The following is a 56,659-nucleotide window of genomic DNA, read 5'->3' as shown; positions in this document are numbered from 1 at the left end:
CGGCGGCCGTGTCGATGGCGCTCCCGCGATCAGCCGTGCACGCGAGGGGCTAGGCAGCAGGAGGCTTCCGGCTGCCGCATCCAATTCGAGGCATCATCGCCCTTGCTCGCCACATGACATCACAGGAAACACCATGACCTCGATACGCCCTTCCCGCGCCGACGACATCGTCGCCATCACCGCACTGCTGGAAGCGTATGCCTTGCCGACGGCCGACCTTGCCGCCTCACAGGTAGCCTTCTGGGTTGAGGAAGAGGGTGGTCGCATCGTGGCCGTGGTTGGCCTGGAACAACATGGCGGCACGGGCTTGCTGCGCTCGCTGGCGGTGTCGCCCCTGCACCAGGGCAAAGGCCATGGTCAGCAGCTCGTGCAGTCCCTGGAGGCCGAGGCGCGCACACGCGGCATCACCGGGATCGTGTTGCTGACACAGACAGCGGACGCCTTCTTCGCAAAGCTGGGCTACGACGTGGTCGCGCGCGACACCGTGCCCGATGCCGTGCGCGACAGCGCGGAATTCCGGTCGCTGTGCCCCGCCAGCGCCATCTGCATGCTCAAGCCGCTGTAGTCCTCGCGGAGCGGCTTGGTACCCTGGTGCAGGATGGGTTAGTACGCGAACTCGCGGAACACGCGATCGATGTCGCCGTTCCATTCGCCATGGAACAGCGCCAGCTTGCGTTCGGCTGGCGTTTCGCCGGCCTCGACGATCTCCACCAGCGCATCGAGGAAGCCGGCCTCGTCCACGCCCTTGCTGTTGAGGCGTGCGCGACGCTTCAAACCGCCGATGGCGATCTTGACTGCTTCGCTGGCCAGGTTGCGCACGGTGCCGCCGCGGAACGGCAGCTTCAATGCATGCTTCGGCACGCCGTCGCGCAGGGCATGGCGCTCCTGCAGCGAGAAATCCTTGACCAGGTCCCAGGCGGCGTCGAGCGCAGCATCGTCGTACAGCAGGCCCACCCAGAAGGCGGGCAAGGCGCAGATGCGGTTCCAGGGACCACTGTCCGCGCCCCGCATCTCCAGAAACTTCTTCATCCGCACTTCCGGGAAGGCGGTGGTCATGTGGTCGGACCAGTCGCGCAGCGTGGGCAGCGCGCCCGGCAGCACCGGGAGTTCGCCCTTGAGGAAATCGCGGAAGCTCTGCCCGCTGGCATCGTGGTAGATGCCGTCGCGGTAGCTGAAATACATCGGCACATCGAGCAGATAGTCGACGTAGCGTTCGTAGCCGAAGCCATCCTCGAACACGAAGTCGAGCATGCCGGTGCGGTCGCCGTCGGTATCGGTCCAGATGTGCGAGCGGTAGCTCTGGTAGCCGTTGGGCTTGCCTTCGGTGAACGGCGAGTCGGCGAACAGCGCGGTCGCGACCGGCTGCAAGGCCAGCGACACGCGGAACTTCTTGATCATGTCCGCTTCGCTGGCGTAGTCCAGGTTCACCTGCACGGTGCAGGTACGCGTCATCATGTCCAGGCCCAGCTGGCCCACCTTGGGCATGTACGACTTCATGATCTGGTAGCGGCCCTTGGGCATCCACGGCATCTCGTCACGGCGCCATTTGGGCTGGAAGCCCATGCCCAGGAAACCGAGCTGAAGTTCGTCGGCGACCTGCTTCACTTCCTTGAGGTGCGTACCCACTTCCACGCAGGTCTGGTGGAGGGTTTCCACCGCTGCGCCGGACAGTTCCAGCTGGCCGGCCGGCTCGAGCGTGACCGAGGCGCCGTCCTTCGTCAGGGCGATGACGCGCCCCTTCTCTTCGATCGCTTCCCAGCCGAAACGTGTCAGGCCCTTCAGCAGCGCCTCGATACCGCGGTCTCCGTCGAAGGTCGGCGGGCGCAGGTCGTCCAGGCGGAAGCCGAACTTCTCGTGTTCGGTGCCGATGCGCCAGTCCGGTGCAGGCTTTTCGCCCGAGGCGATGTACTCGACCAACTGCGCACGATCGGTGATCAGCGTGTCGGCAACGTGGCTGGGGCTGGACAAGGGGGGCAGGCTCGCGCGAAGGGAGAGGCCACGACGTGGAGACGAAGCCCCGCTGTCGCAAGGCCGGCACTATAACGTGACCGGGTGCACGCCAGCATTGCCATCCAGGCGCCGCAGCATCCCATCCGTGGTGCACATCGACGCGTGTCCGAACGTGGACTACGCTGCGTCCATGCCCTCGCATCCCCGCTCTCCCCAGGCCCGCCATCGCGAACGTCATCGCACCGATCGCGTGGGCTGGTTGCGCGCCTCTGTGCTGGGCATCAACGACGGCATCGTGTCGGTCGCCGGCTTGGTGGTAGGCGTGGCCGCGAGTGGCGCAGCGCCTTCGACGATCCTGCTGACAGGCGTGGCCGGCACGGTGGCTGGGGCCATGTCGATGGCCGCAGGCGAATACGTCTCCGTGCAGTCACAGGCCGATACCGAGGCAGCCGATCTCGCGACGGAGACACGCGAGCTGCGGGACACGCCGGAGAGCGAGTTGCTGGAGCTGACCCAGATCTACGTGCAGCGCGGCCTGTCGCCCGCGCTTGCGCGCCAGGTGGCGGAACAGCTGACCGCGCACGATGCGCTGGAAGCCCATGCACGCGACGAGCTGGGCATCACCGAGGCCCTGCGTGCCCGCCCGGTGCAGGCAGCGCTCGCCTCGGCGGGTGCGTTCACGGTGGGCGCACTGTTGCCCATCGCAGCCACGCTGTTGGCACCCGCCGGCCAGGTCGGCATGGTGACGACCGGGGCGACCTTGGTGGGCCTGGTGCTGTCGGGGGCGCTGGCGGCCCGGGTCGGTGGTGCACCGATCCTGCGTGGCGCGCTGCGGGTCGGCTTCTGGGGTGCCATGGCGATGGCCGCGGCGGCGCTGGTGGGCCGCCTGTTCCATGTCGCGGTGTGATCCTTACACCGCCAGCCAGTTCCCCACGATCATCCGTGCCTCGTCCACGCCCTGCTTGGACTCGGCCGAAAAGGTCTGCACGCTGACGGTGTCGCCGAAGGCGGAGAACAGCTCCTTCTTCACCGCCTGCAGCGCGTTGCCCTGCTGGCCACGGCCCAGCTTGTCGGCCTTGGTCAACAACGCGTGGGCCGGCAGTCCGCGCTGGACGGCGTAGCCCAGCATCTGGCGGTCGTAATCCTTCAGCGGATGGCGGATGTCCATCACTACCACCAGACCCTTGAGGGCTTCGCGGGTGCGGAAGTAGCGGTCGATGAAGGCCTGCCAGTGAGCCTGCAGGTCCTGCGGCACCTTCGCGTAGCCATAGCCAGGCAGGTCGACCAGATAGCGCTCCGGCTGGACCTGGAAGAACACCAGCTGCTGGGTGCGGCCGGGAGTCTTGGAGACCCGCGCCAGGCGGTTGTGGTTGACCAGCGCATTGAGGGCACTGGACTTGCCGGCATTGGAGCGGCCGGCGAAGGCCACCTCGAACCCGCCATCTTCCGGCAGCTGGCGCGGCGTGTGGGCGGAAAGCAGGTAGGTGGCGGAATTCAGAGGGTTCGACATGGCACTAGCATGGCATGTGCCGGCCCCGGGGACATGCCGGAAGCCTGTTGAATTGACCGGACAGCCCCAGCGCAGGGATAATTCAACGGTTTCGCGGCTGCATTCTGCGCCGCGTATCGTCTAGGGTTTCGGAGCTTTAGCATGCGCCACGCTCGCGTTATGGGACTTGCCGGACTGGCCGTATTGGCCGTGGGCGCAGTCGCTTTTGCACAGACCACCGTGGTTCCGGTGCCGGACAATGCACCGGTCGAGACCGCGCCGCTGGACATCAACCTCGCCAAGACCACCTGGGGCGATGCCAAGGCCGGCCAGACCAAGGCGGCCGCCTGCGCGGCCTGCCACGGCGCCGACGGCAACCCCAGCGATCCGCAGTACCCGCGCATCGCCGGCCAGAGCGAGCGCTATATCGCGCACCAGCTCGCGCTGTTCGCCTCAGGCGAGCGCAACACCGGCATGGCGGCCGTGATGGCCCCGTTCGCCCAGACCCTCAATGCGCAGGACATGCGCGATGTCGGTGCGTATTTCGCCACCCAGAAGTCGGGTGCCGGCCTGGCCGACGACAGCATCGTCGCCGAGGGTCCCTACAAGGACATGAAGTTCTACGAAGTGGGCCAGCAGCTGTACCGCAACGGCGACGCCGCGCGCGGCGTGCCGGCCTGCATGGCGTGCCACGGCCCCACCGGCGCCGGCAACCCCGGCCCGGCCTACCCGCACATCGGCGGCCAGATGCAGGACTACACCGTGCGTCGCCTGCAGGAATACAAGGCCGGCACCACCACGCTGAAGGACCCGACCCTGCACAACATCATGGCGCAGGTCGCCGCGCCGCTGACCGAGCAGGAAATCCAGGCGCTGGCCAGCTACCTGCAGGGCCTGCATGCCCGCGCCGACGACGTGGCCGCCGCCAAGGCCGGCAGCAAGTAATTCCGCATCTGGCCGCGTTGCGCGGCCGGAAGTGCAAGCTCCTGTTCATCGCGCCGGCCCCACCATGGCCGGCGTTTCTTTTTTCCGCGACGCCCCGGAACGGGACGTCCCGTACCAGCCTGGAGAATCCCGATGGTCTCGCGTCTGCTGCCCGTGCTGATCACCCTGCTTGCCCTGCTGCCTGCCGCTACCCTTGCCGCACCGCCCGCATCGGCCCCGCTGGTCGAGGGGCAGGACTACGAAGTGATTCCGGACGGCAAACCGTTCGCACCCGCCAAGGGCAAGATCGAAGTCGTGGAGGTGTTCGGCTACACCTGCATCCACTGCGCGCACCTGGAGCCCACGCTGGCCGCCTGGAAGAAGAAGCTGCCGCGTGACGTGCAGTTGACGCCCGTCCCGGCTGCGTTCGGTGGCTACTGGATTCCGTATGCGCGCGCCTTCTACGCCGCGCAGCAGCTGGGCGTGCAGGAGCGCACCCACCAAGCGGTGTTCGATGCCCTGCACAAGACCGGCAACCTGCCCATCCAGAACGCATCCGCCGAGGAAATCGCCGGGTTCTATGCCAGCCAGGGCGTGGACCGCGCAAAGTTCATCGCCGCCCTGCGCGGCCCGGTCGTCGACCAGCAACTGGCCAAGGCACAGGACTGGGTGACCGCCGCCGGGGTGGAAGGCACGCCGACGATCATCGTCAACGGCAAATACCGTGTCACCGGCGGTGGCAACTACAGCGACAGGCTGAAGATCGCCGACCGGCTCGTCGCCCGCGAACGCGGCCGCAAGTGACGATCCCGTCATGGCGGCCGTTGCGGGCGCCATGCAGAATGTGATGTCCCCGGCCCGGCCGGCACCTTTTTCCTCTGATCCATTGGAGCTCGCGCGATGAAGTCCCGTCACGTCCTGATGCTGTCCCTGCTGCTGCCCCTGCTGGCGGCCTGTGGTCCGAAGCCGGCCACCGACACCACGCCGGCCGCCGAGGCGCCCACACCGGCGACCACGACCGATGCCACCATCGCTCCCGCCGCCGACGCACCGGCAGCTTCCGCCGATGCCGCAGCCGCAGCGCCTGCCGACGGCGCCGACAGCACGGCGACTGCCAATACCAACCCGGTCCTGCCGCCGCAGGGTCCGCCGCCGGTCGCCGGCAGTGACTACGTCGAGATCCCCAATGGCCAGCCGTATGCACCGCTCAACGGCCAGATCGAAGTCGTCGAGGTATTCGGCTATGTCTGCCCGGCCTGCGCCCGCTTCGCCCCCGAAGTCTCGGCCTGGAAGAAGAAGCAGCCCGCCGACGTGCGCGTGACCTATGTGCCCGTGGTCTTCGGCCCCGTGTGGAAGCCCTATGCGCATGCGTTCTACGCGGCGCAGAGCAAGGGCCTGGTCGACAAGACCCATGACGCGGTGTTCAGCGCCATCCACCTGCAGCGTTCGCTGCCGGGCGAAGGCAAGCCGCCGGCGGATCCGGCGCAGATCGCGCAGTGGTATACCCAGTACGGCGTGGACGCGAAGGAATTCGTGGCACTGATCAACAGTTTCGGCACCAACTCGCAGGTCGCCCGCGGCATGCAGTTCGCCAAGAACGCCGGCGTGGAAAGCACCCCGACCATCATCGTCAACGGCAAGTACCGCGTGACCGGCGGCCAGACCTACGCCGACGTGCTGCGCATCGCCGATCACCTGGTCGCGATGGAACGCGCACGCCGCTGAACGCCACGGAAGCCCCCACTTCCATGATCGACTCTCCGGCCACGCGGCGGCTGCGGCTGCTCAGCGCCAACATCCAGGCAGGCTCAAGCACCCGCCGCTACAGCGACTATGTGACCCGCAGCTGGTCGCATGCGCTGCCGGCGGGCAACAAGCGCGGCAGCCTGGACCTGATCGCGCAGCTGGCCGGGGAGCACGACATCGTCGGCCTGCAGGAGGCCGATCCCGGTAGCCTGCGCTCCGGATTCACCAACCAGACGCATTACCTGGCCGAGCGCGCCGGCTTCGATTACTGGACGCACCAGCCCAACCGCAATGTCGCGCGGGTCGCCGGCAGCGCCAACGGCCTGCTCAGCAGACTGGAACCAGTCGAGGTCACCGACCACAGCCTCCCCGGCCGCATCAGCGGCCGCGGCGTGCTGATGGCGCGCTTCGGCGAAGGTGGCGAAGGGCTCACGGTCGCCGTCGCGCACCTGTCGCTGGGCGCCAACTCCCGCCGCTCGCAACTGGCCTTCATCGGCGAATTGCTGTCGGACCATCCGCATGCGGTGCTGATGGGCGATTTCAACTGCGTGCCCGATACGCCGGAAATGGAACTGCTCTACAAGCGCACCCGCCTGCGTCCACCGGCGTTCTGCGTGCCCACGTTCCCAAGTTGGCGCCCGCAGCGCGCCATCGACCACATCCTGGTCAGCGAAGGCCTGCGCACCGACAACGCGCGCGCCATGCCCGCTGCGAATTCGGACCATCTTGCGCTGGCGATGGACATCGACGTACCGGACATCGCGTTGCGCTGACACCTCGCCGTATGCCGGGGCCAAGGATCGCGGCGCCGTCGCGGCACGCCACATGAAGAAGCCGGCAGACGCCGGCTTCTTCGTACTTTCGTACTGCAGACAATGCGATGTCTCAGAACCGCAGGTTGGCACGCACGTAGAAGAAGCGACCGCCGGGAATGTCGTAGGTCGAGGCTTCATAGCCGTTGAGCGAGCACGACGTGCACACCGGCGGGTCCTCGTCGAACACATTGTTGACGCCGCCGGTCAGCTGCAGTCCCTTGAACCATTCGAACTCATAGCCCAGTTGCAGGTCGTGATAAGTCGTGGCGGCCAGCGTGTTGCGGGTCGGCGTGTCGCAGAACTCGGACGGATCCGCCGCCAGGCAAGCCTCCTCCATCTCGGACAGGTGGCGGATGCTCCACGCGGCATTCCAGTTGCCCACCTTCCAGTCCAGCGTCGCGGTCGATGTCCACTCGGGGATCGCGGTGTCGTTGACCACGATGCCCGGGGCCTGCGGCTGCAACTGGCCACCCGCGCCGCGGGCTTCGTAACGGGTCACGATGGTGTTCTGCCAGCTCAGCTTGAAGCGGCCGATCGAGCTCTCCGGCAACGTCCAGAACACGTCGGCATCCCAGCCATCCGTCTTGATCGAGCCGAGATTGATCAGGAAGTTGGCGAAGGTATCGATCTCGCCCGATGCCAGCCGGTTGATGCCGGTGCAGTACTGCGGATCCTGCGTGGTCGCGCACAGATCCAGCTGTGTCTGCGCGTCGATGGCCTGGATGGCGCCTTCCAGGTTGTGCCGGTAGTACGTCACTTCGAAGTCCAGCTTGTCCGACCACGCCACGTCTTCCGCGAACGAAGGACTGAACACCAGTCCGGCACTGAAGCTGCGCGCGGTTTCCGGCTGCAGGTCCGGGTTGCCGCCGGTCAGCACCGGGATCTGCGGATCATTCTGCCGTGCGCCCACCGGCACGCCGGGGCATGCGACCGGCGCGACGGACCCGGCCGGTGCGCTTGGCGGCACCAGGCAAGGATCGACGAGCAAGGCATCGAAGCGGCTCTGCGAGCCGTACAGCTCACCGATCGAGGGCGCGCGGAACCCTTCCGCATACGTCGCGCGCAGCACCAGGTCCTCGGCCACCTGCCAGCGCAGGCCATACTTCGGCGTGAACTCGCCGCCGAAAGTCGAGTAGTCCGAATAGCGGCCGGCCAGGCTCAGGTCGAGCTTGCCCGCGCCATCCTGTTGCGCGTACAGCGGCACGTTCAATTCCACGTACGCTTCATTGACGTCGTACTCGCCGGATGTCGGCAGCGACGGCACGCCGTTGTACTCGCCGGCCACCGTCTGCGGATCCGGGTTGTAGCTGCCTTCGTACTTGCGGTACTCGACGCCCGCTGCGAACTCCACGTCACCCGCCCACGCCGGGAACAGCGCGCCGCTCAGATTGGCGGTGACCTGGGTCAGCTTCTGCTCGCTGCGGTCGCGGAACAGAGGGCTGATGTAGGCAAGCATCGCGGGCGTGATGGTGTCGAAGCCGAAGATATCCAACGGCGTGCATCCGTTCGTGGCCGCGCAGACCGCGGGATCGCCCAGGGCCGTGGCGATGTTGCGCGCGTTGTAGCTGCCGCGGTTGGTCTGGTCCGCTTCGTTCTTGCTGAAGGCCGCGTTGACGTCCCAGAAGAACTGGCGTTCGCCGCCGAAGGAACCTTCGAACCCGGCCGCGATGTACTGCGTATCGACCTCCTGCTCGAAAATGCGGGGACCGCCTTCCAGCGGGCGACGGCGGATGGTGCCGATGTTGCCGCCGGGCCCACCCACCAGATCGAAGCCGAACGGGTTGTAGGGATGGTTGGCCGGTATGACCAGGTCGGCCGTGTAGCTGGTGCCCGCGCCGGGTCCGAGATCGATCGGCTCCGGTGCCGCCTGGTTGGTGGATTCGCGACGGTTGTACAGCGCCTTCGCATAGAAATTCAGCTGCTCGGTGAGCGAGAAGCGGTACTGGCCGAACACGCCCATGCGCTTGGACGGCGTGATGAGCAGGTTGTACGGCGCATAGTTGAAGGCATCGCGCCCGAAATCGAAGCACTGGAACCCGTCCGTGCGCGCAACACCCGACGCGCAGTCAGGCAGGTTGGGCGTATAGACCGGGTTGGTCTGCCCGGGCTTAACCGACAGGTCGTACTCGTTGCCGTTCGGATCGGTGAAGGCGTAGCGGCCACCGAGGATGCGCGAGCTGCCGCCCTGGATCGGGATGGAGGAGATGTAGCGGTCCGCCGAGCTGACTTCCTTCTGTTCGGTGTAGCTCAGGCTCAGGAACAGGTTGCTGCGCTCGGTGTCGAAGCCCCACGCGAAGTCGGCACCGGTGATCTCGCCGTCCCCCTTGTCGTACTGGCCATAGTTGAGCGTGACCTGCCCGCCATCGAAGTTTCGCCGGGTGATGATGTTGACCACACCGGCTATGGCATCGGACCCGTACAGCGACGACGCGCCGTCTTCGAGCACTTCGATGCGCTCCACCAGCGCTAGCGGAATGGTGTTGAGATCGACTGCCGCGGAAACACCGGACGCCGACGATTCGTTGACCCAGCGCATCCCGTCCACCAGCACCAGCACACGCTTCGGGCCCAGGTTGCGCAGGTCCACCTGTGCCGAGCCGGCGCCCACACCATCGCCATTGGGGGAGAAACCGAAGTTGCCGGAGGAATTGAACTTGGTGTTGAGGGCCGAACCGGAACCGGTGAGTTCCTGCAGGATGTCGCCGATGGAGGTCAGGCCGGAACGCTCGATGTCTTCGCGCGACAGCGTCTGCACCGGTACGCGGCCCTCCATCTCGGCGCGCTTGATGCGGCTGCCGGTCACGGTGACCGTGTCCAGCGTGGTGGCCTCCTGGGCCAGGACGGTGGCGGGCAACGCGAGAAGCACTGCGAGTTGTATGGCCGAAGCCAGTTTGTGGCGGCGTGCGTTCATGGATTCTCTCTCCGGAAGGGTTGGGCCGCGCGGCCGATGCCTAAAGCGGCTTGCCCATCGTTGTAAAGAATCGGTAAAACACCCACAACGGAAACAAGTCACCGTTTTGAAAAAGGTAACGGTGATTATCTGGAGATAAACGGGTTTACATCGAGTTTCTACACGCAGCCGTCACGATGATTAACAACTAAATGCGTGTAGAAAATCCTGGTGTCAGCCACTGGCGATGATCGCAATGCCCATCACCACCATGAAGACGGCGAACACCCGCTTCAACGCCCTGCCGCCGATGCGATGCGCCAGTCGCGTGCCGTAGGGGGCGGCGAGGACGGAGGCGACAGCCACCCCTATCGCGGCTGGCAGATAGATGTAACCCACCGCATGCGCCGGCAACGCGCCCGGCGGCGCATGCAGCGCATAACCCGCTGCACTCGCGAGACCGATGGCCACGCCGCAGGCACTGGATGTGCCGACCGCGCGCACCGGCTGCACGCCGCGCCACACCAGCAGCGGCACCGTCATGCTGCCGCCCCCGATGCCGACCACCGCCGATACCGCACCAATCGCGGTGCCTGCCATGCTCATGCCGGCGCCGCGCGGGGCGGGTACGCCACGCCCTTCGGGGTGCGCATTGCCGCCGAGCAGCATCTGCGCACCTGCGATGAAACAGTAACCGGCCACGATCCAGCGCAGCACGTCGTCATCCAGGTACACCGCCAGACCGCTGCCGACCCAACCGCCCAGCAGCAGACCCGGCACCATCCACGCCACCGTGGGCCACAACACACTGCCGCGACGATGGTGCGCGTATGCGGACGACGTGGCCGTCAGCACGATGCTTGCCAATGAACTGGCGAGCGCGGCATGCATCGCGGCCTCTTTCGGAATGCCGTGCAGGGGCAATATCCATGCGAGCGCGGCCACCAGCACCAGACCGCCCCCTATGCCGAGCAGGCCCGCCAGGATGCCGGCCAGCACGCCAAGCACAGGGAAAATCCACACACCATCCAAGCATCACCTCGTCATCGCCCGTCTACAGGGAGGTTCAGCCGGTTTGGGTATAGTCCCCGGCATGATTCGCATCCCCCCTGTCATCGTACTCGCTGCCCTTGCGGGCCTGTGCATCGCGCCGATATCGCGCGCGCAATCGCTCGACACCCAACGTCCTGTCGTCCGCGACGCGCTCGCAGCAGCGGAAGCCGGTCGCCTCGATGGCGCCACGTCATCCGCCATCGTCCGTCATCCGCTGTATGGCTGGGTCGAATTCGCCTCGCTGCGCCGCCAGATCGATACGGTGTCGACTCAGCAAGCGCAGGCCTTCCTGAAACGTTACGAAGGTCAGGCCGTGGCCGAACAATTCCGTTCCCTGTGGCTGGCGGCATTGGCGAGGCGTCAGGAGTGGCCCACCTTCCTCGCCGCGTGGAAGCCCACCGCGAACCTCGCCCTGCAATGCGCGGACCTGCAGGCACGCCAGGCCACCGGCCGCACCGATGCCGCGTGGACGCCGCAGGCGCAGGCGATCTGGCGCAAGGGCGCGAAGTCGCTGCCCGATGGCTGCGATCCGGTCTTCAATCTGCTCGCGAGCCAGGGCGGACTTGCCCCCGCGCTGCGCTGGGAACGCATCGAGGCAGCCGCCGCAGAACGCCAGACCGGCGTGATGCGCTCGGCTGCCCGCGGACTTCCCGCGGAGGAAGCCGCGCAGGCCGCCGACTACGCCGCCTTCATCGACGCCATCCATCCGCGCGCATTGAACTGGCCGAAGAGCGAGCGCAGCCGGCGGATGGCAGCCCATGGCTTGGCCAGACTGGCCCAGAGCGATCCCGACACCGCCGAGCGCCTGTTGCCGCAGTATGCCGATGCGTTGGGGATGGGCGAATCCGAACGCGGACAGGTGCTGTACCAGATCGCGTTGTGGACGGTCGCCTCCTACGGTCCGGATTCCGCGCGCCGGCTGAGCAACGTGCCCGAGTCCGCCTACGACGAACGTCTGCACGAATGGCGCGTGCGCGAGGCGCTGTCGCGGGGCGATTGGCCGGCCGCGCTGGCGGCGTTGAAGAAGATGCCGCCTGCACAGCGCGCGGATTCGCGCTGGCGCTATTTCGAAGCGCGCATGTCCGAGAAGACGGGTGACCGCGCCAGCGCGCAACGCCTGTTCCGGGAAACCGCCGCCAGCCCCACGTTCCATGGCTTCCTGGCGGCCGACCGCCTTGAGCAGCCTTACGCGCTGTGTGCCTGGATCCCGAATGATCCCGCCACCGCAAAGCAGTTGGTCGCGCGCGATCCGGCGATCATCCGCGCGATGGAGCTTTGGCAACTGGAACGTCCCGGCTGGGCGACTGCCGAATGGAACGAGGCGCTGTCGCGCTTCGACGATACCCAGCGCCGTATCGCGGTGGAGGTGGCGCGCGACAACGGCTGGTTCGACCGTGCCGTGTTCTCGCTCGGCAGGCAGCCGGACGAACAGCGCCTGTATACGCTTCGCTTCCCGTTGCACCACGACGACACCATCAAGCGCGAAGCCACCAGGCACAACATCGATCCGGCCTGGGTCGCGGCCGAGATCCGCGCCGAAAGCATCTTCAACCCGAAGGCGCGCTCCGGCGCCAACGCCATGGGGCTGATGCAGGTACTCCCCGGCACGGGCGCCGGCGTTGCCAAGCGATGGAGCATCCCGTATGCGGGCGCGGCGAGCCTGTACGACTCGGACACCAACATCGCCATCGGCACCGCTTACCTGCGCGAGATGGAGGACAAGTACGGCGTGCCCTACGTCGCCATCGCCGCCTACAACGCCGGGCCGACACCGACCGCACGCTGGCAGTCGCAGCGGCCGGGCTTCGACCCCGACATCTGGATCGAGACCATCAGCTACAAGGAGACCCGCGAATACGTGGCGCGGGTGCTCGCCTTCAGCGTGATCTACGACTGGCGACTCAACGGCACCGCCCTGCCGGTGACCGACCGGATGATGGGCCGCGTGCAGGCCAAGCGGAAAGCCTTCACCTGCCCGACGGCGCAGATGCCGAAGAGCTGAGCCCGGTTGCGCTCCTTGTAGGAGCGACGTCAGTCGCGACCGCGCGCCCTGCGCCCAGAGGTGCGCGGATGCTCCGCTGCGAGTCAGGGGCAGTCGCTCCATCAGGCGTCACATCGTTCCGCTTTTCCGATCGCGACTCACGTCGCTCCTACAGAGGTCGACAGCAGACGGAGGACGCACCAATCCGGCATCATGCCCGCATGAAGATCTATCTCGTCGGCGGCGCGGTGCGCGACCGGTTGCTGGGCCTGGCACCCGGCGATCGCGACTGGGTCGTGGTCGGTGCGACCCAGGCGGCGATGGAAGCGCAGGGATTCAAGGCGGTCGGTCGCGACTTCCCGGTGTTCCTGCACCCCGACACGGGCGAGGAGTACGCGCTCGCGCGCACGGAACGCAAGAGCGGACGGGGCTACCGTGGCTTCGTGGTCGATGCCGATCCATCCGTGACGCTGGAAGACGATCTGCAGCGGCGCGACTTCACCCTCAATTCCATCGCGCAGGATGCCGACGGGACGCTGATCGACCCGTACGGTGGTGCGCGCGACATCGACGCGCGCGTGCTGCGGCACGTGAGCCAGGCCTTCGTCGAAGATCCCCTGCGCGTGCTGCGTGCGGCACGATTCATGGCCCGCTTCGCATCGCTGGGTTTCACCATCGCACCGGAGACGATGGCACTGATGCGCGAACTGGTCGCCAGTGGCGAGCTCGACGCGCTGGTGCCGGAGCGGGTGTGGCAGGAACTCAGGCGCGCGCTGGCGTCGACGAAGCCTTCTGCCTTCCTTTCCACACTGCGTGCCTGCGGGGCGCTGGCCGTGGTACTGCCCGAGGTGGATGCACTGTACGGCGTTCCGCAGCGCGCGGAGTATCACCCGGAAGTGGACACGGGCGTGCACCAGGAAATGGTCAGCGACATGGCCGCGCGCCTTGCGCCCGGTGACGCGTGCATCGGGTTCGCTGCGCTGACCCACGACCTCGGCAAGGCGTTGACGCCGGTCGACATGCTGCCGAAGCACATCGGGCACGAGCACGCGGGTGTCAGGCCCGTGCTCGCCCTGTGCGAGCGCCTGAAGGTGCCGGCCGACTACCGTGAGCTGGCGGTGATGGCGTGTCGCGAGCATCTCAACGTGCATCGTCTGGCCGAACTGCGCGATGCCACGGTCGTGGAGCTGCTCACGCGCTGCGATGCCTTCCGCCGTCCCGAACGCATTCCGTGGCTGGCCACGGTCTGCGAGGCGGACAAACGCGGACGTGGCGACCATGCAGAGGCGGACTATCCGCAGGGCCGGGAACTGGTGCGCCTGCACCAGGCGGCCCGGCAGGTCAGCACCCGCGACGTGGCCTGTGACGGCATGACGGGCCCGCAGATCGGCGACGCCGTGCGAGCCGCACGGGTGGCGGCCGTGCAGCAGGCCCGTCGGACGAACGGCTGATCCGCTCGCATCACATTTCACGTATGCCCGGGTATTGTCGCCTTCGCGGCACGGGAGCCGCATCACGCCATCCCATCACTCGAGGGTCCGTCATGGAATGCATGCGCACCGTTCTGTACCTCTGTCTGGCCGGCGCCGGCCTCTGGGGCTCCGAAGCCCGGGCCGACGATGACTATGTCACCTGCGAAAGCCGCAACGACCGTTACCAGAGTTGCCCGATCTCCACGTCGGCCTACGTCACCCTGGACCGCCAGTTGTCCAGCACCTCGTGCGTCCAGGGCCGCAGTTGGGACTACAACCGCCGCGAGATCTGGGTGGATGACGGCTGTCGCGCGACCTTCCGCGTGCACACAAGTTCTTCGGGCCACCATGACGGCAACAAGGATGCCAAGGTAGCGGCCGGGGTGCTCATCGGCGCGGCCATCCTCGGCGCCATCGCCGCCAACGCGGACAAGAAGGACAACAAGTACGACGACGACCGTTACCAGGGGCCGCGGCATACGTCGTATGTCCCGGGCTGGATGATCGGCACGTTCGAAGGCTACAACCCGATGTACAACAGCGACGTGACCCTGACCATCGACTCCGATGGCCGCGCAAAAGCCCGTTCCGGTGGCCAGACCGTGAACGGCTGGATCAACGATGGCCGCCTCAACGTCGGCAACACCACCTTCGACATCGACCAGTCCCGCGACGGCCTGGTCACCTCGCAAGTGGGTGACCGGCACAACGAGGTGCGCTACCGCCGCGTTCGCTGAACGTCGGAAGCCCGTGGAGGAAGGACGCTTGGCGTCCTTCCCTCATGGTCACGGGACAGGCCGGCAGCTGAGCTTGTTGCCGAAGAAGTCCACGCTGGCTTCGCCCTGGTGTTCCCAGTACTCGATGCCACTGCGGCCGTACCTGGCACCGCTGGCTGCCGGTTGCGGGAACACGATGGCCTGGTCGTTGCCCCAGGTCATCACCGCCGCCTGCGGATCGAGGTCGTTGTAGAAGGTCATCGTGAACGGCTTGCTGTTGTCGTCGCAGCGGTATTCCACCGCCTTGGGCACCACCAGGCCGGGCGCATGGATCGCCAGCTCGACCAGGCGGGTCCTGTAGGACTCCAGCACGCACAGGCGCGCATCGTCCGCTTTCCAGCATTCGTCGCGCCCTTTCACCCAGCCGCGCTGCACGGCGGGGTCGATGTCCTTGGCTTCCGCGTAGCGCGCGGCAAGCTGACGGTCGAGCGCGGCCAGTTCGGCGTCGGTGCAGACCAGCTTCTCCGCCTCGCTCGCGGCCTTGGCGCAATCGAACGAGGGCGGTGCCAGCGCGGGAGCGGTCTCCGCGGGCGTCACGGCCGCGGCAGGCGCCACCGTGGCGGCAGGCACTGTATCGACAGGCGCGGGACCTTCGGGTTTGCATGCCGCCAGAAGCAGCAGGGGGAGGCACAACAGGGGCGATTTCATCAGCGATCTCCGGCACGGGGTGCGGCGCATGCTAGCGCCGATCACGTGAAGGCGTGCCGTCAGCGCGAGAGGCGCAGGCGGCTGATCGTGCCGCGCCCCGGTGCGGACTGGATCGACAGCGTCCAGCCCAGGTGTTCGCACAGGCGGGCTAACAGATCCAGTCCGATGCCGCCGCCTTCACGACTACCGCCGCGCGCCAGCTGTGCGTAGATGCGGCTGATGTCTTCCGGCGTCATGCCGTGCCCGGGATCCTGCAGGGTGACGGTGGCATCAGCGTCGAGGCGGACATGGATCTCGCCGCGGTCGCTGTTCTCGATGGCGTTGCGCAGCAGGTTGCCGACGGCCGCCTGGACGATGTGCAGTGGCGCGGAAACCGTGCATGGCCGCAGTTCGTCGACCACGACGGAAAGATCCTTGCCCGCCAGCAGGTGGCGATGGTCGTCGATGATGTCGGGCAGCAGTTCATGCAGCATCACCACTTCGTTGCTGCGCGACAACCTTGCGGGGTCCTTGGCCAGCGTCAGCAACAGGGCGATCAGGCGTTCCACGTCGCGGGCCGTGCGATGGATGCGTTGCACCTGCTGGCGTGCCGGCGCCGGCAGGCCCGGTTGCTCCAGCGCCAGTTCGCTGGCGCCCGCCATGATGGCGATAGGTGTACGCAGCTCGTGGCTGGCGGTGTCGATGAAGGTACGCTCGCGCTCGACGAAGTCATCCTGGCGGCGCAGGTAATCGTTCAGGGCGTTGGTGATGACATGCAGCTCGGAGCTGGCGCCATGCGCCACGACCACGCGCTGACCGGCATGATCGGGAGAAAGCGCGCCAATGTCGTTCGCCAGGTCGGACAGGGGACGCAGCGCCGTCCGCACGCCCCGGGCGACCATCACCCCTATGATCACCAGCGCGACGAACGCCAGACCCAGCGCTCCCAGGAGCAGGGCGTCCTCGATGGTCTCGATCCCGGTGATGTCGCGCACGACGAAGTAGTCAACGCCCTGTACACGCTGGACCAGCACCACGTTCTCGCGCCCGCCGAACCAGAAATCATCGTGCACGCCCTGCGGCAGCATCGACAGACCAGGCGGGGGCTGGCGGCCCGGCACGCTGTAGAGCTGTATCGCGTCGCTGTCATGCCATTCGTGGCCCGGGTCTGCGGCCTTTTGCTGCACGTAGTGCACGATCTCCCGCTGGAGCAGCAACTTCCAGACCCAGTCCTCGAGGAAATCATCAGCGAAGACCAGGATGATGATGGCGGCCAGCAGTACCGCATAACCACCGAGCAGGCGCCTGATTTCCGCATGCAGGCTACGGTGGCGCTTCATGCGTCCTTGGCCTCGTGCGGCACCGCCAACCGGTAGCCGGTGCGCGGAAGCGTCTGGATCAACTTGACCGGAAACGGACCATCGACGCTGCGCCGCAGTTCGTAGATGTGCGACCGGAGCATGTCGCCATCCGGTGGATCGTCGCCCCACAGGGCGTGCTCCAGTTGCTGACGGGTGACGGCGGCGGGACTGGCCTGCATCAGTGTCTCCAGCAGCTTGCGGCAGGCGGGGTACAGATGCAGCACCTGCCCGGCGCGGGTGGCCTCCAGCGTGGCGAGGTCGAGCTTGAGGTCGTGCACTTCCAGCACCTTGCGCCGCTGCCGGCCATGCATCCGCGCCATCAACGCCTCGAGCCGCACTTCGAGTTCCGGCAGCGCGAACGGCTTGGTCAGGTAGTCGTCGGCGCCCGCGCGGAAACCGGCGATCTTGTCGGGCAGCTCGTCACGTGCCGTCAGCATGATGACCGGGATGTCGGATGCGTGTTCCTCGCGCAGCCGGCGCAGCACCTCCGGGCCTTCCAGGCGTGGCAGCATCCAGTCCAGCACGATAGCGTCATAGGCTTGGGTGCTGGCCAGGTGCAGGCCGGTCACGCCATCGGGCGCCGCGTCCAGGGTATGGCCGCGCGCCTCGAAGTAGTCGAACAGGTTCGCCACCAGGTTCCGGTTGTCTTCGATGACCAGCAGCCGCATCGGCAAGGTCCGCGCCAGCAGGGGAAGGACCGGCAGCATCGCAGGCCGGACGTCGAAGTGCCGTCGGAATTCCGACGGTTCTCTCACGCCCCATGATCCACTATCGCGCGGCCCCTTGCAGATCGCCCGGTTCCGCCGATGCACTCTACGCGTCTTCGACAAACGCCCCACTGGCAGATGCCACTGCTTTACGCCCTGTTGGTCTGGGCATTGCTGGCAGGCTTGGGCATGCGCGAACCGATGCCGGCGGACGAACCGCGCTTCGTGCTGGCTGCGCGGACGATGGTGGAGACCGGCCAGTGGCTGTTCCCGCACCGTGGCGTGGAGCTGTACGCCGAGAAGCCGCCGACGTTCATGTGGCTGCAGGCCGCCAGCTACCTGCTGGTGCGGGACTGGCAGGTGGCGTTCCTGCTGCCCTCGCTGCTGGCCGCACTGCTGACGCTCTGGCTGTCCGGTGACCTGGCACGCCGCCTGTGGGGCCGGCGCGCGATGCCCTACGCCGTCTTCGGCCTCTTCGTCTGCCTGCAGTTCGCCCTGCAGGCCAAGCGTGCGCAGATCGACATGGTGCTGGTGGCCATGACCACGCTGTCGCTGTGGGCGTTGCTGCGCTATCTGCTGGAGAAGCCGAGTCCGTGGCTGCTGGCGCTCGGCACGTTCGCCGCCGGCCTGGGCACGGTGACCAAGGGAGTCGGCTTCCTGCCGCTGCTGGTGTTCCTGCCGTGGCTCTGGGTGCGCTGGAAATCACCCCGGACGCTGCCCGCACAGCGTGGCGTCCATGTGCTCGCAGGCGTTGCGGGCTTCCTGCTGGGTGCGGGCACCTGGCTGTTGCCGATGCTGGCCACGGCCTTGTCGTCGAGCGACCCGGCGCTGCAGGCGTATGCGCGCGAAATGCTGTTCAAGCAGACCGGCACGCGCTATGCCAATGCATGGCATCACGTGAAGCCGGCGTGGTACTACCTGCAAGCGATGCTGACGCTGTGGCTGCCCGGCGTACTGCTGGCGCCGTGGCTGTTGCCCGCGTGGTGGCGACGCGTGCGCCGGCCAGATGCGCGCCATGTCCTGCTGCTGGGTTGGGCGGCGCTGGTGCTGGTGTTCTTCAGCGCCAGTCCGGGCAAGCGCGAGGTCTACATCTTCCCGATGCTGCCGGCATTGGCGGTGGCAGCGGCACCGCTGCTCCCGGGCCTGCTGCGACGACGCGCGGTACGCGCAACGCTGTGGTCGTACATGGCCGTGCTGACATTGGTCGCAGGCGTGCTGGGCACATGGCTTTCGACGGCACCTCCCGAGCGCCTGCACGCACTGCTCGACGGCCGCGGCATGGACATGGCGACGGTCGCGCAGTTGAGCCGGTGGCTGCTCGGATTCGCCGTCGTGGCCATCGCTGCCATGGTCGTCGCGCGACGGCATGTGGCGGTGGCGCTGGTCGCCGTGACGGCCGCCCTGTGGACGGCGTATGGCATGGGCTTCATGCCGGCGCTCAGTCCGGACAGTTCGGCCAAGGCGCTGATGCAGCGCGTCGGCGAGCGGATCGGTCCGGATGCCGAACTGGCCATGCTGGGCTGGCGCGAACAGCATCTGCTGCAGGCGGACCGGCCCGTGACCGACTTCGGCTTCAAGCAACCCTGGGCGGACCAGTGGCAGCACGCGCACGCGTGGCTGCTGGAAGCACCGGCGAAGCGCTGGCTGTTCCTCCGCAGCGAAGCCATAGGCCCGTGCCTGGATCCGGCAAAGGTGGTCGACATCGGTGCGTCCAATCGGCGCGACTGGATCCTCGCGCCAGGCGAAGCATGGATCGATGGCTGCGATGTGCCGGCCGACTGGTCGGCGAACGTCAGCGAAGACTGAACCCGAAGCAACGCTGCGTGCAGGCGGGAATCGTTCGCAGGTGATTTAACGCGGTTCCGACGACTGTCCGACCGCGCTACGACATCGCGGCCACGAGCATGCGTGCACTTTCCTGCCGCCACATCCGCATGCCCGTTCCATCGCTTCCGCGCTCTCCTTCGACGGCAGGTTCCTGGCCGCACCTCGCGCTGCTTTCCTTACCCCTGCTGCTGATCGCGTGGCTGCTGGCGTGCCGCATCGACATGCCATGGGCGGGTTGGCTGTTCCATTGGGAAGGCGATGCGTGGTCGCTGAAGCGCAGCGTGTTGCTGGAAACCGTCCTGCATCGCGGCGGCCGCACCGCAAGCCTGCTGGCTTGGCTTGGCTTGCTGGCCGCCACCCTGGTGCACTGGGCGAAGCCTGCATCGGCCACATGGACGCGCCCTGCCAACCGCCTGCTGCTGGCACTGCTCGCGTCCACCGCATGCGTGGCCCTGTTGAAGGCGGTCACGCAGGTGGATTGCCCGTGGGATCTGGCGGGATTGGGCGGCCAGCGCGCCTACGTGCCGCTGCTGGCACCGCGCCCGGTTTCGTTGGGCCACGCCGCCTGCTTTCCCGCCGCGCATGCCGCCAGCGGCTACGCCTGGGTGGCGTTGTACTTCTTCTTCCTGCACGTCGCGCCCCGGTGGCGGCATGCAGGGCTTGCGATCGGGCTGCTGGCAGGTGGCGTCTTCGGCCTGGCGCAGCAGCTGCGCGGTGCGCACTTCCTGTCGCACGACGTCGCCAGCCTGGCGGTGTGCTGGACCATCGCCTGTGCCGTCGAGGGACTCGGCGCGCGACGCGACCCGGTGACGACGGAGGCATGCGCATGAGCGTTTCGGTGCTCGATCACGCAGGCATTCCCTCTCGTTGGCAACGGTTGCGTGCCGCGCTGGCGGTCCGCCCGCTGGTCGGCACGGAAACACTGATCCTGGCGGCCTGCCTTTACTTCAGCCTGTTCGCGAACGGGGTGTTCTGGCGGGCGGCATCCCCGCAGCCATGGGCACAGGGAACCTGGACGCTGTCGTTGTTCCTGCTGGTCACCGCGGTGCACGGGATCTGGCTGTCGCTGTTGGTTTGGGGCCGCACCGCGCGCGTGGCGCTGTCATTGCTGGTGGTGGTCGCGGCGCTGGCGGGGCATTACATGGCGGCGTACGGCATCTACATCGACGCCGACATGGTCCGCAACGTCCTGCACACCGACTGGCGCGAAGCCACCGACCTCGCCGGCCCGGATGCGCTGCTGCCATTGCTGGCGGCGGTGCCGCCTCTGTTCGTGGTGTGGCGCGTGCGCCTGCGGCCGCGCGGGGTTGCACGCGCAGTGCTGGCGCGCATCATCTTCCTCCTCGGCATGGTCCTGGTCGGGCTGGTCGGCGTGCTGCCTTCCCTGCAGCCGCTTACCGCCTTCCTGCGCAACCAGCGCGAAGTGCGCTACCTCGTCACGCCCGCCAACGTACTTGTATCGCTGACGAAGGTGGTCAGCGAAGACCCGCCCGGTCGCACCCATACCCAACTTCCCATCGGGGAGGACGCCGTGCAGTCGCCTGCCGCCACGATGCGGCGGCCGCGCCTGCTGGTGCTGGTAGTGGGCGAGACCGCGCGTGCCGCCAATTGGGGCCTCAACGGTTACGCGCGCCAGACCACGCCGGAACTGGCGGCACGCGGCGTCCTGAACTTCCCGCATGTCACTGCATGCGGAAGCAGCACCGAGGTCTCGCTGCCCTGCATGTTTTCCCCGTGGGGGCGCGAAAACTACGACGAAAAGGCGATCCGCAGCCACCAGTCGTTGCTGCACGTCCTGCAGCGCGCGGGCGTGGCCACGGTGTGGCGCGAGAACCAGTCCGGTTGCAAGGGCGTCTGCACCGGACTGCCGGTCGAAGACCTGCATGCACGCAAGGACCCCGCACTCTGCGACGGGACGCGCTGCTTCGACGGCATCCTGCTTGAAGGGCTGGAAGAAACCGTCGCGCGCAACAAGGGCGACCAGGTGATCGTCCTGCACATGCTGGGCAACCACGGCCCGACCTACTTCGAACGCTATCCTCCTGCTTTCCGTCGCTTCACGCCCGTCTGTGAGACCTCGGACCTGGGGCGCTGCAGCCGTGCGCACATCGTCAACGCATACGACAACGCACTCGCCTACACGGATCACGTGCTGGCGGGCGCGATCGATCGCCTGTCGACGCTCCCGGGCTACGACACGGCCCTGCTCTACGTCTCCGACCACGGCGAATCGCTGGGCGAGAAAGGCCTCTACCTGCACGGCATGCCCTATGCCATCGCGCCACGCGAGCAGCTCGACGTGCCGATGGTCGCGTGGTTCTCGCCCTCGTGGCGGCAATCCACGCACCTGGATCCGCAGTGCCTGCGCGACCGCACGGGCAGGCAGGCCAGCCATGACCAGCTTTTCCACACCGTACTGGGACTCACCGACGTGAAGACATCGCTGTATCGGCCGGACTACGACATTTTCCTGACCTGCAGGAGCGCACGCTGACATGGTCGAGACGAGCACTGCCATGACAAATCTTTCCGTCGTCATCCCTGTCTTCAACGAGGCCGGCAACATCGGGCCACTGGTTCACGAAGTGGTCCAGCACCTGCGTGGCCGTATCGCATTCGACATCGTCTGCGTGGACGACCAGTCCGAAGACGACACCCGTGATGTGCTCACGGCACTGAAGGCCGAAGTGCCGGAGTTGCGCGTGGTGGTGCATCACCGCCGCAGCGGCCAGAGCGCCGCCGTCCGCACCGGCGTGAAGCATGCGCTGTCGCCGTGGATCGTCACTCTCGACGGTGACGGCCAGAACGATCCCGGCGACATCCTCAAGCTGCTGGCGGCACGCGAGGCGGGCAACCCGCAGACCCGGCTCTACGCGGGCTGGCGGGTGGATCGCAAAGACACCAGCAGCAAGCGCTGGGCGTCGCGCTGGGCCAACCGCATCCGCCAGTGGCTCCTGCATGACGACACACCCGACACCGGCTGCGGCATCAAGCTGTTCGAGCGTGCGGCATTCCTCGAGCTTCCCTATTTCGACCACATGCACCGTTACCTGCCCGCGCTCATGCAACGCGCGGGCTGGATGACGGTCAGCGTGCCGGTGTCGCATCGTCCACGCGGGTCCGGGCAGTCGAAGTACACCAACCTGGGGCGTGCACTGGTCGGCATCCGCGACCTGATGGGCGTGTCCTGGCTGATCCATCGCAGTCACGTGACTGCGGTCAGCGAGGTCAACGCAGGACGGAAACCGTGAGCATGATGGACCAGGAAATCGTCTGGCTGGGCTGGACCGGCCTGCACATGACGCCGTGGAAACTTATCGGCCTGACCGGCGCGGCCCTGTTCGGCGCGCGCTGGCTGGTCCAGTTCATCGCATCGCGGCGCGCACGCCGTCCGGTGATCCCGCGCCTGTTCTGGTACATGAGCCTGTGCGGCAGCCTGATGGCGCTGAGCTACTTCCTGTTCTCGTCCAAGCAGGATGCGGTAGGCGTGCTGCAGAACCTGCTGCCGGCCTTCACCGCCGCCTACAGCCTCCACCTGGACATCCGTCACCAGCGCCAGCAGCAAGCGCTGGGAAGCACGCGCTGATCAGCTGCGATTGGGCGTCAGCTTCAACAGGCGGCCACCACTGCCGTCTTCCAGCAGCCACAGCGCGCCATCGGGCCCCTGTTCGACCTCGCGGATGCGGCGGCCCATCGGATAGCGACGCGCCTCGCGCGCCTGCGTGCCGTCGAACTCGATCTCGATCAGCGCCTGCGAGGCGAGCCCGCCAATGAAGCCCTTCCCGCGGTACCACGGGAACAGATTGCCCGAGTAGATGACGAAGCCCGCCGGCGCGATCACCGGTGTCCACCACGCCTCCGGCGCATTGAACTCCGGGCGTGTCGGGTGATCGGGAATCGGCGTGCCGCCGTAATGGTCGCCATTGGAGACCACCGGCCAACCGTAGTTGCTGCCGCGCTCGATCAGGTTGAGTTCGTCGCCGCCCGCCGGACCCATCTCGTGGGTCCACAAACGGCCACTGCCGTCGAAGGCGATGCCCAGCAGGTTGCGATGCCCGAGCGTCCACACCTGCGCAGCGATACCGCCCTGCGCGGCGAACGGATTGTCCGGCGGCACGCTGCCGTCGTCGTTGAGGCGGATCAGCTTTCCGAGCGACGACTGCAGGTCCTGTGCAGGTGCCATCGCCTGGCGGTCGCTGGACGTGATCCACAGCTTGCCATCCGCACCGAAGGCAAGCCGGTGTCCGTAGTGCGCGTCGCCGCTGACCTTCGGCAACTGCCGCCACACCACCTGCAGGTTGGACAGGCTGCCGCCATTGCCGCTGGCATCCAGCACCAGCGTTGCACGCGCCACCGCGGCGCCGCGCGTGCCGCCGCTGCCGGCTTCGGCATAGCTGAGGTAGACCAGCCGGTTGTCGGCGAAACGTGGATGCGGCAGCACGTCACCGAATCCGCCCTGTCCCCCGTACGCGACGGTGGGCACGCCGATGATTTCGCCGACCTGGCCCGTGGCGACATTGGCCAGTCGCAACTTGCCGGACTTCTCCGTCACCAGCAGGCGGCCATCGGGCAGGAACGTCATCGCCCAGGGCTCGTTGAACGTGCCCACCGGCGTGCTGGTGAAGGGCGGGTCCGGCACCGCCCGCGCGCGCGACAGGCCCGCCATGGTGCGACCTGGTCCCGATGCGGAGGCATCGAGTGCCGGCGACGCCACTGGCGCAATGCCCGCGACCGGTCCGGATGTCACGGAGCCCGTCCGCGAGGCCACCACGACCTTCACGCCCTGATCGTCCACCGTGGCCCGCTGGCATGCGGACAGGCTCAGGCAACAGGCGAGCAGCAACGACATCCTCATGCGGGCGGCATCCGGCGGGTGACTGGCTGCCGTTGTACTCCCGCGCGGTGAAGAAAAGCGTGATGGTTCCTGTGCTTCAGACCTTCAGGTACCAGCCCTGGCGGTCCATCAGGCGCACGATCAGCCACCACACGCCGACGAACGCCAGCGCGAACGCCAGCGACGGCACATAAGGACCGAATCGCGGCGTCATCCAGCCGGCGAAGCCGGCCTGGTAGATCGGCCCCATCCAGCCCATGCCGAGCAACACGTAGGTCATGACCGCCGCACCGACGTAGGCGGCAATGGCATTGATGCCGAAGCGGCGACCCAGCGGCGGCCAGCCATGTCGATCCACCAGCAGATGGCACGCCGCCAGCGCCAGCGTTGCGCAGCCGGTGGTGAACAGCACGTAGGACGATGTCCAGAGCGCCTTGTTCAATGGAAACGACGGCGCCCAGCCCAGGCCCAGCGCGACCGCGAGCACGCCCGCGACCGCAAGTGACTTCACCGCGCCCGCACGCAACGCCTCGCCCGCGCGCACTCCGAGCAGCGTGGTGGCGATGGCGGGCAACGTGCTGAGCAATCCTTCAGGATCCTGCCCGCGTCCCGTCGCGGGGTCCCACTGGTACAGCCAGTGTCCGGACAGCGCAGTGTCCACCCGGGCGGGAAGATGCTCGAAGGGCGCGTAGCCCCACGGCGCCAGCAGCGCCCAGTAACCGAGCAGCGTGGTCACGACCGCCGCCCATTGCGCGCGCGGTTTCAAGTACAGCGCGATCATCCCGCCGGCCGCGAAACAGATCCCGATCCGCTGCAGCACGCCCCAGGGACGGAACTGCGGGCGATCCAGCAACCAGAATGCGAGCAGGTGCAGGGCCATCCCCAGCGCGACGATCTTCGTCGCCCGCCACAGCACGGCACGCACCAGCACCTTGCGCTCCACGCCGGCCTCCATGCGCGGTACGACACCCAGCGCGATCGACACCCCGACGATGAAGAGGAAGAACGGGAACACCAGGTCGGTCGGTGTGACGCCATGCCATTCGGCGTGCAGCAGTGGCGCGTACACATGCGACCAGTCGCCCGGCGTATTGACCAGCAGCATCGCGGCGACGGTCAGGCCACGCAGTGCGTCGACGGAGGCGAAGCGGACCGGCGTGGCGCTCATGCGTACGGCGTCACGCACCACCGATCCAGGTGCCGACCACCTGCAGGCCGTCGTCCAGCGCGACCAGATCGGCGCGATAGCCGGGTGCGATCCGACCATGGGTGCTGCCCAGACCGAGGAAATCGGCGGGATACGTGGAGGCCATGCGCGCCGCCTCTTCCAGCGGCAGACCCAGCAGCCGCACGCAGTTGCGCACGGCGGTCGCCATGTCCAGCGCCGATCCCGCCAGTGCACCGGCGGCGTTGCGCACTACGCCGTCGATGGCGGTGATGGTTTCGCCATACAGGTCGAACGATGGATCGTCCGACCCGACCATCGGCATCGCATCGGTGACCAGGAACACCTTGCCGCGCGGCTTGGCAGCCAGCGCCACGCGCAGGCTGGCCGGATGCACGTGCACGCCATCGACGATCACGCCGCACCAGCAACCGTCGTCCTCCAGCGCCGCGCCCACCGCGCCGGGTTCGCGGCCCTGCAGTGGCGACATCGCGTTGTAGAGATGGGTGAAGCCACACACGCCGGCCTCGATGCCGGCACGGGCCTGCTCATACGTTGCCGCCGTATGCCCGGCGACTACGATCGCGCCGCGCGCCACCATCGCGCGGATGGTCTCGGCCGGCACCTGCTCCGGCGCCAGCGTCAGCAGGGTGACCCCGTTGTCGAGCGAGGTCGCCATCGCGACTTCATCCGCGCCCGGCACGCGGAACTTGGCCGCATCGTGCGTGCCCTTGCGCGCCGGCGCGATGTACGGGCCTTCCAGATGGATGCCGAGCACGCCCGGCACGCCTTGTGCGATGGCGTCACGCGTGGCGGCAACGGCATGCGCCATCACCTCGGCATCGTCGCTGATCAGCGTCGGCAACAGGCCGGTGGTGCCGAAGCGCCGGTGCGCCTGCGCGATGGTGCGGATCGCCTCGACGCTGGTGTCGTTGTTGAACAACGCGCCGCCGCCCCCGTTGACCTGCGCGTCGATGAAGCCGGGCAACAGGTAGCCGCCGCCCAGGTCGCGGACGTCATCGGCATGTCGTGCCGCCCGGGACGCATCGACCAGCGCGGAAACCCTGCCGCCCTCGACCAGGACCGCGAGGTCGGAACGGAATCCGTCGTCCGTGAGCACGTGGGTATTGATGATCGCAAAGGTGGACATGCGGCTTGAGACCTGGGAAATCGTGGGAATCGTCATCCCGGCGAACGCCTGGATCCATCTTGATTCTGCGGGACTACCGCAAAGCAGAATGGATTCCGGCTTCCGCCGGAATGACCGCGTGAATCAGACTGTCTCGGTGACTTTGTTCAGATGCGGCGGCACATCGGGATTGTGGCCGCGACGCAGCGCCAGTGCATTGATCGCGCGATAGAAGCTCTGGATGGTCAGCAGCGGCGCGCACGCCGGGTGCGGCGCTTCGACCAGCGGCAGATCGCCCTGCCGCGACGCCACCCACACCTGCGCGCCGCGACCGCGGAACTCCTGCGCCAGCGCCAGCGTGCCGGCCTCGGTTTCATCGGGCTGTGCGAAACAGAGCACCGGGAAACCCGGCCCCACCAGCGCCATCGGTCCATGCTTCACCTCGGCCGAACTGTAGGCTTCCGCATGCAGGCCGCAGGTTTCCTTGAACTTCAGGGCGGCTTCCTGCGCGGCGGCCAGGCCCAACCCGCGGCCGAGCACGAACAGGTTGTGCGCGCCGACCAGCCCCTCCACCAACGGCGACCAGTCCGCCTGCCATGCGCGCCGCAGCGCGTCCGGCAGCGCCTCCGTCGCCCCATGCAACGGCGCTTCGTCCTTCCAGTACGCGGCCAGCTGCAGGATGGCCGCCAGCGAGCCGAGATAACTCTTGGTCGCCGCGACGCTGCGCTCGGGACCGGCGCGCAGCGGCAGCACCGTGTCGGCGAGTTGCGCCAGCGGGGAGTCCTCCACGTTGACCAGCGCCACCACGCGCGCGCCGGACTCCTTCGCCTGCGTCGCGTTGCGCAGCAGATCCGGGCTCTTGCCCGATTGCGAGATCACCACGTACAGCGCGCCGTCCAGCCGCTGCTTCGCTTCGTAGACCGAACCCACCGATGGCGAGGCCGATGCGGTCACCACGCCCAGCTGGGTTTCGAAGAGGTACTTCGCATAGGTGGCCGCATGGTCGGAACTGCCCCGCGCGCAAGTGACGACGAAGGGCGGCGGATTGCGGCGGAGGTCGTCGGCCAGCGCCTTCACCGTGGCGGCGTTGCGGGTGTACTGGTCGGCGACGATGTCGGCGGTCTGGGCCGCCTCCTGGTGCATCAGCGTATCGGAGGGTGCGGGCAACGAGGTGTCGGTCATGGGGAGGTCGGTTCGGGTCGGTCCGCGCGCGGCCTGACCGGCGCAGTGGAGCCACGCACCACCAGTTGCGGCACGAAGCCCTGGTTGTGCACGGGCGAAGGATTGTCGTCGTAGGCGTCCTGGCGCAGGCCGGCGATCAGCAGGCGTGCGGCCTGCTTCGCGATGTCCTGCGTGGCCTGCTTGGCGGTGGTCAGCGGTGGCCACGACTGCTTGGAGAACGGGCTGTCTTCGAACCCGGCGATGGACAGGTCGTAAGGCACGTTCATGCCGGTGGACTTCGCGGCGGCCAGCACGCCGGCCGCGATTTCGTCGTTGGAACCGAAGATCGCCGTCGGCGGCTCACGCAGCGCGAGCAGGCGGCGCGCGCCACGGAAACCATCGTCGAAGGTGTAGTCGCCCGGCACGATGAGGTGCTTGTCGAGCTGGATGCCGTAATCCTTCAGCGCCTTCTCGTAGCCGGCATAGCGCTCCGTACTCGACCGGTGCGCCAGGCCGCCCCAGAGGAAACCGATGCGCTGGTGGCCGAGCTGGATCAGGTGTTCGGTGATCTCGTACGCGGCGTCACGGTCGTCGACGTAGACGCAGGGCAGGCCGTCTTCCGGATCCTCGGTGGCGGCGATGATGCGCACCAGCTTCACTCCGCGCGCGGCCAATGCCGTGACCAGGTCGGCGCGCTCGGACATCGGCGCGGTCAGCACTAGGCCGGCCAGGCGCGAGCGCTGCACGAATTCCACCAGCTCCTCCGCCAGCAGCGGTGAAGTGGAATCGACCGGATGGATCTGCAGGCCGAAGCCGGTTTCCTTGCACGCCGCCAGCACGCCGTTCTGCACGCCGATGATGTGGTACGGGTTGGGGTTGTCGTACACCAGTCCGATCACGAACGGCGTGCCGCTGCGCAGGTTGCGCGCGGACTGGTCCGGCTCGTAGTCCAGTTCGGCGATGGCGTGCAGCACGCGCGCGCGCGTGCCCTGCAGCACCGACGGTTCGTTGTTGATGACCCGGGACACGGTCTTCAGCGAGACCTTCGCGCGTTCGGCGACGTCCTTGATGGTGGGTCGGCGCATGGGCGTTTCCGTCATGGAGGCGAGTCCGCCATGATGCCGCGTTCCGGCACGGCCGTCGCCGGCCGCGAGCGGCCTACCCGGTGCCCGGCCAGCGCGTAGTACAGGATGTACAGATACCCCGGCACGGCCAGCCCGGCGAATACGGCCTGGAAGTCGTAATGCTGCTTCAGCACCGCGAACGCCTGCGGCAGGATCGCCCCGCCTGCGATGCCCATGATCAGCAGGGCCGAACCCGTCTCGGTATGCCGGCCCAGGCCCTTGATCGCCAGCGGGAAGATCGCCGGCCACATCATCGCGTTGGCGAAGCCCAGCGCCGCGACGAAGCCGACCGATACGTAGCCGCGCGTCAACAGCGCGCCGAGCGCGAACAGCACACCCAGCGTCGCGGAGATCGCAAGGTAGCGCTCTTGCGACACGAAGCGCGGGATCGCCACCAGTCCGGCCACATAGCCGATCAGCATCGCCGTCAGCGTGAATGACGTGAAGAACTTGGTCTGGTCCAGCGACAGGCCGAAGCCGTTGCCGTAGGCGCCGATCGCGTCGCCCGCCAGCACTTCCACGCCCACGTAGACGAACAGGCAGAGCACGCCCAGCCACAGGTGCGGGAACCGCGCCAGGCCACGCTCGCCGTCCGCGGCATCGTCCACCGGCGCGGCGTTGACCTCCGACGGCTTCACCTCCGGCAGCGGCGAGAACAGGATGCCGATGGCGACCACCACCAGGACGCCGGCCATCACCAGGTACGGCAGATGGATCTTCGCCGCGAACGCATCCAGCAGCGCCGCCTTGCCGGCGGCATCCGCGGTCTCCACCTGCGCGGCCAGATCACCCACCCCATGCAGCACCAGCGTGCCGATCACGATGGGCGCGAGGATGCCGGCGACCTTGTTGCAGATACCCATCAACGCGATGCGCTGGGCCGCGCTTTCGATGGGACCGAGGATGCTGACGTACGGGTTCACCGCCGTCTGCAGCAACGCCAGGCCGCCACCGATCACGAACAGGCCGGCCAATGCGCCGGGATACCAGCGCTGGGTGGAGAATTCGCCGAACATCGCCGCGCCCACCGCCATCACGAACAGACTGATGGCCAGCCCCTTCTTCATGCCGGTGCGCTTGAGCAGCGCGGCCGCCGGCAGGGCGAGGAAGAAATACGACAGATAGAACACCATCAGCACGAGGAAGGCATTCACCTCGTCCAGGTCGAAGGCCAGCCTGACGAAGGTGATCAGCGGTCCGTTGATCCAGGTGAAGAACCCGATGATGAAGAACAGCAGGCCAACGATGGCCAGCGAGCGAAGCGGGTTGGAGCCGGGTGCGATGGTCATGGGAATCTCCTCTGGCTGGCCGATGGGCTGGGTCCGGAACCGACCCGACATCGGGAACAACGTTGTCAAAGACTTCGTGGAAGAACACCTGGATCGGCAGTTGTGGCGACGGCACGACCCCTTACTGTGAGCGCCAAGGCCTCATGCACTGCAACATGAAGTCCTGCGAGACTTCGAGAAAATTGGCCTTAATATTCAATAATTAACGCCACTTATGGAGTTAATAAATTCCTGAATGCACCAATTGTTTCCATTTTGCTACGCCAGACCGCTTGCCAGACGCCTATTTGATGACAGAGTCTTGACAACGTTGTCAAACACTTTCCACACTCGGGCCATATCGGGATGCGGGAGTCCCGGCCGCGAACATGTGGGGAGACGTGTGGTCGCCATTGCAAATCCACTACCGGCAGATGCCATCCGCAGGGCGGAAGACGCCTTCATCGCGGCGGACGTCGGTGGCACGCATGTCCGCATCGGCCTGGTCCGCGGCAGCGGCGATCCGGGTGCGCCGGTCAGCGTGCTCGAGTACCGCAAGTACGTCTGCGCCGACCACGCGGGCCTGGGTGACATCGTCGGCGACTTCCTTGCCCGACTGGGTCCGGCCCGGGCAACGCGTGCCGTGATCGCCAGCGCCGGCTACGCGCTGGAAGACGGCACCGTCATCACCAACAACCTGCCGTGGCGGCTGTCGCCGAACGAACTGCGCGCGCAGCTCGGCTTCGACGACGTCCGCCTGGTCAACGATTTCGAAGCCGTGGCGCACGCCGCGGCGCAGATGGACGCCAGCGAAGTGCTGCAGCTGGCCGGGCCGGCCATCGCGCCGAAGCACGGGCCCACGCTGATCCTCGGGCCCGGCACCGGCCTGGGCGCTGCGGTCTGGATTCCGACCGGCAAGCGCGCCGTTGTGCTGGCGACCGAGGCCGGCCAGGCCGCGCTGACCGCCGGCAACGCGCTGGAAATGGCGCTGCTCACCGAAATGCTGAAGACCCGCACGCACGTGCCGGTCGAGCAGGCCCTCTCCGGTCCCGGTCTGATGAACCTGCATGCCGCGCTGTGCGCGGTGCGTGGCGCGGCGCCTTCGACCTATGCGCGCCCCGGCGACATCACCGCCGCGGCGTTGTCCGGCAGCGACCCGACGGCGCGCGAGAGCCTGGACGTGTTCTGCGGCCTGCTGGGCAGCGTGGTTGGCGACATGGCGCTGCTCTACGGCGTGCAGGGCGGCGTGTACCTGGCCGGCGGCATCTTGCCGAAGATCCGCGATTTCCTGATCCAGAGCAGCTTCGTGCCGCGCTTCCTCAACAAGGGATCGATGCGCGAGGCGCTGGAACGCATTCCCGTGAAGCTGGTGGAGCACGGGCAGTTGGGCGTCATCGGGGCGGCCAGGTGGTACCTGGATCGCGACGAGGGCCAATGAAGGAAAGCGCCGGCACAGGCGCGAAGCATGAAGGGGCGGGGTGCAGGGGACACGTGCAACGCCAGGCGACATCGAAGTACCAAGCACGGCGGAACAGCGCGAGCGATGGCTGCCGGAACTCTAAAACAATGATGGGAGAGACATCATGAAGTACCGCACCTCGATCCTTTCGGCCTCGATCGCCGCCGGGCTCGCGTTCTCGATGCAGGTCAACGCGCAGGACGCCACCCCGGCCGATACGACGGCGACCGACCTCGACACCGTCGTCGTCACCGGCATCCGCGGCAGCATCGAAAAGGCCCTCGATGCCAAGCGCGATGCCGCCACCCACGTCGAAGTCGTCACGGCAGAAGACATCGGCAAGCTGCCGGCCAAGAACGTGGCCGACACGCTGCGCCAGCTGCCCGGCGTCAACATCGCCTCCTCCAGCGCCAGCGAAGGCGGCTTCGACGAAGCCGACCGCGTCAGCCTGCGCGGCACCAATCCCAGCCTCACCCAGACCCTCGTCAACGGCCACACCATTGGCACGGGCGACTGGTTCGTGCTCAGCCAGGTAGGCAACGTCGGCCGCAGCGTGAGCTACTCGCTGTATCCGTCCGAGATCGTGGACCGCGTGGTCGTGCACAAGACCTCCGAAGCGAAGCTCGTGGAAGGCGGCACCGCCGGCTCGGTCAACATCATCACCCGTCGTCCGCTGCAGTTCGCCGAGCCGCTGACCATCCAAGGCTCCATCGGCGCGGTGCATTCCGACTTGCCGGGCGACACCAAACCGCAGCTCGACGCACTGCTGAACTGGCGCAACGACGAAGGCACCGCCGGCTTCCTGGTGCAGATCTTCAACGAAGAGCGCAGCCTGCGCCGCGACGGCCAGGAAGTGGTGGGCGGCTATGGCACCATCACGTCGGCCAATCCCGAGCTCAATGGCGCGCTCTACCCCAACCTGATCGGCGCGGCACTGTTCGAACAGGTGCGCAAGCGTCAGGGCGGCGTGGCCAACATCGAAGCCAAGGTCACCGATAACCTGACCCTGAACGTCAACGCGTTCTACTCGCGCCTGAAGGCGGACAATTACAACCGCAACTACATGATGTGGGCGAGCCAGTTCGTCAATTCGAATACGCCCACCAGCTACACGGTCGAGAACGGCGTGCTTACCAGCGCCACCTACGCTCCCAGCACAAACACGCCTGCCGTTCCTTACGGCGTGTACGACATGATCTCCCGCCCAGGCGCGGTCTCGACCTCCAAGTACATCGCGCTCGATGCCGAATGGAATGCCAGCGACGCACTGAAGTTCGTGTTCCAGCTCGGTTCCACAAAGGGCAACGGCAGCAGCCCCACGCAGGACGTGCTGGAAACCGGCATCGCCGGCAACGCCGGCGCGAGCTGGAACATGAACGGCGTGGGAAACCCGATCGACTGGTCGCTGGGCGGCACCAACACGGCCGCGAACCACCTGCCTCAGAACGGCTGGATCTTCGGAGCGCAAGGCATCGACGTGCTGGACAAGGAAGACTGGGCCTCGGCCGACGGCCAGTTCTTCTTCGACAGTGACACCTTGTCGTCCCTGGACTTCGGCTATCGCTACGCCACGCACGAACGCAGCAATGACTTCTCGCTCGCGCAGGGGCCGAACTGGGCCAGCAACTGGACCGACATCACCGCCTATCCGGCGGCCGGCGGCGCATACCCCAGCGATTTCGGCGTCGGCGGCAACGTGCCGTCGGGCATCTGGTACTACACGCCCGGGCAGCTGGCGCAGATCAACGCCGACTTCGCCAACCGGAACAATCCCGAACGCTTCTACTTCTCCGACGTGTACGGCGTGGAGGAAGACATCAATGCCGTGTATGCGCAGCTGAACTTCCGGGGCGACCGCTGGAGCGGCAACGCCGGCCTGCGCTACGTGCGGACGCAGACGGACGTGCACTACAACCAGGCGCTCGCGCCAAACTCCGGCATTCCCGGTGCGATCGTGGGCTCCGCATTCGGCGACTACCTGCCGGTCGTGGTCAACAACGACTACAACGAACTGCTACCCAGCGTGAACTTCAAGTTCGAACTGACCGACAGCCTGGTGGCGCGCGTCTCGGGCAGCAAGACCATGACCCGCCCGGATTTCTCGGCGCTGGCCGGTTCGCTGACACTCAACGATCTGACGCACGAAGGTAGCGGCGGCAACCCGAACCTTGATCCACTCGTCTCGACCAACTTCGATGCCTCGCTTGAGTGGTACTTCGCACCGCGCGCGCTGTTGGCCGCCAGCGTGTTCTCGATGGACATGGACGGCTATGTCGATTTCGACAACGTCGTCGTGCAGTACAAGGACCAACAGGCCAGCCAAGCCGCCGGTACCGACGTCTACAGCGACTACCTGGTATCGATCCCGGTCAACTCGAACGGCAAGGCCCGCGGCGTGGAGCTGACCTACGAGCAGCCGATCGGCGAGAACTTCGGTTTCAACGCCAACTACACCTACGTGGATGGCGACGCCGATGGCGGCAAGCCGCTGAACGGCACGTCCGAGAACACCTACAACCTGTCGGCCTGGTACGAGAACGATCGTTTCAACGCGCGCGTGAACTACAGCTACCGCAGCTCGTTCTACGCCGGTGTCAGCCGCACCGACAACTTCTACCAGGACGACTTCGCCACGGTGTCGGCTTCGCTGGGCTTCAAGGCCACCGACTGGCTGACCATCAGCCTGGATGGTCTGAACCTCAACGATCCGAAGCTGAAGTACTACACGGAGAACGACGCGGTGCCGGGCTACCTGCCGCATGCCTTCTACAGCAACGGCCGTCAGTACTACCTGAACTTCCGCTTCAAGTTCTAAGCCGCACGATGTAAGGGAACACTCTCCCTCTGCGGGCCCGGATCCGTCCGGGCCCGTTTTTTTTTGGGCATGCTGTGCCCATCGCTACCGAGGACACCGATGAAACGACCCATCGCCCATCGCGCCCTGGCCGGACTGGCCTTCGCCCTGCTCGCCCTGACCGGCTGCACGCCGAAGGCGGGTGACGACACCGACGCGACCACCTCTGCGCCCATCACTCCGTCACTGATCCCCGCACCTGCCGCACTGCAGACGGGCGAAGGCGCCTTTGACATCACTGCGGACACGCGCCTTGCCGCCAGCGGCGAAGCGGCGACGCGCGTCGCGCAGCAGTTCGCGACCTATCTGCAGTCGGCAGGTGGCCCGGCCTTGGCGACCACGCAGGACACAGGCAAGGGCGCGATCCGTTTCGTGCTGGAACCGGACGCCACCGACAAGAATCCCGAGGCCTACGCCCTGGACGTGACGCCCGACGGCGTCACCGTGAAGGCGCATGACGAACGCGGCCTGTTCTACGGTGCCGTAACGCTGTGGCAGCTCGCCACGCAGGGCGACAAGAGCGGCGTCACCCTGCCGGCGCTGCATATCGAGGACGCGCCCCGCTTCGGCTGGCGCGGCTTCATGCTGGACCCGGCGCGCCACTTCCAGCAGGTCGATGACGTCAAGAAGATCATCGACGCGATGGCCCTGCACAAGCTCAATACCCTGCACTGGCACCTGACCGACGACCAGGGCTGGCGCATCGAGATCAAGCAGTATCCCAAGCTCACCGACATCGGCGGCTGCCGCATTCCCGCCGGCGACGGCGGCAAGGATCCGACGACCGGCGAGCCGCGCCCCTACTGCGGCTTCTACACGCAAGACCAGATCCGCGACGTGGTGAAGTACGCCGCCGAACGCCACATCACCGTGGTGCCGGAGATCAACGTGCCGGGCCATGCGACAGCCGCCATTGCCGCGTATCCCGAACTGGGTTCGATCGACACGCCGCTGGTGCCGTCGAACGAATGGGGCGTGTTCCCGAACCTGGTCAATGTCGAAGAAGGCACCATCACCTTCTTCGAGAACGTGCTGGGTGAAGTGGTCACGCTGTTCCCCGGCACCTACGTGCACATCGGCGGCGACGAAGCGGTGAAGGACCAGTGGGAAGCCTCGGCACGCGAGCAGGCGCGCATGCGCGAGGTGGGTGCGAAGACCGAGATGGACCTGCAGGGTTACCTGGTCGGACGTCTTGAGAAGTATCTCGCCACGCACGGCAAGCGCTTGATCGGCTGGGACGAGATCCTTGAAGCCAAGTTGCCGCCGGAAGCCACGGTGATGTCGTGGCGGGGCATCGAGGGTGGCTTGCAGGCTGCGCGCCAGGGTCATGACGTGGTGATGTCGCCTTCCAGCAAGACGTACCTCGACTACCTGCAGACCGCCTCGCCGAACGAGCCGCCGGGTCGTCCGGCCCTGATCACGCTGCAGGATGTCTACGGCTTCGATCCGGTGCCGACGGAACTGGAAGAGAGCCAGCGCCACCATATCCTCGGTATCCAGGCCAACCTGTGGACCGAACACACGCGCACCTTCGCCCGGCTGCAGCACAACGCGTTCCCGCGCCTGGCCGCCGTGGCTGAAACCGGCTGGACGCCGGCGGCGAAGAAGGACTTCGCCAACTTCACCGCCCGCCTGCCCGCGCAGTTGAAGCGCTACGACGCCATCGGACTGGGCTACGCGAAGACGCCGTTCGAAGCCATGATCGCGACCGAGGACGACCGCAAGGCCGGCACGGCAAAGATCACCTTGTCGAACCCGCTGGGCTATGCCGTGCGCTACACCACGGACGGCAGCGAACCGAAGGCGACGTCACCGGCCTTCACGACGCCGCTGGACGTGAAGCTTCCCGCCACCGTGCGCGCCGCGGCATTCGCCGAGGGCCGTGCGCTGGCACCTGCGTCCACGTTCGAACTGACGCCCGCCTCGCTGCTGTCGCGCACCGACGAAGCGATGGCCGTGTGTCCGGACGCCGGACGCCTGCTGCTGCGACTGGAAGACGATGGTCCGGCCGATGGCGAGCGCGCGATCTTCAACGCCACCATCTTCTATCCCTGCTGGCAGTGGAACCAGGCCGATCTGGACGGCATCGCATCGATCAAGGTGCGCGCGGGGAGAATCCCGTACTACTTCCAGCTGGCGCACGACGAGCCCAGCCGCAACTTCGAACCGGCGAAGTCGCCATTGGGCGAACTGGAAATCCTGGGCGGCGGCTGCACGGGCCGCACGCTGGCGACGGTGGCGTTGCCGGCCGCGCCCGACGCCGATGGTTTCCTCGATCTCGAGGCGCCACTTCCCGCCGGTACGACCGGCAGGCAGGACCTGTGCGTGCGTTTCACCGGCGACACGCGTCCACAGATGTGGGTCTTGGACCGGATCACGCTGCAGCCCCAGTAACCATCAGGATCCCGCAGGAGGGGCTTCGGCCCCGATGCCTTTCGTCAAACCTATGGGATGTCGACCTAAGAGCATCGGGGCAGTAGCCCCTCCCACCTTTATCCGCGCAGGCGCAGCAGCAGGTCGCGCAGCGGGGTGGCCATCGTCGCCAGGCCGGCCAGCACGCCCAGCGTGTTCGCCACTGCATCACGCGGATCGGCCATGCGCGTACTGGTCAGCATTCCCTGCGCGAACTCCAGGCCGATGCCCAGCGCGACCAGCAGCAGTGCGACGAGCAGGCAGGCACGGCGCTTGGCGAACAGCTGCACGGCTGACGCGGAAAGCAGTGCGTACGCCAGGAAGTGCTCGACCTTGTCGCCACCTGCCGGCACCGGCGGCAATCCACTCAGGTTCACCAGCGACAACACGACCACGGTCGTGACCGCCATCAACCACAGTGGCAGCCACAGCCGCGGACGACGGAACGGCTTGAGCGCGAATATCCCGCTCACAGGCGCCAGCTCAGGTCGTTGAACAGGAACGCCACGCCGAACTCCACGTCGCGCGAAAAACCCATCACCTGGAATCGTTCCCCCATCTCGCTGGGCAAGGTCAGCCGCTTGGCCTCGTTGCGCAGGCGCAACAACGTGGTCTCGTCCGCGCGCGCTTCGGCTTCGGCCAACCGTTCCTGCAGGCCGTTGCCCAGCAGGAAGTTGGCCTGCGTGGTGTAACCCGCCATGTCGAAGCCCGCCTGCGTGCCGGCTTCCGCCAGCGCGGTGAAATCCACCGACGCGGTGATGTCCTGCAGGCCTGGCCACAGGTAGGGATCGTTGTGCACCCGATGGCGGTAATACGCCCGCAGCGTGCCGTCGTCCCGGTCAGGCTGGTAGAACTCGCGCCGCGTGTAGCCGTAATCGGCGAAGAGCATCGCACCGCGATCCAGGCCTCCCATCACCGCCTGTATCCAGTACGGCAGTTGCGGCAGCAGTTCCGAGCGGTAGCCGTCCGGGAACGGCTGCTCAAGATAGCGCTCGACATGGCGCACGGCGGCGGCGAGCAGCGCGTCGGCCGGCCGGTCGGTGCGGACGAAGCGACCTTCGCCGTCCAGCGCCACGCCTTCCTCGAACACTTCGCCATCGCGCAGCGTAAAGCGCGGCGTCGGCAGGGCATCGATCACTTCGTTGGCGAACAGGACACCATCCCAGGTTTCGGACGGCGGGCCGTCGAGCCATTCGAGTAGGTCGAAGACCGGCGGAATCAGGCGTTGCTCCAGTCGCTCACGCTGGCGCTCGCGCAGGTCTGCGCTGGGCTCGAGGATCGCGTAGCGCGCCGGCAGGGCATCCAGCGCCAGCAGCCGCTTGAGCATGATCTCGGCAAAGGCGCCGCTGCCGCCGCCGATCTCGACGAACCCGGCCTCCGGGCCCAGCTGCTGCAACACCGGCGCCACCGCCTGTGCCACGCAACTGGCGAACAACGGCCCCATTTCCGGCGCGGTGGTGAAATCACCCGCCTCGCCGAACTTGGTACTGCCCGCGCTGTAGTAACCCAGTCCGGGCGCGTAGAGGCTGCGCTCCATGAACCGTGAAAACGGCATGCTGCCGCCCTCTGCCGCGATTTCGGTGCGGATCAGCGCAGCCAGGCGCTCGCTATGGGCCTGTGCCGCATCGTCGGGAACGGGTAGATCAGCCTGCATGACGCACCTGGAGCGGGAAACCACGTCATTGTACGGGCCGATTCACATTGGCACCGCAGCCCTAGCCAACCCCCGGGGCCACGCATAGAATCGTGGTGCACAGCAGCAACGGACACGCCATGACCTATTGCGTCGGCATCGAAGTCAACGAAGGCCTGGTCTTCGCCGCGGACACCCGCACCAGCGCTTCGTTCGACGATGTGCGCGTGTACCGCAAGCTGCACGTGTTCGAATGGCCGGGCGACCGCGTGTTCGTCATCATGTCGGCCGGCAACCTGGCAACCACCCAGCTCACCCTGTCCAAGCTGCAGCGCGACGTGGATGATCCGCATGCGCCGCGCAGCCTGCGTACGTTCTCGCACCTCTACGAAGTGGCCGAGTACGTGGGCGAGACATTGGTCACCAGCCAGGCACGGGTGATCGACGATGCCCAGCAGAGCGGCGTCAACGTGCAGTCCACGCTGATCCTCGGTGGCCAGATCGCGGGCGAGCGGCCCGGCCTGTACATGGTCTATCCGTTGGGCAACTGCATCGCCACGTCACCGGAAACGCCTTACCTGCAGATCGGCGAATCCAAATACGGCAAACCCATCCTCGACCGCATCATCCGGCCCGAGACCTCGCTGGAAGATGCCGCACGCTGCGCACTGGTGTCGCTGGATTCCACCATCCGCTCCAACCTGTCGGTCGGCATGCCGGTGGACATGGCGCTGCTGCGTACGGGCGACCTGAAGATCAGCCAGAAGGTACGGCTGGAAGCGGACACGCCGCTGTACGCCGAGATCCACGACACGTGGTCGCGCAAGCTGGAAGCGGCCGTGCACAGCCTGCCGCGGTTTCCGTGGGAACCGCAGCAGGAACGCGAAGCCCCCACCGGCCCGCTGCCACCGATGCCGCCGCGTCGCGCACCCTCGCGGCAGGATCCCGGCGACGCGCAAGGGCAGCAGTAACCTCCCGCATCGTGTAGGAGCGACGTAAGTCGCGACCGCACGCCCGACGTGTCGACCAGCGCTGGAAGCGTGCGCAGGAGTGATGATCCAGTGCTCCTGCATGAATGCAGTTCCTAGGCGCTTGGGGTCCGTGGTCGCGACTTACGTCGCTCCTGCAGAACAGCAGACCTCACCCGTGGAAATAGCCTTCCGCGATCGCCGAGTGCAGCGAACTCAGGTGGACCTGGATCTGGTCCATGAAGGGCGCGGGATTGCGTGCCGCGAGTGACACCGGATCGGCATTGCGGGTCATGCCGATCAGGCGGTTGAGATGACGGTCCACGCCGGGGCGTGGGGGCATCGTGGGCAACACGCTCTGTGCACGCGTCAGGCAGAACTGCACGCTGCGCGGGAACTCGTTGTTCTGCAGCAGGAAGCGCAACGCCAGTTCGGCCGTGACGCGCTGACGCACGTGGCGACGGAACATCTGGTAGCCGGCCAGCGAGCGCAGCACGCTCATCCACTGCATGTTCTGGAAGGCCTCGCGGTCATCCTCATTGCGCGGCGTCACCAGCCCCGACGCGCCGGCGTCGATGATGCGCGTAGTCATGTCGGCCTGTTCCAGCGCCGTGCCCAGGCGCAGGAACTGGTAGCCGATGTCGCGGCTGACATTCGCGCTGAGCAGACCCGACACCTTCAGGCAGCCATCGATGATGCGATTGAGGAACTCGATGCGGTAGCGCCGGCTCAGGCTGCGCTCGCCGTGCGCACCGATGTACAGGTGCAGGGCGTTGATGGCTTCCCACACGTCCTGCGGCAGGCTGTCGCGGATACTGCGCAGGATCTCGCGCGCCGAATCCACCGAGGTGCGCAGCGACGACGGATTGCGTTCGTCCAGCAGCAGGAAATGGATCACGTCCACGTCGGCGGCATCATGGCCCGCACCCGGATGGCATTCCTCGAAATACGGCCCGGCGCCGACAGTGTCGATCATCGGCCGCCACGCGAAACGGACGGAGCGCGGCATGTCCAGTTGCAACTGGCTGCCCACGCCCACCAGGCGCGCGGTATTCTCCGCGCGGCGCACGTAGCGGCTGAACCAGAACAGGTTGTCGGCGACGCGCGACAGCATCAGGCGGCCTCCTCGTCATGGTCGGACAGATCGACCACCCAGGTGTCCTTCGCGCCGCCGCCCTGCGATGAATTGACCACCAGCGAGCCTTTCACCATCGCCACGCGGGTCAGGCCACCCGTGGTGACGTAGGTGTCCTCGCGCGACAGGACGAAGGGCCGCAGGTCGATGTGGCGGGGTGACGGACCTTGCTTGGTCACGATGGGCGCGGTGGACAGCGCCAGCGTGGGCTGCGCCATGTAGTTGCGCGGATTCGCCTCGATCAGTGCCTTGAATTTCTCGCGCTGGCGTTTGGTCGAGCGCGGACCGATCAGCATGCCGTAACCGCCGGATTCATTCGCCGGCTTCACCACCAGCTTCTCGATGTTCTCCAGCACGTACCTGCGCTCCTTCGCGTTGTGGCAAAGGTAGCTGGGTACGTTCGGGAGGATGGGATCCTCGTCGAGGTAGTACTTGATCATCTTCGGCACGTAGGCGAAGACCACCTTGTCGTCGGCCACGCCGGCACCGGGCGCATTCGCCAGCGCCACCTTGCCCGCGCGCCAGCTGCGGATCAGTCCCGGCACGCCGAGCACGGACTCGGGATGGAATACGTCCGGATCGATGAACAGGTCATCGACCCGGCGATAGATCACGTCCACGCGTTGCGGGCCGTACACGGTTCGCATGTAGGTGCAGTCGTCGTCGGCGACGAACAGATCGCTGCCTTCGACCAGTTCGATGCCCATGGCCTGCGCCAGGTACGCATGCTCGAAGTACGCACTGTTGAACACGCCCGGTGTCAGCAGCGCGATGACGGGGGTGTTGCCGGGGCGTGGCGACAGCGCGGCCAGGGTGTCGTAGAGCTGGCTGGGATACTCGTCCACGGGCAGGATCGAACTGGTCTCGAACAGCTCCGGGAACACCCGCTTGGCCACCATGCGGTTTTCCAGCATGTAGCTGACGCCGGACGGGATGCGCAGGTTGTCCTCCAACGCATACAGCGTGCCATCGCCATCGCGCACCAGGTCCGAACCACAGATGTGCGCCCATACGCCCAGCGGCGGGGTGACGCCGACGCACTGCTCGCGGAAGTTCACCGAGTCCTTCAGCAGCATCGCCGGGAACACCTTGTCCTTGACGATCTGCTGCTTGCCGTAGATGTCGCCGATGAACAGGTTCAGCGCGCGCATGCGCTGCTTCAGGCCGGCCTCGGTGCGCTGCCATTCGCTGAGCGGGATGATGCGCGGGATCAGGTCGAACGGCAGCGTGCGGTCGACGTTGCGACCGTCGGAGTACACGGTGAAGGTGATGCCCTGCACGCGCGCCACCACGTCGGCGGCGAGTTGGCGTTCGGCCAGCTCGCGGCCGGACAGGCCCGCCAGGTACTCCACCAGCCGGCGTGCGGCCGGGCGCGGCCGTCCATCGGCCTGGATGAGTTCGTCAAAGGTCGTGGTGCGGTACTTCGCCCAGTCCATTCGCCCTTTCCGTTGTCCCTGGCCGGCGTATCCGGCGAAGGGTGATGCATCGCAACATGCACGCTAACCGTGCACGTCGTCAAGCTTCCGCGACGGCATGGATTCGACTCACATTCTTGGCCGCCTGATTGCGCCATTCCGGTGCAAAGCAGGGACAATGCCGGCTCCCGTCCTGGAATCCGTCATGCCCACACCGCGTCGTGTCGTCCTGGTCACCGGTGCCGCCCGTCGCGTGGGCGCGGCCATCGCGCGACGGCTGCACGCGGAAGGCTGCAACCTCGCCCTGCACTACCGCGGCTCGATCGACGACATGCGCTCGCTGGTAGAAGAGCTGGAAACGACGCGCAGCGGCAGCACCCTGATACTGCAGGGGGACCTGGCCGTGTTCGACCGCCTGCCCGAACTGGTGGCGAAGACCGTGGGCCACTTCGGCCGCCTGGACGCGCTGGTCAACAACGCATCGGCGTTCTATCCCACGCCGGCCGGCACCGCCACGCCGGCGCAGTGGGAAGACTTGTTCGCGGTGAACGCGCGCGCGCCGTTCTTCCTGTCGCAAGCGGCAGCGCCGCACCTGCGCGCCGCGCGCGGCTCGATCATCAACATCGCCGACATCTATGCCGAAAAGCCACGCGCTGACCTGGCGGTGTATGCCGCATCCAAGGCAGCGCTGCTGGCCGTTTCGCGTGGACTCGCGGTGTCGCTGGCACCGGATGTGCGGGTGAATGCGGTGTCGCCCGGCGCGATCCTGTGGCCGGACGCCGGGATCGATCCCGACGTGCAGGCGCGCTTGCTGGCGTTGACGCCGATGGGCCGCGCCGGGAATCCGGATGACATCGCCGGCACCGTGGCGTGGCTGCTGGGGGACGCCGCCGGCTATATCACCGGCCAGGTGATCCACGTGGACGGCGGGCGCTCGATCGGCTGAGCCCGGAACCCTCACCGGCCGTCTCTGTGGGGCGGAGCATGCTCCGCTCCGCCGTCGAGCCCGGGGCCCCCGGAAGGGTCGCTGAGCCGAGCAAACCCGGCTCTACGGGGTTGCCTTGTCCAGCGGGACGGCCTGCGGTGGTGCGTCGTGTTCCGGGTGTTCGTGCCACAGCGCCGCGAGCGTGCGTCCGCTGCGCGGATCGACCATGTCGGGCGCGATGTCGGCCAGCGGCAGCAGCACGAAGGCATGCTTCAGTTCGTCGCGCGGCAGGCGCAGGTTGCCCGGCCCCTGCATCACCAGGTCGTCGTAGAACACGATATCGATGTCGAGCGTGCGGTCGGAGAAGCGCGGACCGCTGCGGTCGCGGCCGTGCGCGTCTTCGAGCGCATGCAACCAGTCGTTCAATGCGAGCGGATCCAGCTCGCTGTCGATCACGGCGGCGGCGTTGAGGAAGTCGGTGCCATCGAAGCCGACCGAGCGCGTGCGGTAGATCGGCGACAGCGTCACCGCACCGAAGCGTTCGCGCAGCGCAGCGATGGCAGCACGCAGGTGGCGTTCGGGCTCGACGTTGCTGCCCAGGCTCAGGTAGGCGGTTCCCATGACGTCAGGCCGGACGCGTGCCGCGTTCGATCAGCACGCCGACGTTGCGCGCGCCGGTGACTGCGCCGGGCTTGCTCAGCTTCAATCGCACCCAGGCCACGCCGAACTCATCGCGGATGATCGCCGCACACCGTTCCGCCAACGTCTCCACCAGTCCGAAGTTAGCTTCCTCCACGAAGGAGATCAGCCGCTTCGACACCGCCTTGTAGTCCAGCGTGAGCGCGATGTCGTCGCGGGCGGCGGGCACGCGGTTGTCGAATGCCATCTCCACGTCCAATGCCACGGTCTGGCGGATTTCGCGCTCCCAGTCGTAGATGCCGATGACGGTCTCGATGCGCAGGTCTTCGATGAAAACGGTGTCCATGGATGAAAGCCGGATAGATGATTGGTGATTGATGGGACACAGGCTACGTGGAGTACCGGCTTTTACCAATCACGAATCACAAGTTCCGAATCACGGGCGCAAGCGCCGCCATGTCCCAGCGTGGCGTGACCTTCACTTCCGCGGTCTCGTGCTGGCCCGCTTCCAGCCGCAGCGCGCCGGCGAACGCGATCATCGCGCCGTTGTCGGTGCACAGCGACGGGCGCGGGAAGCAGGCACGGCCACCGCGCTTCGCCGCGATCTCCTGCAGCCTGGCGCGCAGGCGCTTGTTGGCGCCCACGCCGCCGGCAATGACGATGACATCGCTGCCGGCCGCATCCAGTGCACGCCCGCACTTGATCGCCAGCGTGTCGACCACCGCATCCTCGAATCCGCGCGCGATGTCGGCACGGGTCTGTTCGGACTGGTCGCTGTCGCGCCAGGCCAGCAGAACCTGCGTCTTCAGGCCGGAGAAGCTGAAATCCAGGCCCGGGCGGTCGGTCATCGGCCGGGCGAACTTGAATCGGCCCGGCGTGCCTCTTTCCGCCAGCGCAGCCAGCTGCGGGCCGCCAGGATAGGGCAGCCCCATCATCTTGGCGGTCTTGTCGAAGGCTTCGCCGGCCGCATCGTCCAGCGTTTCACCCAGCAGCCGGTACCGGCCGATGGCATCCACCGCCACCAGCTGGGTATGCCCGCCGGAAACCAGCAGGGCGACGAACGGCGCTTCCGGCGGATCATCTTCCATCAGCGGGGCCAGCAGATGGCCTTCCATGTGATGGACGCCGACGGCAGGAACATCCAGCGCCCATGCCAGAGAGCGGGCCACCCCGGCCCCGACCAGCAGCGCACCGACCAGTCCGGGTCCGGCGGTATAGGCCACGCCATCCAGGTCCGCCGTGGTCAGGCCGGCTTCGGCCAAGGTCTGGCGGATCAGCGGCAGCAGCTTGCGGACGTGGTCGCGGCTGGCCAGCTCGGGCACCACCCCGCCGTATTCGGCGTGCAGGGCAATCTGGCTGTAGACCGCGTGGGCGCGCAGACCCGCGGCGCCGGACAGAGCCGGCCCCGTACTTGATACGGGGCCGGTGTCGTAGACGGCCACGCCGGTTTCGTCGCAGCTGGTTTCGATGCCGAGGACTTTCATGACGGGGATCTGGGGCTCCTGGAGGGCAGGGACAAGCCGGGTGGGTTGCAGCGCCGGAGTCAGCCGCTATAATACGCGGCTCACCCGGCATGCCCGGGCCGTTTACTTCACCGAGATTACGTATGCCCAGCGTCAAAGTCCGCGAAAACGAGCCGTTTGAGTTTGCGCTGCGTCGCTTCAAGCGCACCTGCGAGAAGGCCGGCGTCCTGGCCGAAACCCGCAAGCGCGAGTTCTATGAGAAGCCGACCCAGGAGCGCAAGCGCAAGGCCGCCGCTGCGGTGAAGCGCCAGCTGCGCCGCAGCTCGCGCGACGTCACCAAGCGCCAGCGCCTGTACTGAGCCGCGTCGCTTCGCACGAAGCCGGCACGCGCGAGCGTTGCCGGCTTTTTGTGTTTTTGGCGTTTCACGACCCCGTGCCACGCCCCTACATGTTCCCCCGGAGCACACCATGTCCCTGAAACAGCAGCTCACCGACGACATGAAGGCCGCCATGAAGGCTGGCGAGAAGGACCGCCTGGCGGTCATCCGCCTGATCAATGCCGCCATCAAGCAGCGCGAGGTGGACGAGCGCATCGAACTGGATGACGCCGCCGTGCTGGCCGTGCTGGAAAAGATGGTCAAGCAGCGCAAGGATTCGGTGACCCAGTTCGAAGCCGCCAGCCGCGAGGACCTGGCCGCCATCGAGCGCGCCGAGATCGTGGTGATCGAAGCCTACCTGCCGGCCAAGCTGGGCGAAGCCGAGATCCTGGCCGCCATCGAAGCCGCCATCGCCGAGATCGGGGCCACCGGCCCGGCCGACATGGGCAAGCTGATGGGCGTGCTGAAGCCGCGCCTCGCTGGCCAGGCCGACATGGGCCAGGTGTCCGCCCTGATCAAGAAGAAGCTCGCGGGCTGAACCCGCCGCGTGGCGCCAGGCATCCTGGCGCCACGCCCCATCCGTGGCATCCTCGCGCCATGGATACCCCCGCCATCACCCTGCGCCCGGCCACCCGCGCCGACATCCCGCAGATCCTCGCCTTCATCCGCGGCCTGGCCGAGTACGAAAAGCTCGCGCACGAAGCCGTCGCCACGCCAGCCTTGCTCGAAACGCACCTGTTCGGCGAACGCCCTGCCGCCGAAGTTGTGATCGCCGAGGCCGATGGCACGCCCGCCGGCTTCGCCCTGTTCTTCCACTCGTTCTCGACCTTCCTCGGCCAACCCGGCCTGTACCTCGAAGACCTCTTCGTGGTGCCGCACTCCCGCGGGCTCGGCATTGGCAGGCGGCTGATGGTGCATCTGGCACAACTGGCCGTGGCACGTGGCTGCGGCCGCTTCGAATGGTCGGTGCTGGACTGGAACGAACCCGCGATCCGCTTCTACCGAAGCCTCGGCGCGGTGGGCCTGGACGAATGGACCGTGCAGCGCGTCAGCGGCGATGCGCTGCTGGCACTCGCGCGCGGCGATGCGTGAACATGGCGGACACGCCGCCATAACGAACTGCTGACACGCCCCGCGCCACGCTCGGCGCATGGAACATCGAACCCCCTTCGGCGCGCTGAGCACATGGGCGCGCGATGCCGGCGAATGCGTCCGTCGCAGCCTGCCCATCGCGCTGGTGCGGCGCTTCATCGAGACCGATCTGATGACGCAGGCCGCGTCGCTGTCGTTCTACGCGCTGCTGTCGCTGGCGCCGCTGCTGGTCCTGCTGCTGTGGCTGACCGCCTCGCTCTACCCGCCGGCGCAGCAGTCGCTGCTCGATCAGATCCACCAACTGGCGGGCCCCAGCGCCGCCACGGTCGCCGAGACGGTGATCCGCAACGCCAGCGAACGGCCGGACGTCGGATCGCTGGCGGGCTGGTGGAGCACCTCGCTCTTGTTTGTCGGCGCCACGGTGGTGTTCGCGCAGTTGCAGGGCGCGCTGAACCTGATTTTCCGAACCGACGCCCAGCGGCTCGATGGTCCGCTCGCATGGGTGAAAAAACGGGTGTTCTCGCTCGGCGTCGTGTTGGCGATCGGCTTCCTGCTGGTCGTGTCGATGGTCGCCACCACCGCGTTGCAGGTGGTCTTCGCCCGCCTGCCCTCACTGCTGCCCGCGCTTGGCTATACGACGACACTGCTTCTGTACGCGCTGGCGTTCGCCTTCTTCTACCACTACCTGCCGGACCGTCGCGTCGCGTGGCGGCAGGCGTTTCTCGGCGGCGCGATCACTGCGCTGCTGTTCGCAACCGGCCGCTACCTGATCGGCCTGTACCTTGCCGAAGCCGCACCCGGCAGCGCGTACGGCTCGATGGGTGCGCTGGTCCTGCTGCTGGTGTGGATCTACTACGCCAGCGTGGTGTTCTTCGCCGGCGCGCTGATCACGGCGGTGATCGATGAGCGGAGGGCGAGGAGCGAGGCGTGAGGACGTTCGCCCGCACCTCTCCGCTCATTCCTTCCACCCGGCATGCTTGCTGGTCATTCCGATACCCGGATTGAAGGTATTGGTGGGGTCGAGACGGCGATAGAAGTCGGTCAGCGCCGGCTTGGCGCGATAGAGATGGCCGACGTTGTGCTCGGCTGGATACTCGGCACCGCGTGCATCGAGCAGCGACCACAGCCGGTGTTCGACGGCCAGGGGATCCACGCCCTTCTTCACGATGTAATCCTGGTGGAAGACATGGCAGAAGAAGTGCCCGTAGTAGAGCCGCGCGAGCATCGTGCCGGCGACGTCCGCCGGCAGTACCTCAACCCACGCGCGATCGTCGCGTCGCAGAGCGACGTCCAGCGCGACGATATCCTCCACCTGTTCTGCATGCACGGCGCGGTAGCGCACCGCCGCGCCGGCAACGGCGAAGCGCAGCAGGAACGCCTTGCGCCCCTCATCGGCATCGCAGGCGAAGAACGCGCCATCGCGCTGCGCGAAGAAGTCGGCGAGGAACGCTTGCGTGGCGTCCGCGTCACGCTGCGAGACTTTCAGCAGCAGATGGTGTTCGTAGCGGTCGCGGTAGGTGCGCAACCGTGGCGGCAGGTGGTCCGGCAGCCATGCGGTGACCGACTGCAGCACGCGGTCCGCCAGGCCGCGCAGGCCGAACCGCTCGCACCAGCCATCCACGCGACTCTTCAGCGCGAACGCCGCGGGCACCCTGTCGGTGCCGAAGCGGTCGATCAACAGGAAGGTGTCCTTGCCGTAGCGGTCACCGATGTCGAAAGCATCGCGATGCAGGTACTCGCCCGCGATCGGCAGGCGCTCGAACGCCGTCAGCAGGTGGCGGCGCACGCCGGTGAGATCATCCGGATCGTTGCTGCCGATGTAGAAGACCGATGCGGCCTCTTTCTCGAAGGTGTCCAGGCGCACCGCGAACACGGCCAATCGTCCTGCACAGCCGGACGCCTCGTGCAGGCGCGAGGGGTCGGCGTTGTAGCGCGCGGGCGTGGGCGCATCGACGTGCCGGACGTGCGCCGCATAGTGCGGGTCGGACGCCGCGCGCGCCGGATCGTGGGTGATGGCATCCGGCGCATAGTCCCCGGCCTGGAGCCGCGTCAGGATTTCTTCCGGGGTGTCGCCGAGCGCGATGCCCAGGTGGTTGACCAGTCGCAACACCCGGTCGTCGCCCAGCTGTGCATACAACGCCAGCTCGGTGTACGCGGGCCCCCGTCGCACCAGCGCGCCACCGGAGTTGTTGCAGACCCCCCCGAGTACGGACGCCCCGATGCAGGAAGAGCCGATCACCGAATGCGGCTCGCGATCCAGCGGCGCAAGCACCTTCTCCAGCACGTCCAGCGTCGCGCCCGGCAAGCACACCGCCTGGCGACCGTCATCGAGCAACTGCACGCCGGTGAGGCGCATCGTGCTGACCAGCACGATGCCGCGATCATAATCGTCACCGTCCGGGGTGGAGCCCCCGGTCAGGCCCGTATTGGCCGCCTGCAACAGCACGATCCGGCCGGCCGCCACCGTGGCCTGCAACACCCGCCACAGCTCCAGCAACGTGCCCGGGCACGCCACGGCGAGTACCGGGCCGTCGCCGAAGCGGTAGCCCTTCCGGTACCGCCGCGTGGCACGGGCGCCCGTCAGGACATGGCCACGGCCGATGGCCTCGCTCAACTGCGCCAGCAGGGCGTCATCGGAAGGGGCGTCAACAGGCATGACCGCATGGTAACGCGGCGGCCAGACTCCCCGCCGTGGCATCCTATGCGATCCATGGCCCGCATCCCCGACGCCTTCATCGACGAACTGCTCGCCCGGACGGATATCGTCGAGGTGGTCGGGGGGCGCGTGCCACTGAAACGGCAGGGCAAGGAATACTCGGCCTGCTGCCCGTTCCATGACGAACGCTCGCCGTCCTTCACGGTATCGCCGACCAAGCAGTTCTACCACTGCTTCGGCTGCGGCGCGCACGGCACCGCGTTGTCGTTCCTGATGAACTACGACCGCCTCGAGTTCCTCGATGCGGTGGAGGAACTGGCACGCCGCACCGGCATGGAAGTGCCGCGCGAAACGCAACAGCGCAACGAGAACAACGATACCCGCGACCTGTTCAATGCGCTGGAAGCGGCGGCGCGCTTCTTCCAGCGCAACCTGGACACCAGCGACAAGGCCAAAGCCTATCTCGATGGCCGCGGCGTGGATGCGGCGATCCGCACGCAGTTCATGATCGGCTATGCGCCGGACGGCTATTCGGCGCTGAAGGATGCGTTGGGTACCGACGAGCGCCGGATGAAGCTGCTCGACCGCGCCGGCCTGTTCTCGAAGAACGACCGCGGCCACGTCTACGACAAATTCCGCGACCGGGTGATGTTCCCCATCCACGACCGCCGCGGCCGCGTGATCGCCTTCGGCGGCCGCGTACTGCAGAAGGATGACGGCCCGAAGTACCTCAACTCGCCCGAGACCGCACTGTTTCACAAGGGCCGCGAACTCTACGGCCTGTGGCAGGTAAAGCAGGCCAACCAGAAGATCGCGCGGCTGGTCGTGGTCGAGGGCTACATGGACGTGGTCTCGCTGTTCCAGTTCGGGGTGAAGGAAGCCGTCGCCACTCTGGGCACGGCGACCACACCGGAGCACGCCGAGCTGCTGTTCCGCAACGCGCCCGACGTGTATTTCTGCTTCGACGGCGACGCCGCGGGCCAGCGCGCGGCGTGGCGCGCACTGGAATCGGTACTGCCGCGCATGAAGGATGGACGGCAGGCCTTCTTCCTGTTCCTGCCCGATGGCGAAGACCCCGACACCATCGTGCGACAGGAAGGTGCGGCCGGCTTCGATGCGCGCCTGCAGCAGGCGACGCCGCTGTCGCAGTTCTTCTTCGACGAACTCGCCAAGGACATCAAACTGTCCACGCTAGACGGCAAGGCGCGCCTGGCCGAGCGTGCCCGCCCGTTGCTCGCGCAGATCCCGGATGGTGCGTTCGGCGACCTGATGCGACAACGCCTCACCGAGATCACCGGCGTAGGCGCCGGCAGCACGGTCCCCTCCGCGCCGGCGCCCGCACGCCGTCCTTCGCCTTCGCAGGCCGGCCAGAAGCCGAGCCTCGTGCGCAGCATCATCGTGCGGCTCCTGCACAAGCCGGCGCTTGCGTTGTCGATCGAATCCACGCATGGCTTCTCGGCGTTGCGGCTGGCAGGCATGGATCTGCTGCTGGAGGTGATCGCGCTGGTGCACGCGCGACCCGATATCACCACCGGGGTGCTGCTGGAGCATTTCGCCGAACGCGAAGAAGTCGTCGCGCTGCAGAAGCTGGCGATGCAGGACCTGCCCGGCGACGAAGAGAACTGGCGTCTCGAAGTCCTCGATGCCGCCGTGCAACTGGAGAAGCAGATGCTGCAGCAGCGCCTGGACGAACTCCAGGCCAAACAGCGCAGCATGGGCCTGGACGAAGCCGACAAGTACGAACTGCGCACCCTGCTACAGGCCCGCATCGGCCGCCATTGAGGAGTCCGTGATGACACGTTTCGCGCTTTGCCTGTTCGCCACACTGCTGTGCGGCACCTCACTCCCCACGCTGGCGGCGGAATTCACCCAGCCGCGTCCCGGCCTGCATACCGGCGGCCAGCCATCGCCGGAGGATCTGGCGCGCCTGCGGGCGCTGGGTATCCGCACGGTCATCGACCTGCGCGGCCCGCATGAAGAACGCGGGTACGATCAGGCCGCCGAAGTGCGCCGCCTCGGCATGGACTACATAGCGCTGCCGATCGCCGGCAAGGACGATGTCACGCCGGTGAACGCCAAGGCACTGTATGCGTTGCTGGATGCGCAGGACGGCGACGTACTGCTGCATTGCGCCTCGGGCAACCGTGTCGGTGCGCTGCTCACGCTGGGCGCGGCCGCCGGTGGCGTCCCGCATGAGGACGCGCTGGAACTGGGTCGCGCGGCGGGATTGAAATCGCTGGAGCCGGTGGTGATGGAGCAGCTGGCGAAGCCCGAACGCTGAAGCTCTTGCAGGAGCGACGTCAGTCGCGACCGCACGAGTGCGGCCACATTGAATCCATATCCTGCTGGAGCGCGCGGCGGCACCACGTGCATCGTCAATGCAATGCGTACTGGCGAGCCACGGTCGCGACTGACGTCGCTCCTACAACAGCTGGCGTCCCGCATGAGGACGCGCTGGAACTGGGTCGCGCGGCGAGATTGAAGTCGCTGGGGTCGGTGGTGGTGGAGAGACTTCCCGAACCCGGCCTTGCCAAGCCCTTGCAGGAGCGACGTCAGTCGCGACCACAGGAACGGAGCCACCCTTGAATTCCGCGCGCTGGAGAGCGTAGCGACGGCATCGCACGAGACAAGTACAAGAAGCACCGACGGGACACGGTCGCGACTCACGTCGCTCCTGCACCATTCGCGTCAACCCGCCGGCACGAACTCGATACCGGCCGTCGCTGCCGCCGGTTGCAGCAGCGGCATCACCCAGTGGTCCACCAGCAGGAATGCGAACAGCGCCATCAGGTAGACGATGGAGTAGTTGAACACGCGCATGGCGAAGAACTCGTCCGGCGGATCCAGCAGGCGCCATGCGTACCAGAGGAACACCGCGCCCAGCACCAGCGCGCCGCCCAGATAGAAGAAGCCGCTCATGCCGAATACCACCGGCAACACCGTCACTTCGACCAGCAGCACGGTGTAGAACAGGATCTGCCAGCGCGTGTAGGTTACGCCGTGCGTCACCGGCAGCATCGGCACCAGCGCGCGCGCATAGTCTTCACGACGGAAGATCGCCAAGGCCCAGAAATGCGGCGGCGTCCACACGAAGATGATCAGTACCAGCAGCAGCGCGTGCGGCCAGTCCCACTCGCCCTGCATGCCGGTCATCGTGGCCCAGCCCAGCAGCGGCGGTGCGGCGCCGGCGATACCGCCGATGACGATGTTCTGCGGCGTGGCGCGCTTCAGGAACACGGTATAGATCACCGCGTAGCCGATCAGCGAGGCGAAGGTCAGGATCGCCGTGATCGTGTTGACCCACAGCACCAGGATCGCCATCGACAGCGCCGCCAGCACCAGCGCGAACACCAGCGCCTGCCATGGTTTCACCTGTCCCTGTACCAGCGGACGCCAGGAGGTGCGTGCCATCTTCGCGTCGATGCGCGCATCCAGCAGCTGGTTGATGGCGGCCGCGCTGGAAGCGGCCAGCCAAATGCCGAGGAAACCCAACGCGCCGCGCAACAACTGCGCACCATCGGGCAGGCCATCGATGGCGAGGAACATGCCAACGATCGCAGTGAACACGATCAGCGCCACCACGCGCGGCTTGGTCAACGCCCAGTACTGACGGAACGTCGAGGCCATGTCAGTCAGGCCTGCGCAGGCGCGCGGTCAACGAGACCAGGGTGAACAGCAGCAGCACCGCGCCAGCGTTGTGCGCTACCGCCACCGGCAGCGGCAGGTTGAGCTTCACGTTGAGGATGCCCAGCGTGACCTGCGCGGCGATCAGCACCAGGAGCGTCAACGCCCAGCTGCGCATGCCCGGCGTGCGGAGCAGGCGCCACGCGAGCGCCAGCACATAGAGCGCGACCACTACCGCCATGATGCGGTGGGTCATCTGGATCGCGATGCGCGAAGCGCCATCCAGCACGCCGCCTTCATAGTCCACGCCGATACCACGCCACAGCACGAAGCCCTCGCGGAAATCCGCGGGCGGCCACCACTGGCCGACGCACTTCGGGAAATCCAGCCCGCACGCCAGTGCCGCGTAGTTCGCGCTGACCCAGCCACCGAGTGCGATCTGGATGCCGAGCAGCGCCAGGCCCCCGATCAGCCAGCGACGCAGCACGGTCGCGTCGGCCAGCGTGATGGGCCGGTCGGTCGCGCGCCACGCCATCCACACCAGCAGCGAGAACGTGGTCAGGCCACCGAGCAGGTGGCCCATCACCACGATCGGCTTGAGCAGCCAGGTCACCGTCCACATGCCCAGCAGCGCCTGGAAGATGATCACCGCCAGCGTCAGTGCCCCTGCGCGCGCCAGATCGATGTTGGACCAGCGCAGCGCGGCGAACAACAGGATCGCTTCACCGAGGATCGCGAGCGCCGAGGCCGCGCCGTGTTCGCCGTGCATGTACAGCGGGATCGCTGCGCCGACCAGGCCGGCGGCAACCAGGATTTGCGCGATGCCCCAGCGCCGGCGGCGTGCAGCAAGCAGTGCGAGCACCAGCACCAGCACGCCCAGCGAGGCGGCGATGTGGCGGTGCACCTGCTCGCGCCACGCCTTGTGCGTCTCGAACGGCCGGATGTCGCTGGCGGCGTGCGAAGCGGCTTCGTTGACCGCGCCCGGCCACGCGGCGCGGCCATAGCAGGTGGGCCAGTCGGGGCAGCTCAGGCCGGCATCGGACAGGCGCACGAAGGCGCCGAACACCACGACGCACAGCGTCAGGGCCACCGCCAGCCAGGCGATTCTATGGAAATGTCGGTAGATCACGGGACGTGCGACAGCGTTCATCATCATCTGCAGTTCGGGCGAGGGCTCAGATGAGCTTGATCAGTTTCGAGACATCCGTGCGCAGGCCGGCCGGATCGAAGCCCGGGGCGTAGCGCAGGATCACGAAACCGTGCGGGTCGATCACGTACACAGGCGTGCCGGCCGGATCGTCCACCTGCGGCAGCAGGCCACGCAACGGGCCATCCGCGCGCACCATACGCAGTGCGCGATGCCGCGGCGCCCCGTCCGGATACTCGCCGACCCACAGGATGTCGACTTCGTCAGCGTTGTGGCCGAACAACTGCCATACCTTGTCCAGGTCCTGCGCCAGTTTCAGGCAAGCCTCCGCGCACCCCGGTGCCGGCGCGGCGACGATGCGCCAGCGGCGTTCGCCCGGCCGCCATTCGTAGGCGCTGCCATCCGCGAGCAGCGGCACGATGCTTCGCGCGTCCGCAGGCGGTTGCAACATCAGGCCATGGTTCTTGTGCGCCGCCGGCTGCCAGCCGGAGAACCGCAGGATGCCGGCACCGAACACGGTGCCGAAGAACAGGGCGAACAGCGCGACGAGCATCCACCGCCCGCGACGCCGCTGGGCGGGATCGAATGGTTTTGGGTCCATGGGCGCATTTTCTCACGCCCGGGCGATCATTGCCCCTATGGCGGCGCCGGACAACACCGCCCATCAAGCAAAGCCCCTTGAATGCCGTTCGTGCCGAGCCTGTCAGACCACGCTTTTCACGACAAGAGCGGGCTGTTGTGACGGGTCGATCCATCGCAGAGAGCGTGGGTCGACACGCTCACCACGAACGGATCCGGCATCCAGTGCTTCCCCGCAGGGCTTGTCCAGAGAACGCCTACTGGCTCTTTCGGCCGCCACGCCGGCTGCGCCAGGTCAGGACCAGCGCCGTCACGAACACTGCGCCTGCCAGTCCGAACCATTGCACGGCATAGCCTATGTGGCGCTCCGGCGGCAGCGTGTTGGGCAGGACGTCCAGGTCGCGCGCGTAACCGAGCGACAGGTCGGGGTCCAGCTTCAGGACGCGCGGCGACAACGCAGGCAGCGCAAGCGCCTTGGCCAGCGCATCCGGCTGCAGCGCGATCACCAGCAGGCTGCCATCGGGTTGCGCGGCAGCGGCGGCGCTGGCAATACCTTCCGAGGGTGGCGGCACCAGCAGCCCCGCCACGTGATGGCGACCCGGCAACGGCGGCACCGCCGGCATGGTGCGGTCACCGGGCACGACCCGCCAGCCAAGCTCCACCAGCAGTGGCGCACCGCCCTCGATGGGCTGAAATACCCGATAGACACGGACACCGGGCTGCCGCTCGCGCGTCTGGTTGTCCAGCAGGATCGCGCGGGTAGGCAGGAATTCACCCTCGCCCGCCACCCAGTCGTACGCCTGCGCCCGCGCGGCATCGGCTGCCACCGCCAGCGACTGCGCCTGTCGTTCGGTCAGCACGCGCGCTGTCTCGGCCAGCATCGCGTCCTTCTGTTCCGCCCGGCCCCACTGCCAGGCACCCAGGCTGCCGAACAGCGACATGGCGAGCACGGCCAAGATCCATCCGATCGGCAGCGGCATGCGCCGGCTCACGGCATGCGTCCGAATGTCGCACCCACCATCGGCTCACGCCACTGGGGCGATAATGCGCGCCTCACTGCCGGCCCCGTCGAGGACGCCATGAACGATTCGCTGAAAACCCTGCTGATCATCGCCTTCCTCATCCTCATCGTGTGGAACCTCGGCGCAGGCCTGTATTACATGCTGGTGGACAAAGGCGAGAGCAAGCGCACCGTCAACGCACTGACCCGCCGCATCGCGCTGTCCGTGGGCCTGATCCTGCTGGTGGTGCTGGCCATCAAGATGGGCTGGATCCAGCCGCATGGCGTCAATCCGGGCTAAGCGGGCATTGTCCCGCGCGCGGCCCGCCGCGCCAACCGGGCAAAAGAAAAGGGCCGGCATTGCCGGCCCTTTCTTCGCTACGGCGTCGCCCGCGCTTTACAGCACGTAGACGAATAGGAACAGGCCCAGCCACACCACGTCGACGAAGTGCCAGTACCACGCCACGGCTTCGAAACCGAAGTGGTCGTCCTTGGTGAAGTGACCCTTGGCGCAGCGGAACCAGATGATCGCCAGCATCAGCGTGCCCAGCGTCACGTGCAGGCCGTGGAAGCCGGTCAGCATGAAGAACGTGGAGCCGTAGATACCGGAACCCAGCGTCAGGTTCAGCTCCTTGTAGGCGTGGATGTATTCCTCGGCCTGGAAGAACAGGAACACGCAGCCCAGCAGCACCGTGGCGCCCAGCCAGATCAGCAGCTGGCTGCGGTTTCCGGCCTTCAGCGCATGGTGCGCGATGGTGATGGTGACGCCCGAGGTCAGCAGGATCAGGGTGTTGAGCAGCGGCAGGCCCCATGCCGGGATGGTCTGGAACTGACCACCCACCTGGCCCGGACCGGCGCTCGGCCACGCCGCCGAGAAGCCTTCCCACAGCAGGCTGTTGGTCATCACGCCATCGCCTTCGCCACCCAGCCAAGGCAACGCCAGCGTGCGGGCATAGAACAGCGCGCCAAAGAACGCGGCGAA

The 56,659-nt window shown here is 66.9% G+C and carries 52 protein-coding genes and 1 pseudogene (2 of these 53 only partly in view); 27 read left to right on the top strand and 26 right to left on the bottom strand.

The features are described from left to right. Window positions 1-53, top strand: the final stretch of a protein-coding gene (arsJ, locus tag FB548_RS01870; protein ID WP_142123068.1) for an organoarsenical effux MFS transporter ArsJ. Its footprint begins 1,168 nt before the window's first position; 53 of the gene's 1,221 nt are visible here — the last part of the coding sequence; its start codon lies off the left edge, out of view; the stop codon is at window positions 51-53. An 80-nt stretch (window positions 54-133) separates the two neighbouring features. Then, complete coding sequence (gene arsN2 / locus FB548_RS01865) at window positions 134-565, top strand: arsenic resistance N-acetyltransferase ArsN2 (protein ID WP_185741935.1); 432 nt, start codon at window positions 134-136, stop codon at window positions 563-565. A 38-nt stretch (window positions 566-603) separates the two neighbouring features. Here arsN2 and FB548_RS01860 read toward each other — a convergent pair whose 3' ends face one another. Further along, window positions 604-1,968 carry a glutamate--cysteine ligase gene (locus tag FB548_RS01860; protein ID WP_142123066.1) on the bottom strand — a complete coding sequence of 455 codons (1,365 nt, stop codon included), beginning with the start codon at window positions 1,966-1,968 and terminating at the stop codon, window positions 604-606. A 172-nt stretch (window positions 1,969-2,140) separates the two neighbouring features. On the opposite strand from FB548_RS01860, the gene FB548_RS01855 reads away from it, so the two are divergent. Beyond that, window positions 2,141-2,857 carry a VIT family protein gene (locus FB548_RS01855; protein WP_142123065.1) on the top strand — a complete coding sequence of 239 codons (717 nt, stop codon included), beginning with the start codon at window positions 2,141-2,143 and terminating at the stop codon, window positions 2,855-2,857. Between the two features lie 3 nt (window positions 2,858-2,860). Here FB548_RS01855 and yihA read toward each other — a convergent pair whose 3' ends face one another. Further along, window positions 2,861-3,460 (bottom strand): ribosome biogenesis GTP-binding protein YihA/YsxC, encoded by a 600-nt coding sequence (gene yihA, locus FB548_RS01850; protein WP_142123064.1) that lies wholly within the window; start codon window positions 3,458-3,460, stop codon window positions 2,861-2,863. A 141-nt stretch (window positions 3,461-3,601) separates the two neighbouring features. Here yihA and FB548_RS01845 point away from each other — a divergent pair, with 141 nt between their 5' ends. The 4 genes from FB548_RS01845 (at window position 3,602) to FB548_RS01830 (ending at window position 6,882) form a co-directional block, all read left to right on the top strand. Beyond that, the gene (locus tag FB548_RS01845) at window positions 3,602-4,384 is read left to right on the top strand and encodes a c-type cytochrome (RefSeq protein ID WP_142123063.1); all 783 of its coding nucleotides are present in this window, start codon (window positions 3,602-3,604) and stop codon (window positions 4,382-4,384) included. A gap of 132 nt (window positions 4,385-4,516) precedes the next feature. Beyond that, window positions 4,517-5,167: a thiol:disulfide interchange protein DsbA/DsbL gene (locus tag FB548_RS01840; protein WP_142123062.1), complete on the top strand. Its 651-nt coding sequence runs from the start codon at window positions 4,517-4,519 to the stop codon at window positions 5,165-5,167. Window positions 5,168-5,263: 96 nt separating this feature from the next. Beyond that, window positions 5,264-6,088, top strand: a complete 825-nt coding sequence (locus FB548_RS01835) for a thiol:disulfide interchange protein DsbA/DsbL (protein WP_142123061.1) — start codon at window positions 5,264-5,266, stop codon at window positions 6,086-6,088. A gap of 23 nt (window positions 6,089-6,111) precedes the next feature. Continuing rightward, window positions 6,112-6,882, top strand: coding sequence for an endonuclease/exonuclease/phosphatase family protein (locus FB548_RS01830; RefSeq protein WP_185741934.1), 771 nt, complete (start codon window positions 6,112-6,114; stop codon window positions 6,880-6,882). A gap of 112 nt (window positions 6,883-6,994) precedes the next feature. On the opposite strand, the gene FB548_RS01825 is transcribed toward FB548_RS01830, so the two are convergent. Beyond that, complete coding sequence (locus FB548_RS01825; RefSeq protein ID WP_142123060.1) at window positions 6,995-9,835, bottom strand: TonB-dependent receptor; 2,841 nt, start codon at window positions 9,833-9,835, stop codon at window positions 6,995-6,997. Window positions 9,836-10,048: 213 nt separating this feature from the next. After that, window positions 10,049-10,837, bottom strand: a complete 789-nt coding sequence (locus tag FB548_RS01820) for a sulfite exporter TauE/SafE family protein (RefSeq protein ID WP_142123059.1) — start codon at window positions 10,835-10,837, stop codon at window positions 10,049-10,051. Window positions 10,838-10,907: 70 nt separating this feature from the next. Between FB548_RS01820 and FB548_RS01815 the strand changes: the two genes are divergently transcribed. The 3 genes from FB548_RS01815 to FB548_RS01805 all read left to right on the top strand — a co-directional run bounded on the left by FB548_RS01815 (window position 10,908) and on the right by FB548_RS01805 (window position 15,057). After that, on the top strand, window positions 10,908-12,869 hold the full coding sequence (locus FB548_RS01815) for a transglycosylase SLT domain-containing protein (protein ID WP_142123058.1): 1,962 nt from the start codon (window positions 10,908-10,910) through the stop codon (window positions 12,867-12,869). A gap of 200 nt (window positions 12,870-13,069) precedes the next feature. Further along, window positions 13,070-14,299 (top strand): multifunctional CCA addition/repair protein, encoded by a 1,230-nt coding sequence (locus FB548_RS01810; protein ID WP_142123057.1) that lies wholly within the window; start codon window positions 13,070-13,072, stop codon window positions 14,297-14,299. A gap of 101 nt (window positions 14,300-14,400) precedes the next feature. After that, window positions 14,401-15,057: a DUF3011 domain-containing protein gene (locus FB548_RS01805; RefSeq protein WP_142123056.1), complete on the top strand. Its 657-nt coding sequence runs from the start codon at window positions 14,401-14,403 to the stop codon at window positions 15,055-15,057. A 48-nt stretch (window positions 15,058-15,105) separates the two neighbouring features. Here FB548_RS01805 and FB548_RS01800 read toward each other — a convergent pair whose 3' ends face one another. The 3 genes from FB548_RS01800 to FB548_RS01790 are packed head-to-tail and all read right to left on the bottom strand — an operon-like array spanning window position 15,106 to window position 17,752. Continuing rightward, window positions 15,106-15,744: an MliC family protein gene (locus FB548_RS01800; RefSeq protein ID WP_142123055.1), complete on the bottom strand. Its 639-nt coding sequence runs from the start codon at window positions 15,742-15,744 to the stop codon at window positions 15,106-15,108. Between the two features lie 59 nt (window positions 15,745-15,803). Then, window positions 15,804-17,063, bottom strand: coding sequence for a HAMP domain-containing sensor histidine kinase (locus FB548_RS01795; protein ID WP_142123054.1), 1,260 nt, complete (start codon window positions 17,061-17,063; stop codon window positions 15,804-15,806). Further along, window positions 17,060-17,752 carry a response regulator transcription factor gene (locus tag FB548_RS01790; RefSeq protein WP_142124057.1) on the bottom strand — a complete coding sequence of 231 codons (693 nt, stop codon included), beginning with the start codon at window positions 17,750-17,752 and terminating at the stop codon, window positions 17,060-17,062. Before FB548_RS01790 ends, FB548_RS01795 begins: the two co-directional genes overlap by 4 nt. A gap of 177 nt (window positions 17,753-17,929) precedes the next feature. Between FB548_RS01790 and FB548_RS01785 the strand changes: the two genes are divergently transcribed. From FB548_RS01785 to FB548_RS01765, 5 genes are all read left to right on the top strand, one after another. Beyond that, entirely contained in the window at window positions 17,930-19,597 is a 1,668-nt protein-coding gene (locus tag FB548_RS01785; RefSeq protein ID WP_255470274.1) for a glycosyltransferase family 39 protein, read from the top strand. Between the two features lie 98 nt (window positions 19,598-19,695). Further along, complete coding sequence (locus tag FB548_RS01780; protein ID WP_142123052.1) at window positions 19,696-20,448, top strand: phosphatase PAP2 family protein; 753 nt, start codon at window positions 19,696-19,698, stop codon at window positions 20,446-20,448. Then, a complete protein-coding gene (locus FB548_RS01775; protein ID WP_142123051.1) occupies window positions 20,445-22,112 on the top strand; it encodes a phosphoethanolamine--lipid A transferase in 1,668 nt (555 codons plus the stop codon). The genes FB548_RS01780 and FB548_RS01775 overlap by 4 nt, the downstream gene beginning before the upstream one ends. A 22-nt stretch (window positions 22,113-22,134) precedes the next feature. Continuing rightward, on the top strand, window positions 22,135-22,869 hold the full coding sequence (locus FB548_RS01770) for a glycosyltransferase family 2 protein (protein WP_142123050.1): 735 nt from the start codon (window positions 22,135-22,137) through the stop codon (window positions 22,867-22,869). Window positions 22,870-22,871: 2 nt separating this feature from the next. After that, window positions 22,872-23,204, top strand: a complete 333-nt coding sequence (locus tag FB548_RS01765) for a lipid-A-disaccharide synthase N-terminal domain-containing protein (protein ID WP_142124056.1) — start codon at window positions 22,872-22,874, stop codon at window positions 23,202-23,204. Here the strand turns inward: FB548_RS01765 and FB548_RS01760 are convergent, their stop codons facing one another. The 6 genes from FB548_RS01760 to FB548_RS01735 form a co-directional block, all read right to left on the bottom strand. Then, window positions 23,205-24,284: a PQQ-dependent sugar dehydrogenase gene (locus FB548_RS01760; protein WP_255470376.1), complete on the bottom strand. Its 1,080-nt coding sequence runs from the start codon at window positions 24,282-24,284 to the stop codon at window positions 23,205-23,207. A 265-nt stretch (window positions 24,285-24,549) separates the two neighbouring features. Further along, complete coding sequence (locus FB548_RS01755) at window positions 24,550-25,620, bottom strand: heparan-alpha-glucosaminide N-acetyltransferase domain-containing protein (protein ID WP_142124054.1); 1,071 nt, start codon at window positions 25,618-25,620, stop codon at window positions 24,550-24,552. Window positions 25,621-25,630: 10 nt separating this feature from the next. Then, window positions 25,631-26,767, bottom strand: a complete 1,137-nt coding sequence (gene nagA / locus FB548_RS01750; RefSeq protein ID WP_142123049.1) for an N-acetylglucosamine-6-phosphate deacetylase — start codon at window positions 26,765-26,767, stop codon at window positions 25,631-25,633. A 123-nt stretch (window positions 26,768-26,890) separates the two neighbouring features. Next, a complete protein-coding gene (locus tag FB548_RS01745) occupies window positions 26,891-27,928 on the bottom strand; it encodes an SIS domain-containing protein (RefSeq protein WP_142123048.1) in 1,038 nt (345 codons plus the stop codon). Beyond that, entirely contained in the window at window positions 27,925-28,992 is a 1,068-nt protein-coding gene (locus tag FB548_RS01740; protein WP_142123047.1) for a LacI family DNA-binding transcriptional regulator, read from the bottom strand. The genes FB548_RS01745 and FB548_RS01740 overlap by 4 nt, the downstream gene beginning before the upstream one ends. 11 nt (window positions 28,993-29,003) lie before the next feature. Then, window positions 29,004-30,320, bottom strand: coding sequence for a sugar MFS transporter (locus FB548_RS01735; protein ID WP_142123046.1), 1,317 nt, complete (start codon window positions 30,318-30,320; stop codon window positions 29,004-29,006). 382 nt (window positions 30,321-30,702) lie between these two features. On the opposite strand from FB548_RS01735, the gene FB548_RS01730 reads away from it, so the two are divergent. The 3 genes from FB548_RS01730 (at window position 30,703) to FB548_RS01720 (ending at window position 37,006) form a co-directional block, all read left to right on the top strand. After that, window positions 30,703-31,737, top strand: a complete 1,035-nt coding sequence (locus FB548_RS01730) for a glucokinase family protein (RefSeq protein ID WP_255470273.1) — start codon at window positions 30,703-30,705, stop codon at window positions 31,735-31,737. 145 nt (window positions 31,738-31,882) lie between these two features. After that, window positions 31,883-34,573 (top strand): TonB-dependent receptor, encoded by a 2,691-nt coding sequence (locus tag FB548_RS01725; protein WP_142123044.1) that lies wholly within the window; start codon window positions 31,883-31,885, stop codon window positions 34,571-34,573. 99 nt (window positions 34,574-34,672) lie between these two features. Next, window positions 34,673-37,006, top strand: coding sequence for a family 20 glycosylhydrolase (locus FB548_RS01720; RefSeq protein ID WP_142123043.1), 2,334 nt, complete (start codon window positions 34,673-34,675; stop codon window positions 37,004-37,006). A 98-nt stretch (window positions 37,007-37,104) separates the two neighbouring features. Here FB548_RS01720 and FB548_RS01715 read toward each other — a convergent pair whose 3' ends face one another. Together FB548_RS01715 and FB548_RS01710 are read right to left on the bottom strand one after the other, a co-directional pair. Further along, a complete protein-coding gene (locus tag FB548_RS01715; RefSeq protein WP_255470375.1) occupies window positions 37,105-37,434 on the bottom strand; it encodes a VanZ family protein in 330 nt (109 codons plus the stop codon). Between the two features lie 59 nt (window positions 37,435-37,493). Then, complete coding sequence (locus FB548_RS01710) at window positions 37,494-38,678, bottom strand: class I SAM-dependent methyltransferase (protein WP_142123041.1); 1,185 nt, start codon at window positions 38,676-38,678, stop codon at window positions 37,494-37,496. Window positions 38,679-38,797: 119 nt separating this feature from the next. On the opposite strand from FB548_RS01710, the gene FB548_RS01705 reads away from it, so the two are divergent. Continuing rightward, entirely contained in the window at window positions 38,798-39,628 is an 831-nt protein-coding gene (locus FB548_RS01705) for a 20S proteasome subunit A/B (protein ID WP_142123040.1), read from the top strand. Between the two features lie 169 nt (window positions 39,629-39,797). On the opposite strand, the gene FB548_RS01700 is transcribed toward FB548_RS01705, so the two are convergent. Both FB548_RS01700 and FB548_RS01695 read right to left on the bottom strand, forming a co-directional pair. Further along, the gene (locus FB548_RS01700; protein ID WP_142123039.1) at window positions 39,798-40,739 is read right to left on the bottom strand and encodes an alpha-E domain-containing protein; all 942 of its coding nucleotides are present in this window, start codon (window positions 40,737-40,739) and stop codon (window positions 39,798-39,800) included. Further along, a complete protein-coding gene (locus FB548_RS01695) occupies window positions 40,739-42,196 on the bottom strand; it encodes a circularly permuted type 2 ATP-grasp protein (RefSeq protein ID WP_142123038.1) in 1,458 nt (485 codons plus the stop codon). Before FB548_RS01695 ends, FB548_RS01700 begins: the two co-directional genes overlap by 1 nt. A 184-nt stretch (window positions 42,197-42,380) precedes the next feature. Between FB548_RS01695 and FB548_RS01690 the strand changes: the two genes are divergently transcribed. Beyond that, a complete protein-coding gene (locus FB548_RS01690; protein WP_142123037.1) occupies window positions 42,381-43,121 on the top strand; it encodes a pteridine reductase in 741 nt (246 codons plus the stop codon). 102 nt (window positions 43,122-43,223) lie between these two features. On the opposite strand, the gene folK is transcribed toward FB548_RS01690, so the two are convergent. The 3 genes from folK to tsaD form a co-directional block, all read right to left on the bottom strand. Next, window positions 43,224-43,721, bottom strand: a complete 498-nt coding sequence (gene folK / locus FB548_RS01685) for a 2-amino-4-hydroxy-6-hydroxymethyldihydropteridine diphosphokinase (protein WP_142123036.1) — start codon at window positions 43,719-43,721, stop codon at window positions 43,224-43,226. A gap of 4 nt (window positions 43,722-43,725) precedes the next feature. Beyond that, a complete protein-coding gene (folB, locus tag FB548_RS01680) occupies window positions 43,726-44,085 on the bottom strand; it encodes a dihydroneopterin aldolase (protein ID WP_142123035.1) in 360 nt (119 codons plus the stop codon). A gap of 76 nt (window positions 44,086-44,161) precedes the next feature. After that, window positions 44,162-45,223: a tRNA (adenosine(37)-N6)-threonylcarbamoyltransferase complex transferase subunit TsaD gene (tsaD, locus tag FB548_RS01675; RefSeq protein WP_142123034.1), complete on the bottom strand. Its 1,062-nt coding sequence runs from the start codon at window positions 45,221-45,223 to the stop codon at window positions 44,162-44,164. 122 nt (window positions 45,224-45,345) lie between these two features. Between tsaD and rpsU the strand changes: the two genes are divergently transcribed. The 4 genes and pseudogenes from rpsU to FB548_RS01655 all read left to right on the top strand — a co-directional run. Then, window positions 45,346-45,561, top strand: a complete 216-nt coding sequence (rpsU, locus tag FB548_RS01670; protein WP_002808376.1) for a 30S ribosomal protein S21 — start codon at window positions 45,346-45,348, stop codon at window positions 45,559-45,561. Window positions 45,562-45,670: 109 nt separating this feature from the next. After that, window positions 45,671-46,117, top strand: a complete 447-nt coding sequence (locus FB548_RS01665) for a GatB/YqeY domain-containing protein (RefSeq protein ID WP_142123033.1) — start codon at window positions 45,671-45,673, stop codon at window positions 46,115-46,117. 59 nt (window positions 46,118-46,176) lie between these two features. Further along, on the top strand, window positions 46,177-46,671 hold the full coding sequence (locus tag FB548_RS01660; RefSeq protein WP_142123032.1) for a GNAT family N-acetyltransferase: 495 nt from the start codon (window positions 46,177-46,179) through the stop codon (window positions 46,669-46,671). 58 nt (window positions 46,672-46,729) lie between these two features. Then, a pseudogene (locus FB548_RS01655) lies at window positions 46,730-47,581 on the top strand (YihY/virulence factor BrkB family protein); the annotation flags it as partial. A 45-nt stretch (window positions 47,582-47,626) separates the two neighbouring features. Here FB548_RS01655 and dld read toward each other — a convergent pair. Next, window positions 47,627-49,327 carry a D-lactate dehydrogenase gene (gene dld, locus FB548_RS01650; protein WP_142123030.1) on the bottom strand — a complete coding sequence of 567 codons (1,701 nt, stop codon included), beginning with the start codon at window positions 49,325-49,327 and terminating at the stop codon, window positions 47,627-47,629. A gap of 54 nt (window positions 49,328-49,381) precedes the next feature. Between dld and dnaG the strand changes: the two genes are divergently transcribed. Then, entirely contained in the window at window positions 49,382-51,109 is a 1,728-nt protein-coding gene (gene dnaG, locus FB548_RS01645; protein WP_142123029.1) for a DNA primase, read from the top strand. 10 nt (window positions 51,110-51,119) lie between these two features. After that, window positions 51,120-51,608 carry a protein tyrosine phosphatase family protein gene (locus tag FB548_RS01640; protein ID WP_142123028.1) on the top strand — a complete coding sequence of 163 codons (489 nt, stop codon included), beginning with the start codon at window positions 51,120-51,122 and terminating at the stop codon, window positions 51,606-51,608. 407 nt (window positions 51,609-52,015) lie between these two features. On the opposite strand, the gene cyoE is transcribed toward FB548_RS01640, so the two are convergent. The 4 genes from cyoE to FB548_RS01620 all read right to left on the bottom strand — a co-directional run bounded on the left by cyoE (window position 52,016) and on the right by FB548_RS01620 (window position 55,657). Beyond that, window positions 52,016-52,954, bottom strand: a complete 939-nt coding sequence (cyoE, locus tag FB548_RS01635) for a heme o synthase (RefSeq protein ID WP_142123027.1) — start codon at window positions 52,952-52,954, stop codon at window positions 52,016-52,018. Window position 52,955: 1 nt separating this feature from the next. Then, complete coding sequence (locus FB548_RS01630; protein WP_142124053.1) at window positions 52,956-54,101, bottom strand: COX15/CtaA family protein; 1,146 nt, start codon at window positions 54,099-54,101, stop codon at window positions 52,956-52,958. Window positions 54,102-54,126: 25 nt separating this feature from the next. Next, on the bottom strand, window positions 54,127-54,699 hold the full coding sequence (locus FB548_RS01625) for a hypothetical protein (protein ID WP_142123026.1): 573 nt from the start codon (window positions 54,697-54,699) through the stop codon (window positions 54,127-54,129). A 235-nt stretch (window positions 54,700-54,934) separates the two neighbouring features. After that, window positions 54,935-55,657, bottom strand: coding sequence for an SURF1 family protein (locus FB548_RS01620; protein ID WP_142123025.1), 723 nt, complete (start codon window positions 55,655-55,657; stop codon window positions 54,935-54,937). Between the two features lie 99 nt (window positions 55,658-55,756). Here FB548_RS01620 and FB548_RS01615 point away from each other — a divergent pair, with 99 nt between their 5' ends. After that, window positions 55,757-55,978 carry a twin transmembrane helix small protein gene (locus tag FB548_RS01615; RefSeq protein WP_055938145.1) on the top strand — a complete coding sequence of 74 codons (222 nt, stop codon included), beginning with the start codon at window positions 55,757-55,759 and terminating at the stop codon, window positions 55,976-55,978. A gap of 96 nt (window positions 55,979-56,074) precedes the next feature. Here the strand turns inward: FB548_RS01615 and FB548_RS01610 are convergent, their stop codons facing one another. After that, window positions 56,075-56,659 carry the 3' portion of a cytochrome c oxidase subunit 3 gene (locus FB548_RS01610; RefSeq protein ID WP_142123024.1) on the bottom strand. 294 nt of this gene lie beyond the right edge of the window, so only the last 585 of its 879 coding nucleotides appear in the window; its start codon lies beyond the right edge, outside the window — the gene reads right to left on this strand; its stop codon occupies window positions 56,075-56,077.

The sequence above is a fragment of the Pseudoxanthomonas sp. 3HH-4 genome (assembly GCF_006716465.1).
Classification (GTDB): domain Bacteria; phylum Pseudomonadota; class Gammaproteobacteria; order Xanthomonadales; family Xanthomonadaceae; genus Pseudoxanthomonas_A.
Note: the sequence above shows the minus strand (reverse complement) of the source record. Positions and strands in the feature narration are given on the sequence as shown.

Coding starts and splice junctions, on each gene's coding strand:
- arsN2 (WP_185741935.1), top strand. CDS start 134: ATGACCTCGATACGCCCTTCCCGCGCCGACGACATCGTCGCCATCACC.
- FB548_RS01855 (WP_142123065.1), top strand. CDS start 2,141: ATGCCCTCGCATCCCCGCTCTCCCCAGGCCCGCCATCGCGAACGTCAT.
- yihA (WP_142123064.1), bottom strand. CDS start 3,460: ATGTCGAACCCTCTGAATTCCGCCACCTACCTGCTTTCCGCCCACACG.
- FB548_RS01845 (WP_142123063.1), top strand. CDS start 3,602: ATGCGCCACGCTCGCGTTATGGGACTTGCCGGACTGGCCGTATTGGCC.
- FB548_RS01840 (WP_142123062.1), top strand. CDS start 4,517: ATGGTCTCGCGTCTGCTGCCCGTGCTGATCACCCTGCTTGCCCTGCTG.
- FB548_RS01835 (WP_142123061.1), top strand. CDS start 5,264: ATGAAGTCCCGTCACGTCCTGATGCTGTCCCTGCTGCTGCCCCTGCTG.
- FB548_RS01830 (WP_185741934.1), top strand. CDS start 6,112: ATGATCGACTCTCCGGCCACGCGGCGGCTGCGGCTGCTCAGCGCCAAC.
- FB548_RS01825 (WP_142123060.1), bottom strand. CDS start 9,835: ATGAACGCACGCCGCCACAAACTGGCTTCGGCCATACAACTCGCAGTG.
- FB548_RS01815 (WP_142123058.1), top strand. CDS start 10,908: ATGATTCGCATCCCCCCTGTCATCGTACTCGCTGCCCTTGCGGGCCTG.
- FB548_RS01810 (WP_142123057.1), top strand. CDS start 13,070: ATGAAGATCTATCTCGTCGGCGGCGCGGTGCGCGACCGGTTGCTGGGC.
- FB548_RS01805 (WP_142123056.1), top strand. CDS start 14,401: ATGCGCACCGTTCTGTACCTCTGTCTGGCCGGCGCCGGCCTCTGGGGC.
- FB548_RS01800 (WP_142123055.1), bottom strand. CDS start 15,744: ATGAAATCGCCCCTGTTGTGCCTCCCCCTGCTGCTTCTGGCGGCATGC.
- FB548_RS01795 (WP_142123054.1), bottom strand. CDS start 17,063: ATGAAGCGCCACCGTAGCCTGCATGCGGAAATCAGGCGCCTGCTCGGT.
- FB548_RS01790 (WP_142124057.1), bottom strand. CDS start 17,752: ATGCGGCTGCTGGTCATCGAAGACAACCGGAACCTGGTGGCGAACCTG.
- FB548_RS01785 (WP_255470274.1), top strand. CDS start 17,930: ATGCCACTGCTTTACGCCCTGTTGGTCTGGGCATTGCTGGCAGGCTTG.
- FB548_RS01780 (WP_142123052.1), top strand. CDS start 19,696: ATGCGTGCACTTTCCTGCCGCCACATCCGCATGCCCGTTCCATCGCTT.
- FB548_RS01775 (WP_142123051.1), top strand. CDS start 20,445: ATGAGCGTTTCGGTGCTCGATCACGCAGGCATTCCCTCTCGTTGGCAA.
- FB548_RS01770 (WP_142123050.1), top strand. CDS start 22,135: ATGACAAATCTTTCCGTCGTCATCCCTGTCTTCAACGAGGCCGGCAAC.
- FB548_RS01765 (WP_142124056.1), top strand. CDS start 22,872: ATGATGGACCAGGAAATCGTCTGGCTGGGCTGGACCGGCCTGCACATG.
- FB548_RS01760 (WP_255470376.1), bottom strand. CDS start 24,284: ATGGCGGGCCTGTCGCGCGCGCGGGCGGTGCCGGACCCGCCCTTCACC.
- FB548_RS01755 (WP_142124054.1), bottom strand. CDS start 25,620: ATGAGCGCCACGCCGGTCCGCTTCGCCTCCGTCGACGCACTGCGTGGC.
- nagA (WP_142123049.1), bottom strand. CDS start 26,767: ATGTCCACCTTTGCGATCATCAATACCCACGTGCTCACGGACGACGGA.
- FB548_RS01745 (WP_142123048.1), bottom strand. CDS start 27,928: ATGACCGACACCTCGTTGCCCGCACCCTCCGATACGCTGATGCACCAG.
- FB548_RS01740 (WP_142123047.1), bottom strand. CDS start 28,992: ATGCGCCGACCCACCATCAAGGACGTCGCCGAACGCGCGAAGGTCTCG.
- FB548_RS01735 (WP_142123046.1), bottom strand. CDS start 30,320: ATGACCATCGCACCCGGCTCCAACCCGCTTCGCTCGCTGGCCATCGTT.
- FB548_RS01725 (WP_142123044.1), top strand. CDS start 31,883: ATGAAGTACCGCACCTCGATCCTTTCGGCCTCGATCGCCGCCGGGCTC.
- FB548_RS01720 (WP_142123043.1), top strand. CDS start 34,673: ATGAAACGACCCATCGCCCATCGCGCCCTGGCCGGACTGGCCTTCGCC.
- FB548_RS01715 (WP_255470375.1), bottom strand. CDS start 37,434: ATGGCGGTCACGACCGTGGTCGTGTTGTCGCTGGTGAACCTGAGTGGA.
- FB548_RS01710 (WP_142123041.1), bottom strand. CDS start 38,678: ATGCAGGCTGATCTACCCGTTCCCGACGATGCGGCACAGGCCCATAGC.
- FB548_RS01705 (WP_142123040.1), top strand. CDS start 38,798: ATGACCTATTGCGTCGGCATCGAAGTCAACGAAGGCCTGGTCTTCGCC.
- FB548_RS01700 (WP_142123039.1), bottom strand. CDS start 40,739: ATGCTGTCGCGCGTCGCCGACAACCTGTTCTGGTTCAGCCGCTACGTG.
- FB548_RS01695 (WP_142123038.1), bottom strand. CDS start 42,196: ATGGACTGGGCGAAGTACCGCACCACGACCTTTGACGAACTCATCCAG.
- FB548_RS01690 (WP_142123037.1), top strand. CDS start 42,381: ATGCCCACACCGCGTCGTGTCGTCCTGGTCACCGGTGCCGCCCGTCGC.
- folK (WP_142123036.1), bottom strand. CDS start 43,721: ATGGGAACCGCCTACCTGAGCCTGGGCAGCAACGTCGAGCCCGAACGC.
- folB (WP_142123035.1), bottom strand. CDS start 44,085: ATGGACACCGTTTTCATCGAAGACCTGCGCATCGAGACCGTCATCGGC.
- tsaD (WP_142123034.1), bottom strand. CDS start 45,223: ATGAAAGTCCTCGGCATCGAAACCAGCTGCGACGAAACCGGCGTGGCC.
- rpsU (WP_002808376.1), top strand. CDS start 45,346: ATGCCCAGCGTCAAAGTCCGCGAAAACGAGCCGTTTGAGTTTGCGCTG.
- FB548_RS01665 (WP_142123033.1), top strand. CDS start 45,671: ATGTCCCTGAAACAGCAGCTCACCGACGACATGAAGGCCGCCATGAAG.
- FB548_RS01660 (WP_142123032.1), top strand. CDS start 46,177: ATGGATACCCCCGCCATCACCCTGCGCCCGGCCACCCGCGCCGACATC.
- dld (WP_142123030.1), bottom strand. CDS start 49,327: ATGCCTGTTGACGCCCCTTCCGATGACGCCCTGCTGGCGCAGTTGAGC.
- dnaG (WP_142123029.1), top strand. CDS start 49,382: ATGGCCCGCATCCCCGACGCCTTCATCGACGAACTGCTCGCCCGGACG.
- FB548_RS01640 (WP_142123028.1), top strand. CDS start 51,120: ATGACACGTTTCGCGCTTTGCCTGTTCGCCACACTGCTGTGCGGCACC.
- cyoE (WP_142123027.1), bottom strand. CDS start 52,954: ATGGCCTCGACGTTCCGTCAGTACTGGGCGTTGACCAAGCCGCGCGTG.
- FB548_RS01630 (WP_142124053.1), bottom strand. CDS start 54,101: ATGAACGCTGTCGCACGTCCCGTGATCTACCGACATTTCCATAGAATC.
- FB548_RS01625 (WP_142123026.1), bottom strand. CDS start 54,699: ATGGACCCAAAACCATTCGATCCCGCCCAGCGGCGTCGCGGGCGGTGG.
- FB548_RS01620 (WP_142123025.1), bottom strand. CDS start 55,657: ATGCCGCTGCCGATCGGATGGATCTTGGCCGTGCTCGCCATGTCGCTG.
- FB548_RS01615 (WP_055938145.1), top strand. CDS start 55,757: ATGAACGATTCGCTGAAAACCCTGCTGATCATCGCCTTCCTCATCCTC.